This window comes from Halopseudomonas nanhaiensis, assembly GCF_020025155.1.
Taxonomy (GTDB): Bacteria; Pseudomonadota; Gammaproteobacteria; order Pseudomonadales; family Pseudomonadaceae; genus Halopseudomonas; species Halopseudomonas nanhaiensis.
The window spans coordinates 1,151,367-1,209,037 of the sequence record NZ_CP073751.1 but is presented as its reverse complement, the minus strand read 5'-3'; the positions used below and the strand labels follow the sequence as shown (position 1 = coordinate 1,209,037).

The 57,671-nt window shown below is 62.8% G+C and carries 52 protein-coding genes (2 of these 52 cut by a window edge); 19 read left to right on the top strand and 33 right to left on the bottom strand.

Features of this window, described 5'->3' with window-relative positions:
• The 9 genes from KEM63_RS05510 to alkB form a co-directional block, all read left to right on the top strand.
• A protein-coding gene (locus tag KEM63_RS05510; RefSeq protein WP_223655197.1) for a TIGR04282 family arsenosugar biosynthesis glycosyltransferase crosses the window boundary here: on the top strand, positions 1–439 show its 3' portion. Its footprint begins 179 nt before the window's first position; only the last 439 of its 618 coding nucleotides appear in the window; its start codon lies beyond the left edge, outside the window; the stop codon is at positions 437–439.
• 256 nt (positions 440–695) lie between these two features.
• Positions 696–1,892 (top strand): acyl-CoA dehydrogenase family protein, encoded by a 1,197-nt coding sequence (locus KEM63_RS05505; RefSeq protein ID WP_223655196.1) that lies wholly within the window; start codon positions 696–698, stop codon positions 1,890–1,892.
• 99 nt (positions 1,893–1,991) lie between these two features.
• Entirely contained in the window at positions 1,992–2,756 is a 765-nt protein-coding gene (locus KEM63_RS05500; RefSeq protein ID WP_223655195.1) for an SDR family NAD(P)-dependent oxidoreductase, read from the top strand.
• 100 nt (positions 2,757–2,856) lie between these two features.
• Positions 2,857–3,906, top strand: a complete 1,050-nt coding sequence (locus tag KEM63_RS05495) for a phosphotransferase (protein ID WP_223655194.1) — start codon at positions 2,857–2,859, stop codon at positions 3,904–3,906.
• 20 nt (positions 3,907–3,926) lie between these two features.
• The gene (gene surE / locus KEM63_RS05490) at positions 3,927–4,757 is read left to right on the top strand and encodes a 5'/3'-nucleotidase SurE (protein WP_223655193.1); all 831 of its coding nucleotides are present in this window, start codon (positions 3,927–3,929) and stop codon (positions 4,755–4,757) included.
• Positions 4,758–4,769: 12 nt separating this feature from the next.
• The gene (locus KEM63_RS05485; protein WP_223655192.1) at positions 4,770–5,558 is read left to right on the top strand and encodes an SDR family NAD(P)-dependent oxidoreductase; all 789 of its coding nucleotides are present in this window, start codon (positions 4,770–4,772) and stop codon (positions 5,556–5,558) included.
• 15 nt (positions 5,559–5,573) lie between these two features.
• On the top strand, positions 5,574–5,873 hold the full coding sequence (locus KEM63_RS05480) for a hypothetical protein (RefSeq protein ID WP_223655191.1): 300 nt from the start codon (positions 5,574–5,576) through the stop codon (positions 5,871–5,873).
• Between the two features lie 63 nt (positions 5,874–5,936).
• Positions 5,937–6,470 (top strand): methylated-DNA--[protein]-cysteine S-methyltransferase, encoded by a 534-nt coding sequence (locus KEM63_RS05475; protein WP_223655190.1) that lies wholly within the window; start codon positions 5,937–5,939, stop codon positions 6,468–6,470.
• A complete protein-coding gene (alkB, locus tag KEM63_RS05470; protein WP_223655189.1) occupies positions 6,467–7,120 on the top strand; it encodes a DNA oxidative demethylase AlkB in 654 nt (217 codons plus the stop codon). The genes KEM63_RS05475 and alkB overlap by 4 nt, the downstream gene beginning before the upstream one ends.
• A gap of 258 nt (positions 7,121–7,378) precedes the next feature.
• On the opposite strand, the gene KEM63_RS05465 is transcribed toward alkB, so the two are convergent.
• The 3 genes from KEM63_RS05465 to KEM63_RS05455 all read right to left on the bottom strand — a co-directional run bounded on the left by KEM63_RS05465 (position 7,379) and on the right by KEM63_RS05455 (position 11,888).
• A complete protein-coding gene (locus KEM63_RS05465; RefSeq protein WP_223655188.1) occupies positions 7,379–9,178 on the bottom strand; it encodes an acyl-CoA dehydrogenase in 1,800 nt (599 codons plus the stop codon).
• A 128-nt stretch (positions 9,179–9,306) separates the two neighbouring features.
• Positions 9,307–10,491: an acetyl-CoA C-acyltransferase gene (locus KEM63_RS05460; RefSeq protein ID WP_223655187.1), complete on the bottom strand. Its 1,185-nt coding sequence runs from the start codon at positions 10,489–10,491 to the stop codon at positions 9,307–9,309.
• 59 nt (positions 10,492–10,550) lie between these two features.
• Positions 10,551–11,888, bottom strand: a complete 1,338-nt coding sequence (locus tag KEM63_RS05455; RefSeq protein ID WP_223655186.1) for a spinster family MFS transporter — start codon at positions 11,886–11,888, stop codon at positions 10,551–10,553.
• Positions 11,889–12,022: 134 nt separating this feature from the next.
• On the opposite strand from KEM63_RS05455, the gene KEM63_RS05450 reads away from it, so the two are divergent.
• Complete coding sequence (locus KEM63_RS05450) at positions 12,023–13,102, top strand: FAD-dependent oxidoreductase (protein WP_223655185.1); 1,080 nt, start codon at positions 12,023–12,025, stop codon at positions 13,100–13,102.
• 79 nt (positions 13,103–13,181) lie between these two features.
• Positions 13,182–14,231, top strand: a complete 1,050-nt coding sequence (locus KEM63_RS05445) for a methyl-accepting chemotaxis protein (protein ID WP_223655184.1) — start codon at positions 13,182–13,184, stop codon at positions 14,229–14,231.
• 31 nt (positions 14,232–14,262) lie between these two features.
• Here the strand turns inward: KEM63_RS05445 and KEM63_RS05440 are convergent, their stop codons facing one another.
• The 5 genes from KEM63_RS05440 to smc form a co-directional block, all read right to left on the bottom strand.
• The gene (locus KEM63_RS05440) at positions 14,263–14,700 is read right to left on the bottom strand and encodes an REP-associated tyrosine transposase (RefSeq protein WP_223655183.1); all 438 of its coding nucleotides are present in this window, start codon (positions 14,698–14,700) and stop codon (positions 14,263–14,265) included.
• A gap of 270 nt (positions 14,701–14,970) precedes the next feature.
• Entirely contained in the window at positions 14,971–15,939 is a 969-nt protein-coding gene (locus tag KEM63_RS05435; RefSeq protein ID WP_223655182.1) for a tRNA dihydrouridine synthase, read from the bottom strand.
• Positions 15,936–18,308: an NAD-dependent DNA ligase LigA gene (gene ligA / locus KEM63_RS05430; protein WP_223655181.1), complete on the bottom strand. Its 2,373-nt coding sequence runs from the start codon at positions 18,306–18,308 to the stop codon at positions 15,936–15,938. The genes KEM63_RS05435 and ligA overlap by 4 nt, the downstream gene beginning before the upstream one ends.
• 162 nt (positions 18,309–18,470) lie before the next feature.
• Positions 18,471–19,346, bottom strand: a complete 876-nt coding sequence (zipA, locus tag KEM63_RS05425; protein WP_223655180.1) for a cell division protein ZipA — start codon at positions 19,344–19,346, stop codon at positions 18,471–18,473.
• 99 nt (positions 19,347–19,445) lie between these two features.
• Positions 19,446–22,949, bottom strand: a complete 3,504-nt coding sequence (gene smc, locus KEM63_RS05420; protein WP_223655179.1) for a chromosome segregation protein SMC — start codon at positions 22,947–22,949, stop codon at positions 19,446–19,448.
• Between the two features lie 208 nt (positions 22,950–23,157).
• Between smc and KEM63_RS05415 the strand changes: the two genes are divergently transcribed.
• Both KEM63_RS05415 and KEM63_RS05410 read left to right on the top strand, forming a co-directional pair.
• Entirely contained in the window at positions 23,158–24,474 is a 1,317-nt protein-coding gene (locus KEM63_RS05415) for an MFS transporter (protein ID WP_223655178.1), read from the top strand.
• 13 nt (positions 24,475–24,487) lie between these two features.
• Positions 24,488–25,942, top strand: a complete 1,455-nt coding sequence (locus KEM63_RS05410) for an SLC13 family permease (RefSeq protein WP_223655177.1) — start codon at positions 24,488–24,490, stop codon at positions 25,940–25,942.
• Positions 25,943–25,963: 21 nt separating this feature from the next.
• On the opposite strand, the gene KEM63_RS05405 is transcribed toward KEM63_RS05410, so the two are convergent.
• The 10 genes from KEM63_RS05405 to ccmA form a co-directional block, all read right to left on the bottom strand.
• Complete coding sequence (locus tag KEM63_RS05405) at positions 25,964–26,272, bottom strand: hypothetical protein (RefSeq protein ID WP_223655176.1); 309 nt, start codon at positions 26,270–26,272, stop codon at positions 25,964–25,966.
• A 178-nt stretch (positions 26,273–26,450) separates the two neighbouring features.
• On the bottom strand, positions 26,451–27,653 hold the full coding sequence (gene ccmI / locus KEM63_RS05400; protein WP_223655175.1) for a c-type cytochrome biogenesis protein CcmI: 1,203 nt from the start codon (positions 27,651–27,653) through the stop codon (positions 26,451–26,453).
• Positions 27,646–28,116 carry a cytochrome c-type biogenesis protein gene (locus KEM63_RS05395; RefSeq protein ID WP_223655823.1) on the bottom strand — a complete coding sequence of 157 codons (471 nt, stop codon included), beginning with the start codon at positions 28,114–28,116 and terminating at the stop codon, positions 27,646–27,648. The genes ccmI and KEM63_RS05395 overlap by 8 nt, the downstream gene beginning before the upstream one ends.
• A complete protein-coding gene (locus KEM63_RS05390) occupies positions 28,116–28,682 on the bottom strand; it encodes a DsbE family thiol:disulfide interchange protein (RefSeq protein ID WP_223655174.1) in 567 nt (188 codons plus the stop codon). Before KEM63_RS05390 ends, KEM63_RS05395 begins: the two co-directional genes overlap by 1 nt.
• Positions 28,682–30,652 carry a heme lyase CcmF/NrfE family subunit gene (locus KEM63_RS05385; protein WP_223655173.1) on the bottom strand — a complete coding sequence of 657 codons (1,971 nt, stop codon included), beginning with the start codon at positions 30,650–30,652 and terminating at the stop codon, positions 28,682–28,684. Before KEM63_RS05385 ends, KEM63_RS05390 begins: the two co-directional genes overlap by 1 nt.
• Positions 30,653–30,662: 10 nt before the next feature.
• Entirely contained in the window at positions 30,663–31,124 is a 462-nt protein-coding gene (gene ccmE, locus KEM63_RS05380) for a cytochrome c maturation protein CcmE (RefSeq protein ID WP_223655822.1), read from the bottom strand.
• Positions 31,124–31,291, bottom strand: a complete 168-nt coding sequence (gene ccmD / locus KEM63_RS05375) for a heme exporter protein CcmD (protein WP_223655172.1) — start codon at positions 31,289–31,291, stop codon at positions 31,124–31,126. Before ccmD ends, ccmE begins: the two co-directional genes overlap by 1 nt.
• Positions 31,288–32,031, bottom strand: a complete 744-nt coding sequence (locus KEM63_RS05370) for a heme ABC transporter permease (protein WP_223655171.1) — start codon at positions 32,029–32,031, stop codon at positions 31,288–31,290. Before KEM63_RS05370 ends, ccmD begins: the two co-directional genes overlap by 4 nt.
• Before the next feature lie 19 nt (positions 32,032–32,050).
• Entirely contained in the window at positions 32,051–32,722 is a 672-nt protein-coding gene (ccmB, locus tag KEM63_RS05365) for a heme exporter protein CcmB (RefSeq protein ID WP_223655170.1), read from the bottom strand.
• Positions 32,722–33,360 carry a cytochrome c biogenesis heme-transporting ATPase CcmA gene (gene ccmA / locus KEM63_RS05360; RefSeq protein WP_223655169.1) on the bottom strand — a complete coding sequence of 213 codons (639 nt, stop codon included), beginning with the start codon at positions 33,358–33,360 and terminating at the stop codon, positions 32,722–32,724. Before ccmA ends, ccmB begins: the two co-directional genes overlap by 1 nt.
• A 151-nt stretch (positions 33,361–33,511) precedes the next feature.
• On the opposite strand from ccmA, the gene fliK reads away from it, so the two are divergent.
• Both fliK and KEM63_RS05350 read left to right on the top strand, forming a co-directional pair.
• Positions 33,512–35,173 carry a flagellar hook-length control protein FliK gene (fliK, locus tag KEM63_RS05355; protein WP_223655168.1) on the top strand — a complete coding sequence of 554 codons (1,662 nt, stop codon included), beginning with the start codon at positions 33,512–33,514 and terminating at the stop codon, positions 35,171–35,173.
• Entirely contained in the window at positions 35,173–35,457 is a 285-nt protein-coding gene (locus KEM63_RS05350; protein WP_223655167.1) for an EscU/YscU/HrcU family type III secretion system export apparatus switch protein, read from the top strand. The genes fliK and KEM63_RS05350 overlap by 1 nt, the downstream gene beginning before the upstream one ends.
• Before the next feature lie 152 nt (positions 35,458–35,609).
• Here the strand turns inward: KEM63_RS05350 and KEM63_RS05345 are convergent, their stop codons facing one another.
• From KEM63_RS05345 to flhA, 14 genes are all read right to left on the bottom strand, one after another.
• Positions 35,610–36,011, bottom strand: a complete 402-nt coding sequence (locus KEM63_RS05345) for a DUF2802 domain-containing protein (protein WP_223655166.1) — start codon at positions 36,009–36,011, stop codon at positions 35,610–35,612.
• A 4-nt stretch (positions 36,012–36,015) separates the two neighbouring features.
• Positions 36,016–36,495, bottom strand: a complete 480-nt coding sequence (locus KEM63_RS05340; RefSeq protein WP_223655165.1) for a chemotaxis protein CheW — start codon at positions 36,493–36,495, stop codon at positions 36,016–36,018.
• A 66-nt stretch (positions 36,496–36,561) separates the two neighbouring features.
• Positions 36,562–37,359: a CheW domain-containing protein gene (locus KEM63_RS05335; protein WP_223655164.1), complete on the bottom strand. Its 798-nt coding sequence runs from the start codon at positions 37,357–37,359 to the stop codon at positions 36,562–36,564.
• Positions 37,360–37,441: 82 nt separating this feature from the next.
• The gene (locus KEM63_RS05330) at positions 37,442–38,236 is read right to left on the bottom strand and encodes a ParA family protein (RefSeq protein WP_223655163.1); all 795 of its coding nucleotides are present in this window, start codon (positions 38,234–38,236) and stop codon (positions 37,442–37,444) included.
• A gap of 158 nt (positions 38,237–38,394) precedes the next feature.
• The gene (motD, locus tag KEM63_RS05325) at positions 38,395–39,222 is read right to left on the bottom strand and encodes a flagellar motor protein MotD (RefSeq protein ID WP_223655162.1); all 828 of its coding nucleotides are present in this window, start codon (positions 39,220–39,222) and stop codon (positions 38,395–38,397) included.
• A gap of 44 nt (positions 39,223–39,266) precedes the next feature.
• Entirely contained in the window at positions 39,267–40,007 is a 741-nt protein-coding gene (locus KEM63_RS05320) for a flagellar motor protein (protein ID WP_223655161.1), read from the bottom strand.
• Positions 40,007–41,119 carry a protein-glutamate methylesterase/protein-glutamine glutaminase gene (locus tag KEM63_RS05315; protein ID WP_223655160.1) on the bottom strand — a complete coding sequence of 371 codons (1,113 nt, stop codon included), beginning with the start codon at positions 41,117–41,119 and terminating at the stop codon, positions 40,007–40,009. Before KEM63_RS05315 ends, KEM63_RS05320 begins: the two co-directional genes overlap by 1 nt.
• 30 nt (positions 41,120–41,149) lie before the next feature.
• Positions 41,150–43,402, bottom strand: a complete 2,253-nt coding sequence (locus tag KEM63_RS05310) for a chemotaxis protein CheA (RefSeq protein ID WP_223655159.1) — start codon at positions 43,400–43,402, stop codon at positions 41,150–41,152.
• A 12-nt stretch (positions 43,403–43,414) separates the two neighbouring features.
• Entirely contained in the window at positions 43,415–44,209 is a 795-nt protein-coding gene (locus tag KEM63_RS05305) for a protein phosphatase CheZ (protein WP_223655158.1), read from the bottom strand.
• Between the two features lie 15 nt (positions 44,210–44,224).
• Complete coding sequence (locus KEM63_RS05300) at positions 44,225–44,602, bottom strand: chemotaxis response regulator CheY (protein WP_172409633.1); 378 nt, start codon at positions 44,600–44,602, stop codon at positions 44,225–44,227.
• Between the two features lie 139 nt (positions 44,603–44,741).
• A complete protein-coding gene (locus KEM63_RS05295) occupies positions 44,742–45,479 on the bottom strand; it encodes an RNA polymerase sigma factor FliA (protein ID WP_223655157.1) in 738 nt (245 codons plus the stop codon).
• The gene (gene fleN / locus KEM63_RS05290; protein WP_223655156.1) at positions 45,476–46,303 is read right to left on the bottom strand and encodes a flagellar synthesis regulator FleN; all 828 of its coding nucleotides are present in this window, start codon (positions 46,301–46,303) and stop codon (positions 45,476–45,478) included. The genes KEM63_RS05295 and fleN overlap by 4 nt, the downstream gene beginning before the upstream one ends.
• A 29-nt stretch (positions 46,304–46,332) precedes the next feature.
• Positions 46,333–47,685, bottom strand: coding sequence for a flagellar biosynthesis GTPase FlhF (gene flhF / locus KEM63_RS05285; RefSeq protein WP_223655155.1), 1,353 nt, complete (start codon positions 47,683–47,685; stop codon positions 46,333–46,335).
• A 58-nt stretch (positions 47,686–47,743) separates the two neighbouring features.
• The gene (gene flhA, locus KEM63_RS05280; RefSeq protein ID WP_223655821.1) at positions 47,744–49,849 is read right to left on the bottom strand and encodes a flagellar biosynthesis protein FlhA; all 2,106 of its coding nucleotides are present in this window, start codon (positions 49,847–49,849) and stop codon (positions 47,744–47,746) included.
• A gap of 229 nt (positions 49,850–50,078) precedes the next feature.
• Between flhA and KEM63_RS05275 the strand changes: the two genes are divergently transcribed.
• The 4 genes from KEM63_RS05275 (at position 50,079) to KEM63_RS05260 (ending at position 57,603) form a co-directional block, all read left to right on the top strand.
• On the top strand, positions 50,079–51,422 hold the full coding sequence (locus KEM63_RS05275; RefSeq protein ID WP_223655154.1) for a tetratricopeptide repeat protein: 1,344 nt from the start codon (positions 50,079–50,081) through the stop codon (positions 51,420–51,422).
• A complete protein-coding gene (locus KEM63_RS05270; RefSeq protein ID WP_223655153.1) occupies positions 51,419–53,779 on the top strand; it encodes a bifunctional diguanylate cyclase/phosphodiesterase in 2,361 nt (786 codons plus the stop codon). Before KEM63_RS05275 ends, KEM63_RS05270 begins: the two co-directional genes overlap by 4 nt.
• Before the next feature lie 147 nt (positions 53,780–53,926).
• Positions 53,927–55,216 (top strand): tetratricopeptide repeat protein, encoded by a 1,290-nt coding sequence (locus KEM63_RS05265; protein ID WP_223655152.1) that lies wholly within the window; start codon positions 53,927–53,929, stop codon positions 55,214–55,216.
• Complete coding sequence (locus tag KEM63_RS05260) at positions 55,207–57,603, top strand: EAL domain-containing protein (protein ID WP_223655151.1); 2,397 nt, start codon at positions 55,207–55,209, stop codon at positions 57,601–57,603. The genes KEM63_RS05265 and KEM63_RS05260 overlap by 10 nt, the downstream gene beginning before the upstream one ends.
• Here KEM63_RS05260 and KEM63_RS05255 read toward each other — a convergent pair.
• Positions 57,594–57,671: the final stretch of a group I truncated hemoglobin gene (locus tag KEM63_RS05255; protein ID WP_223655150.1), read on the bottom strand. Its footprint extends 375 nt past the window's final position; only the last 78 of its 453 coding nucleotides appear in the window; its start codon lies beyond the right edge, outside the window — the gene reads right to left on this strand; the stop codon is at positions 57,594–57,596. The two genes, KEM63_RS05260 and KEM63_RS05255, sit on opposite strands and share 10 nt — an antisense overlap.

Sequence of the window (57,671 nt, the reverse complement as noted above, 5' to 3'; positions counted from 1 at the left end):
TGACGCGCCATTGTTTGCCGAGGCAGCGAGGCGCTACCCGCTTACGCTGCGCGTGCAGCGTGGAGCCGATCTGGGCGCGCGCATGCAGGCGGCTTTCGAAGAGCACCCCGCTGGCGCCTTGCTGATCGGCACCGACTGCCCGGAGCTACAGATACAACATCTGCAACAGGCCGAGCGGGCCCTGACCGATCATGACGTCGCGATACTGCCCAGTGAAGACGGCGGCTACGTACTGATCGGCCAGCGCCAGACCCATCCTGCACCGTTTCATGACATGACCTGGAGTCATGATCAGGTGCTGAACGATAGCCGGCAGCGGCTGGAAGAGGCCGGGTTGTCGCTATGGACAGGGCCCACGCTCTGGGATGTCGACGAGCCGATTGATCTGGCCCGATATCGTGCGGTGCGCGAGGCAGATGGCGCAGGGCCTACCGTCTGATTTGGCCGTTTCTGTCGGTGGAAAACGCTCGATCATGCCGAATCAACAACAGCTTCCTCGCCCTGGTCAATTGCGACTCCCGTCACGGCTCAAACAACCTGAACAATAGTAGCCCCCGCCTCTTATCAGACCTGCTTATGCATTCCCATTCCATCCGTGGGACATACTTCTCCTTGTGTCTCGGTGACTATATGGTCGAAAACAGTGCGCCAACCCCGGCGCGGAATGACATCGAAGCCTCATAGGAACTGCCCACATGTTCGAACTCAGCCCCCGTATCAAGGACCTCAAGCAGCAAGTCGAAGCCTTCATGGACGAGCACATCTATCCAAATGAAGGCACCTTCTACGAGCAGGTCAAGCAGAACAAGTGGGGCCACCCGCCGATCCTCGAAGAGCTGAAGAAAAAGGCAAAAAGCCAGGGCCTGTGGAACATGTTCCTGCCGCATTCCGAGCGCGGCGCCGGCCTGTCCAACGAGGAATACGCGCACATCTGCGAGATCCTCGGTCGCGTCTCCTTCGCCGGTGAAGTGTTCAACTGCAACGCGCCGGACACCGGCAATATGGAAACCATCGAACGCTATGGCAACGAAGAGCAGAAGGAGCAATGGCTCAAGCCGCTGCTGGCCGGCGAGATCCGTTCGTGCTTCTCGATGACCGAGCCTGACGTTGCCTCGTCCGACGCTACCAACATCGAGTGCGAGATTCGCCGTGAAGGCGACGAGTACGTGATCAACGGCACCAAGTGGTGGTCCTCGGGAGCCATGAACGAGCACTGCAAGATCGCCATCGTCATGGGCAAGACCGATCCGAATGCGCCCAAGCACCTGCAGCAGAGCATGATCCTGGTCCCGCTGGATGCGCCGGGTGTGACCATCGTGCGTGACCTGCATGTATTCGGTTACGACCATGCACCGCACGGCCACGCCGAGATTCGCTACGAGAACGTGCGCGTACCCGCCTCCAACATTCTGCTGGGTGAAGGCCGCGGCTTCGAGATCGCCCAGGGCCGCCTCGGGCCAGGCCGTATCCACCACTGCATGCGCGCCATCGGCCAGGCCGAACGCGCACTGGAAGCCATGTGCCGCCGCGCCGCCGAGCGTGTTGCCTTCGGCAAGCCGCTGTACCGTCTGGGTAGCGTGCCCGAAGCGATTGCCAAGTCGCGTTGCGAAATCGATCAGGCTCGCCTGCTGACCCTGCACGCGGCTCGCAGCATGGACCTGCATGGCAACAAGGTTGCACGCCAGCAGATCGCCATGATCAAGGCCGTCGCGCCGACCATGCTGTGCAACGTGATCGACCGCGCCATCCAGATCCACGGCGCCAAGGGTGTGTGCCAGGATACGTTCCTCGCCTCCGCCTACGCCAAGGCCCGCACCCTGCGCCTGGCTGACGGCCCGGACGAGGTTCACCTGAACACCATCGCCAAGCTGGAGATGGGTCGGTATTTGTAAAAACACAGCGACAAGTTAAGAGCGGCTAGCTGCAAGCGGATTTGCGCACAGCTTGCCGCTTGTGGCTTTCAGCTTGAAGCTCGAGCGAAGAGAGGATCTATGAGCAGTCTGTTTGATCTGACCGGCAAGGTCGCCGTCATCACCGGCTCTACCAAAGGTATTGGCAAGGCCATCGCTGAAGAATATGCCAAGGCCGGCGCCAAGGTGGTTATCTCCAGCCGCAAGGCCGATGCCTGCGAGCAGGTCGCCAACGAATTGAAAGAGCAGGGATTCGATGTTCTGCCCGTCTCCTGCCACGTGGGCGACAAGGCGCAATTGCAAAACCTGGTCGACAAGACTCTGGAGAGGTGGGGTCGCATCGATATTCTGGTCTGCAATGCGGCGACCAACCCGGTGTACGGTCCGACGCACGATGTCAGCGACGAAGCCTTCGACAAGATCATGGGTACCAACGTCAAGGGCACCTTCTGGCTGTGCAACATGACGATCCCGCACATGGTCAAACAGGGCGGTGGTTCCATCGTGCTGCTGTCGAGCATCGCCGGCATTCGTGCGAGCGCCAACATCGGTGTTTACGGGATGTCCAAGGCTGCCGAGGCAGGCCTGGCGCGCAACCTGTCGCTGGAGTGGGGGCCGCAGAACATCCGGGTCAACTCCATCGCACCGGGACTGATCCGCACCGACTTTGCCCAGGCACTGCTGGATGATCCGGATCGTCTCAAGCGGGTGGAAGAAAAGCTGCCGCTGCGCCGCGTTGGCGAGCCGGTGGATATTGCTGGTGTCGCGCTGTTCCTTGGTTCGGCTGCAGGTGCGTATGTGACGGGCCAGACCATCGTTGCCGATGGTGGCGATACCATCACCTGATGCCGACTGATTCATCCGCTTTCTATCACGCCAGGCTCAGACCTGGCGTGGTAGTTTGTGGGTCATATATTCATTCCAATAACGATGACAGGACCTTCAAATGAGCGAAGCCACCCTGATTGATGTGTTACCCGCGCACCGCTTTGACGAGGCGAAACTGACGGCGTACCTGAAAGGACGACTCCCGGGCGTCGAGCACGGCATGAAAGTGCAGCAGTTTCAGGGTGGGCAGTCCAACCCTACCTATCTGGTGGAGATTGGCGACAAGCGCTATGTCTTGCGCAAGAAGCCGCCGGGCAAGCTCCTGCCCTCGGCCCACATGGTCGAGCGCGAGTTTCAGGTGATCAACGCACTGGGCCAGACCGACGTCCCCGTCCCCACCGCGCGCCTGTTGTGCGAAGACCCTGAAGTGATCGGCACCGCGTTCTACATCATGGACCATGTCGAGGGTCGGGTGTATTCGCAGCCGCTGCTGCCGGATGTTGAGATCGAGCAGCGCATGCCGATCCACCGATCGATGATTCACACCATGGCCCAGCTGCATAACGTCGACTGGAAAGCTGTGGGCCTGGAAAGTTATGGCAAGGCCGAAGGCTACGTGCCACGGCAGATCAAGCGCTGGAGCGGGCAGTTCGAAGCCAGCCGCACCGGCGACATGCCGTCCATGGACGCGCTGATGGCCTGGCTGCCGGAAAACGCGCCCAAGGATGACCACACAACCATCGCCCACGGCGATTTCCGCATGGGCAACCTGATTCTTCATCCGGAACAGCCCAGCGTCGTGGCGATTCTCGACTGGGAACTGGCCACCCTCGGCCATCCCCTGTCCGATCTCGCCTACTGCTGTCTGCCCTATCACCAGCCGGCCAGTGCCGAGGGAATGCGCGGCATGCAGGGCCTGGATCTGAAGTCGCGCAATATTCCGGAAGAACAACAGGTGCTGGACTGGTACTGCGAATTCACCGGACGCAGCGAGGTGCCGGATTGGAACTTCTTCCTGGCCTTCTCGCTGTTTCGTCTGGCCGCCATTGTTCAGGGCGTTTACCACCGGGCGCTGCAGGGTAACGCGAGCAACGCCGATGCGCTGGAGGTGGGCAAGCGGGCTGGTCTGTTGGCTGACATCGGCTGGTCCATCGCCCAGCGCAAGTAACCCACCGAAGCGAGAACGGCATGACTAAACCAATCAAACGTGTCCTGCTGACGAACGACGACGGCTGGCGCGGGCCCGGCATGGCCATCATGGAAGAAATTGCCAATCAGATCGCCGAGGAGGTGTGGATCATCGCGCCGGATCTGGATCAGAGCGGCGTCTCCATGTCGATCACCCTGCACTCGCCACTGCGCGTGCACCACATGGGCGACAACCGGCTGAGCATCAGCGGCACCCCCAGCGACTGCGTGTTGCTGGCGGTTGGCGAGCTGATGCCCGAGCTGCCCGATCTGGTGCTGTCAGGCGTCAACGCTGGCGCCAACATCAGCGACTCGGTGGCCTATTCCGGCACCATCGGTGGCGCGCTGACCGCCACCCTGATGGGGATTCCTTCCATAGCGCTGTCGCAGGCCTACCACAAGGGCAACGACATCCCCTGGGATACGGCACGACGTTATGGGCCGGGGGTAATCCGAGCTCTGCTGGAAAAGGGCTGGCCGACCGACTGCGCGATGAACGTCAACTTCCCTGCCTTCGCGCCGGACCAGGTCACCGGCGTGGCCACCTGCCGCGCACGCGCCGGCAGCATCGGCGGCATCAATATCGAGTGCCGGCATGACACCCGCGATGTGCCCTACTTCTGGCTCGGCTTTCAGCGCCAGACCGAGCGCATAACCGGGCTGGATACCGACGTTGGCGCCCTGCGCGCCGGACGTATCAGCATTTCCCCACTACGCTTCGAACGCGACATCGCGAGCTGGCAGATAGACAACGACGCCGTGGCCAGAAGCCTTGGCATCGACGCACAGGCGGACCATGCCACGGGCGTGGACCCGAGTATCGATCACTGACAGGAGTGTTTTATGCAACGCTACAGCAACAAGATTGCCCTGATCACTGGCGCCGGTAGCGGCATCGGCCGAGCCACTGCCAAGCGTCTGGCCAGCGAAGGCGCCAGCCTGATGCTGGTCGATCGCAACGAAGATGGTCTGCAGCAGACCGCCAGCGAACTGCCGCAGGGCACCCAGGTCGTGACCCGCGCGATGGATGTGTCGGTCGAGTCGGAGGTCGAGCAGTGCGTAGCCGATACGCTGGCCAGGTACGGCCGCATCGACGTGCTGTGCAACAATGCAGGCATCGCCGGCGGAGATTACAGCACCGCGCCTGACCAGAGCCTTGAAACCTGGCAGAAGATCATCGCGGTGAACCTGTACGGCGTCATGCTGTTCACCAAATACGTAAGCCGCCAGATGCAGGAACAGAACGGCGGCGCCATCGTCAATACGGCGTCCGTGGCCGGTATCCGCTCAGGCGCGGGCGGCAACGCCTACAGCGCATCCAAGGCCGGTGTGATCAACTTCACGATGACCTCGGCGTGCGATCTCGGCCAGTGGAACATTCGGGTCAACGCCGTCTGTCCCGGTCTTATCGAAACCGGCATGACTGCACCGGTATTCGACTATGCACGCGCCAACAACAAGGAAGCCAAGCTCGGGGCGCGCTGCGAGTTGCGTCGTTATGGTCGCCCGGAAGAAATCGCGGCCGCCATTGCGTTTCTCGCCAGCGACGATGCCAGCTACGTGACCGGCCAGGCCCTTGCGGTGGACGGCGGCAATACCGCATCGCTGAACCTGCCGGGCATGAAAGTCTGACGGCGAGCGATCAACGTGACGGCCGGCGCTTCGTCCACCCAGGGCTGGCGTCGACTGGTACTGGGTGACCCCATGCTGGTCGATGCGCAGGTCGATGCGCTGGCCCGTGAGGCGATCATCCGGCTCGGCAGCGACGCCATGCTCGCCTTGCGTCACGAATCCACCGGTGACCTGCACTGCCAGGTCATCGCGTATTTTTCTCCCGGCGCCGATGACTGGGCGCGCTCGCTCGGCGGTCGTCTCTGTGCCGCTCCGATGCGCAGCGGGTTGAGCGTCCTGGCAGGCGATCACCGGCTGCTCGATACACTCGAATAGGGGGTTGTCTGCATTACCCGGCAGGCGCATGATTCTGGTCAACACTCCCCGCCGGAGACAGTCATGAACAGCGTACCCTACTCGCTCTACTACCGCTTCGGTCACTGCTCCATGGGCGGGCTGATGCTCGCCGAGGCCGACGGCCATCTGCATGCCATCCTGCTGGGCGACGACAAGGCGAGCCTGTTGGCAGATCTGCAACAACGCTTTCCCAACGCAACGCTCCACGAGGGCGACGAATCAATGGATCTGGCGCTGCAGACAGCGCTGGCGTATGTCGATCAGCCGCGTGGCGCCTTCCCTCTCAGCAAGCCACTCCGCCTGCGGGGCACTGCCCTGCAGTGCGAGGTCTGGCACGCGTTGAGCGAGGTTCCGGCGGGGTCCACCATCAGTTACGCCGAGCTGGCCAGGCGTATTGGCCGGCCGCGCGCCGTTCGCGCGGTAGCCGCCGCCTGCGCTGCCAACCCGCTGGCAATCGCCGTCCCCTGCCACCGTGTGCTGCGTAGCGATGGGGATATCTCCGGCTATCGCTGGGGCGTCGAGCGCAAGCGTCAACTGCTGGCCCGCGAGCAGGAGCTCGCCGCCGTTATCGCTTGAGTACGTTCGATCTGTTCGATGGCCTTGATGACCGCTCGCCCGAGCGCATAGCCGACGGCGCCTGGGTGTTGCCGGGCTTCGCCCTGCCCCGGGCCAGGGAGCTGCTTCGCGCCATAGAGCAGATTAGCCAGGCCGCGCCCTTCCGACACCAGACCACACCGGGGGGCTATCGCATGTCTGCGGCCATGACCAGCTGTGGCGGGCTTGGTTGGGTGACCGACCGTAGCGGGTATCGGTATTCGGAAACCGACCCTGTGACCGGATTGCACTGGCCGGCGCTGCCAGACGCGTTTCTACGCCTGGCAATCGAGGCTGCCGAGGCGGCAGGCTACCCGGCATTCGTACCCCAGGGATGCCTGATCAATCGCTACGAAACCGGTGCACGCATGTCGCTGCATCAGGACAAGGACGAAGAGCGTCTGGAGGCGCCAATCGTCTCCGTATCGCTGGGCGCGCCCATGACCTTCCTCTTCGGAGGACCCAACCGCACCGACCCTACCGCGCGCTATCGTTTGGAACATGGCGATGTGGTGGTGTGGGGCGGAGCGAGCCGACTGTTCTTCCACGGCGTAGCGCCGCTAGGCAAGCGGGCCGAGCATCCACTTACCGGTCCGGTTCGCTACAACCTCACGTTTCGGCGGGTGCGGTGATGTTCGATAGACCGTTCCGATTGAGGCGTTTTGCTCTGTAGGAGCGCATCTGGGCGCGAAGGGATTCGGTGCAGTCTGCTTCGCGGTCAGGTCCGCTCCTACGGAACCCCGTCGATCTCTCTTTGCAGGAGCGCAGCTGGGCGCGAAGGGGTTCGGTGCAGTCTGCTTCGCGGCCAGGTCCGCTCCTACAGAGATCCGGTCTCCTCCTGCAATAAAAAAGCCGGGACTAGCCCGGCTTTATTCGACGAGAACGCGTTGTCAGAAGCACTCGTCCGGCATGTCTAGCGTGGTGCGGTCGGCATCGCGCAACACATTGGCCAGGGCCAGCGGCTTGGGCAGCTCGTAACGGACGAAGTACTCGCACGCCTTGATCTTGCCCTGGTAGAACGCCTTGGGACGCTCGCCGGCGTTCTCCAGGCCGCGCAGCGCGGTCTGTGCCTGGCGCAGCCAGAGCCAGCCGACCACGACGTGACCGAAGCACTCCATGTACAGGTAGGCGTTGGCCAGCGCGCGGTCCGGGTTGTCCTTTTTGACCGCCTGCAGCGCCTCGGTGACGCCTTCCAGCGTCGCCAGTGCCTGCTCGAGCAGCTCGCTTGAGGCCCGCAGCTCACTCTTCGACCCGCATTCGGTCAGCGTCTGGCGGATCTGTTTGAGCAGTGACTGGTAGAACCGGCCGTTGCCCATGCTGACCTTGCGGCCGAGCAGATCCTGACCCTGGATACCGTGAGTGCCCTCGTGGATCGGATTGAGCCGGTTGTCGCGGTAGAACTGCTCCACCGGATACTCGCGCGTATAGCCATAACCGCCATGCACCTGGATCGCCAGGCTGTTGGCTTCCAGGCAGAACTGCGATGGCCAGGACTTGACGATCGGCGTCAGCAGATCGAGCAGCCCGGCCGCTTCTTCGCGGACCAGCGGATCGTCAGAGTGCTTCTTCTCGTCGATCAGTGTCGCGGCATACAGACACAGCGACAGCCCGCCTTCGACGAAGGCCTTCTGCGCCAGCAACATGCGACGCACGTCGGCATGTTCGACCAGCTGAATCATCGGCGTTTCCGGATTGCGCTCCTTGAGCGGACGACCTTGACGACGATCGCGCGCATAGTCCAGCGCATGCAGGTAGCCGGTGTAACCGAGCATGACCGAACCCAGGCCGACGCCGATGCGCGCCTCGTTCATCATATGGAACATCTGCGCCAGGCCCATGTTGGCCTCGCCGACCAGATAGCCCACGGCGCCATCCTTCTCGCCGAAGTTGAGCATGGTCGAGGTGGTGCCGCGATAGCCCATCTTGTGAATGAGGCCGGCCAGTGTCACGTCGTTGCGCTCGCCCAGGCTGCCGTCTTCGTTGACCAGGAACTTGGGCACAATGAACAGCGAAATGCCCTTCACGCCCGCCGGTGCGTCCGGCAGCTTGGCCAGCACCAGGTGCACGATATTCTCGCTGAGCTCGTGATCGCCTGCAGAGATGAAGATCTTGTTGCCGCTGATGCGGTAGGTGCCATCGTCCTGCGGGACGGCACGGGTCTTGATGTCACCCAGCGAGGAGCCGGCGTGCGGCTCGGTCAGGCACATTGTGCCGAAGAAGCGGCCGGCGGCCATGGGCTCGGCAAAGCGGCGCTTATACTCGTCGGTGCCATGGGCCATGATCAGGTTGCAGGCAGCGATGGTCAGACCGGCATACGCCTGGGTGCTGACGTTGGCGCCCTTGATCAGGCCGATACACGTCTGCGCCACGACCGACGGCAACTGCATGCCGCCGCGCTCATAGTCCTGCGAGGCAGCCATCAGCCCGGTGTCGCGCAGGATCGCCAGTGCTTCGCTGACTTCCTTGCGTATGACGACCTTGCCATTTTCGAAGCGTGGCTCGTCCGCGTCACAGATATGGTTGTGCGGGGCGAATGTCTCGGCGCCGACCTTCAGTGCCAGCTCGATGGCGGCGTCGAAGGTGTCACGGCTGTGGTCTTCATACCGGGGAAACTGGGTAAAGCGTTCGATATCGAGCATCTCGTACAACAGAAATGCCAGATCGTCGGTGTTTATGATTTTTTGGGACACAGGGAAATTCCTCCGGAATTTCAGCTTCAAGCTATAGGCGACCAGCTTCAAGCCAGCTGAAAAAGCGAAACCCGAGCATCTGCCCGGGTTTCGCTTGTAGCTAGAGGCTTAAAGCTCGCCGCTACTGTTTACAGAACTTCGAACAGACCAGCCGCGCCCTGACCACCACCGATACACATGGTGACGACCACGAACTTGGCACCGCGACGCTTGCCTTCGATCAGCGCATGGCCGGTCAGGCGAGCACCGGTTACCCCGTACGGGTGACCGATCGCGATCGAGCCGCCGTTGACGTTGAGCTTCTCCATCGGGATGCCCAGCTTGTCGCGGCAGTAGACGACTTGTGAAGCGAAGGCTTCGTTGAGTTCCCACAGATCGATGTCGTCCATGGTCAGGCCGTTGCGCTTGAGCAGCTGCGGAATGGCATAGACCGGGCCGATGCCCATTTCGTCAGGCTCGCAACCGGCGACGCTGAAGCCGCGGAAGATACCCATCGGCTCGATGTTCTGCTGCTCGGCGACAGTGCTGTTCATGACCATGCAGACCGAGGCGCCGTCGGACAGCTGCGATGCGTTGCCGGCAGTGACGAACTGGCCCGCGCCACGCACCGGCTCGAGTCCCTGCAGGCCTTCGATGGTGGTGTTCGGACGGTTGCACTCGTCGCGATCCAGCGTGACTTCCTTCTCGCTGACTTCGCCGGTTTCCTTGTCCTTGACCAGCATCTTGACGGTGTACGGCACGATCTCGTCGGCGAACTTGCCGCTTTCCTGACCGGCCGCAACGCGCTGCTGGCTGATCAGCGAATACTCGTCCTGCGACTCACGGCTGACGTTGTAGCGTGCAGCGACGATGTCGGCAGTCTCGATCATCGACATGTACAGAGCGGGCTTGTTTTCCTTGATCCACTCGTTGGTGCCCTTGTACATGTTGACCTTGTCGTTCTGGCACAGGCTGATCGACTCGACACCGCCGGCGACGATCGCAGGTACCTTCTCGGACACCACGCGCTGGGCGGCGATGGCGATCGACTGCAGACCCGAGCTGCAGAAACGGTTGATCGACAGACCGGCAGTGGTGACCGGCAGGCCGCCGCGGATGGCCGCCAGGCGCGCCATGTTCTTGCCCTGTGCGCCTTCATGGAATGTTGCACCGAGGATGCAGTCTTCCACCAGCGCCGGATCGATATTCGCCCGCTTGACCGCCTGCTCGATGACGAAACCGGCCATGTCGACACTGTGGGTGTTGTTCAGCGCGCCACGGTAGGACTTGCCGAGACCGGTGCGGGCTGTGGATACGATTACTGCGTCACTCATGGTTTGACTCCTGTATTAACCTGATGCGCCCTCCAAGGGGCGCGGTTCAAAGCTGCCGATCAGGCGGGTTGATTCTGCCGCTCGCCCCAGGCCTTCAGCGTTTCCCGCGCTTCCCGGTAAGGCTTCAAGCCCAACCACAACAGGATTGCGGATGCGAGGGTGGTGATACTCGCCACCCAGAAAATCGAATACCGGACGGCATTGTCGTCCTGGAAAATATAATCGGTGGTCATCGCCACGGCGGTTGGTCCGATGCCCAGGCCGATCAGCGTCACGACGAACAGATAGATAGCTGACGTCTGACCGCGCATCGCATTGGGCATGACCTCCTGGATCGCTGCCGGTGCCACGCCAAAGGGCATCGCGACGGTGAACACGTTGAAGAACATGATAATCCACAACAGCGTCATGTTATCGACAAGATAAACGACGTTGCAAAGGAGGGTCAGGATGGCAGCTGCCACACCAATGCGCATGTTCGAATCACTATACCCCTTGCGCGCCAACCAGTCCGCCATGCGGCCGCCGAATACGATACCGGTCGAGCCGGCGACCATTACCGTAGCGCCGTAGTAGAGGCCCACCTCACCCGGGGTAAGACCATGATTTCGGATGAAGAACGTCGGAATCCAGGCCGATGCGCCGTAGGAAGCAAACGACAGGCAGGCGAAACCGAAATTGTGGCATATCACTGCCTTGCGAATGCTCAGCAGGTACGCGCCCACATCTTTCAGCGGCACGGAGATGCCCGCGCCAACGCCCTTACGGCTAGGCTCCTTGATTGCGAATACCAGAAGACAGAAGGCAATGCCCGCTGCGCCAAGGACCAGAAAGATGAACTGCCACGGACGGATGACTCCAAAGAACGGCAGACTCATCTCACCTTGGGCCTGAGCCCAGGTCACTACGGCGCCGCCAAGCAGGAACGCCATGCCGGCGCCTAGGTAGATGCCCATGGAGTAAACGCTGATCGCCGTCGCCCGCTTCTCCGGCGGAAAACTGTCTGCCATCAACGAATACGCCGCCGGAGACAGTGCAGCTTCGCCAGCGCCTACGCCGATACGGAAAACGATGAAGTGCCAATATGTTCTGGCCAGGCCGCACGCAGCCGTCATCAAGCTCCAGAAAAATATACCGGCGGCGATCAGGCCGCGCCTGCTCTTGCTGTCTGCCACCCGGCCTAGCGGGATACCGGCAATGGTATAGAAAATCGCGAAGGACAAACCCATGAGCAGGCTCATCTGGGTATCGCTGATACCCAGGTCTGCCCGGATGGGGGCGACAAGGAGATTGAGAATCTGGCGGTCGACAAAGGAGATCACATAAGCAATTAGCAGAATGCCGACGGTCACCCAGGCTCTGAGCGGTGATGGGTAAGCGCTATTATTGTTGTTCACTGATGTCCTCCGGACCACATAAAAGCGTGCGATCAGGAGAGTAGCAGGTCCGCACAGCGAAAGTCGATTCCGAAAAACGAAGCATTAGCGACCACAATGCGCATCTATCAATCTCGACAATAGGGCTGTGAAGAATGAATGATGAACAACGTCCGCTGGTACTCCTGGGCGGCGGACATGCGCATGTCGTCGCGCTGCGAGAGTGGCTTGAACAGCGCCGCAAGCCGCCCGCAGGCAGCCTGCTCATCAGCCCGGACCGCTACGGCTGGTACTCGGGAATGATGCCCGGCCTGCTGGCTGGCCGCTATCGCCTGGAAGACTGCCGAATCGACCTGCGCACCCTGTGCAGGGCGTGCGGCGTCGAGCTATGGATCGACAGCGCCAGCGGACTGGACGCCGACCAAATGACGCTTCGTCTCGGTAGTGGCAACAAGCTTCAGGCTGAACTGCTGTCATTGAATATCGGGTCCGTTCCGCCTCTACCCGACATCAGCAACAGCGTGATCGAAGTGCTGCCAGCCAAGCCCTTTTCGATTCCAGTGGCGGCCTGGCAGCGCTGGCGTACGACGGGGGCACCCCGCAGCATGGCGGTGCTCGGTGGCGGCGCTGCTGCATTCGAACTGGCCATGGCGCTGAACAGCAGTTTGCCGGACTGCGAGGTGCAAATCATCAGTGGTTCCTCCTTGCTGGGCGGGCATCACCAGCGAGTTCACCACCGAGCACGCCAGTTGCTCGCCGGCTACGGCGTCTCCCTGACGGAGCATTGCCACGTAACGCGCGTGCACGGTGATGAATTGTTCGCCGACGACAGGTCGATCGGTCACGCTGATGCGGTCATCGTTGCCACTGGCGCAGGCGCGTTCGATTGGCCGAGACACTCGGGACTGGCTTGCCAGGACGGGTTCGTCCGCATCGATGCGACGCTGCGCAGCGTCAGTCATCGCACGGTCTTCGCCACCGGCGACTGCGCAGCGCTGCCGCGCACGCCCCACGCGGGGGTGTATGCCGTCCGACAGGGCAAGACGCTTGCAGCCAATCTGATGGCTGCCCTGCATGACCAGCCGATGGAGCGCTATCACCCGCAGCGACGGGCGCTCGCGTTACTGGCCACCGGGGACGGGCGGGCGCTGCTCAGTTATGGCGCGATGGCGGCACATAATCGCCTTCTGGGCCGATGGAAGGATCACCTGGATACCGCGTTCATCCGGGCCTGAGTATTGCCCAATTGCCCCGACGCCGCTTCGGTGGCTAAATGAGCAGGCGTTGGAAGTCTGTTCCCCCCTTGGAGACACCATGAATAGGGACGTTGTTACTCGGCTTGTACTGGTTGCCGTCCAGCTTGGCTGCCTGGTATGGCTGGCCAGTTCCTTTGGCGAATCGGTGATTTTTCCAGCCCTGCTCGCCTGCGCGCTGCCCTGGATGCTGCTGGCCCTGCCTCAGCGGCTGCCATGGATCGAGATCGAGCAGGCGCCACCCGAGCACACCCACGCGCTTCCCGACGAGCTTGCGGTGACAGTGGCTCAAGGCAGCACGCTTGCCGCGGCCATGGTTGCGGCCGCCACGCACGTCGCCGAGCGCGTCGCCTCGCAGTCACGCAGCATTGATAGCATCGCAGCGGCCGCCGCCCAGTGCAGCGAGGCAGCTCGAGAGCTGTCTGACTGTGCAGATCGCACCGTTCAAAGCGCACAGTCGTCTGGCACCAGCAACGAAGCCGCCAGGCAATCGCTGGAGAAGACCGCTGCCGTCATGCAGACGCTGGCCAGCCAGGCCCAGGAGAGCCTGGCATTGATCGATCAGCTCAATCTGAAAACCGCAAAGATTGCTCAGGTCAGTCAGTCCATCGAGGGCATCGCCTCTCAGACCAATCTGCTTGCGCTCAATGCTGCGATCGAAGCGGCGCGAGCCGGCGAGATGGGCCGTGGTTTTTCAGTCGTTGCCGAGGAGGTGCGGAACCTGGCGAAACGAACCGCCGGCTCCACCGCTGAAGTATCCGGCATCGTTCAGGAAATCAACGGCGAGACCCAACGCGTCACAGAAGGAATCGGCCGACTGGCCGTACAGGCCGATGCCGGGGCCGGCCTCGTGGAGGGGGCTCTGCAGACACTGCAGGACGCCGACCTGCAGAGTCTGCGGATGAACCAGGAATCATCCCGGGTCGCATCCATCTGTGCTGGCACCGTCGAACAGCTCGGCGCCCTGTCGAGCACCGTTGAGCAATTACGTATCGATGTTGGTCGTGCTGATGACCCTGCACACCGGCTTCAGGTTCTGGCTGGGGATCTGCAGGATATTGCCGAACGGGCCGAGACGGTACTGGCAAACCATCACCCGGCGTCGGTGTAAATCGGCCACATCGCTGAGCGAGCCATCGACGTCAGAGCCAGACGGCGTCCCAGTGAGCGTAGTTCCCAACGCTGTCCGCCAGCCCCGCACGCAGAGGGTTGGCCACGACATAACGCGCCAGTTTCTGACAATCTTCTTCGTCGCGCACCGCGCGGTCATGATACCCGGGCTGCCACGTTGAACGGCCGAGCGCCCTGGCTGACATCGACTTGAAGCGCCCCACCGTCACGTCGAGCGACTCATGACCCAGGGCGAATAGCCAATGCAGATGATCCGGCATCAGAACGAATGCCAGGGTGGACACCTTTCGTTGGTTTGCCAGGGTCCGGATCACCCTTCGTGCTGCGTGCAGATCGTTGAATACCGGCTTGCGGGACCGAGTGACTGTGGTGATCAGGTAGATCCGCCCTGGCTCCGACACCCTGCCCCGCCGCAAGCGATGGGAGGCCGGTCTTGATGGCGTGTGCATCTGTTTCTTCCCTGTCAGAATGAGACGATTCTTGCAGGGTGCCTTAAAGGAATGAAGTTAGGCCGCCAGGTATGCGAACTGGGTCACAGTCCGCTATCGCGCCGGGGACGGCGCTCCCACCTTACATGATGCGGGACCCGACCCGGGGGAGCGGCGTCCCCGCCGCGATGGGTGCAGCCAGCAAGTCCGCTATCGCGCCGAGGGCGGTGCCCCCGCCTTACAGGATGTGGGACCGACCCGTGGGAGCGGCGTCCCCGCCGCGATGAGCCGTCAGGCGACTTCGGAATAGGCTGGCTGGCCCAAGGCTGCTGCGACGGCGTCGGCATCGGTTTCCCGACGCAGCTGGTCGAACAGCTCTCGCGCCTCGGGATAGGCCTTGGCCAGTAGCGCCAGCCACTGTTTCATGCGCCCTGGGGCGTGCCGATCAACCACCCGCTCACGGGTCTGGCGGTAGAAATCCAGCAGCCATGGCTGCAGCTCGCTCCAGTCCAGTGGGCGGGACGACTGGCCTTGCAGATGCTGCTGAATCTGCAAGGCCAGATCGGGCCGCTCGATCAACCCGCGTCCGATCATCACATCGCTGCACCCGCTGACCTCGCGGATGCGCAGGTAATCCTCGACTGTCCACACCTCTCCATTGGCGATCACGGGCACGCTGACCGCGTCGCGAATTCGGGCCAGCCACTCCCAGTGAGCCGGAGGCTTGTAGCCGTCGACCTTGGTACGCGCATGCACGGCAATTTCCGCGGCGCCGGCATCGGCCAACGCCCGGGCGCACTCCAGCGTCTGGCTGGTATCGCTGTAGCCCAGGCGCATCTTGGCCGTGACCGGCACACTGGCAGGCGTCGCGGCGCGCACGGCGGCGACGATCGAATGCAGCAGGTCCGGTTCACGCAGCAGGCTGGCACCGCCGCGGTGGCGATTGACGGTTTTTGCGGGACAGCCGAAGTTCAGGTCGATGGCCGGAGCCCCCATTTCAGCCAGCAGCGCGGCATTGCGCCCCAGCCAGTAGGCATCGGACCCCAGCAGCTGTGGGCGCAGCGATACGCCCGCACGTGTCTTCCAGCCATGGCGACACTCCGGGACGATCCGCTCGATGGTCGCCAGGTTCAGCAAGCCTTCGGTCACGCGGATGAATTCGCTGACACACCAGTCCACGCCGCCAATGCGCGTGAGGATGTCGCGCATCGGCGCGTCGACCAATCCTTCCATTGGCGCCAGGACGATCCGTGGCGTCATACCTGAACCTCGTGCTCGCTCAGCAGCGCAAGCAGACCCGCTTCGTCCAGCACTTTCACGCCCAGCTGTTCGGCCTTGGCCAGCTTGCTTCCGGCACCCGGGCCGGCGACCACGCAATGCGTCTTGGCTGACACGCTGCCTGCCACCTTGGCCCCCAGCGCTTCCAGATGATCCTTGGCCACGTCCCGAGAGAAGGTTTCCAGCGTGCCGGTCAACACCCAGGTCTGACCGGCCAGCGGCAGGTCATCCACGCTCGCCCTGGGGCTATCCCAATGCATGCCGAAGTCACGCAACTGCTGTTCGACGCGCATCACGCGCTCACGTCTGTCCTGATCAGCGAAATAGTCGCGCAGGCTGACCTGCGCCTTTTCATTGAAGCGATCGACCTGCTTGAGCTCCAGCCACTCGGCATCGACGATTTTCTGCAGACTGCCGAAATGACTGGCCAGACGCTCCGAACCGGTACGCGCGACGTTGGGAATCTCCAGCCGAGCGATGAACTCGGCGAGGCTGACATAGGCGGCGAACTCGGGCGCTATGTCGCCCTGCCCCTGCGGCGCCACACCCCGGTCGAGCAGCTCGCCGATCACCTTGGTGTTGTGCTCGTCGGTGAAGAATGTGTGGATCTCATGGGCCACTTCCGCGCCGATGTCCGGCAGATAGACCAGCACCTCGGGCAATGCCTGCTGAATACGTTCGAGTGAACCGAGTGCGCGCGCGAGCAGCTTGGCGGTCTCCTCGCCCACGTCAGGTACGCCCAGCGCGTAGACGAAGCGTGCCAGACTCGGCTGACGGCTGTCATGGATGGCGCCGAGCAGATTCTTGGTGGAAATCTCGGCAAAGCCTTCCAGCCCGATAACCTGCTCGTAAGTGAGCCGATACAGGTCCGCCGGCGACTCGACATAGCCGATATCAACCAGCTGCTCGACGATACGCTCGCCCAGACCGTCTATATCCATCGCCCGGCGCGACACGAAATGAATGATCGCCTGCTTGAGCTGGGCCTGACAGGCGAGGCGGCCTATGCAGCGGTACACCGCTCCTTCGCTGAGCGTTTCGCGACCCCGGCTGCGCTTGACCAGCTGCGTGCGCTCGACGGCCGAGCCACACACCGGACAGGACTGCGGGACGTCCACCGGCCGGGCATCGGCTGGCCGACGCTCCTGCACCACCTGCATCACCTGCGGAATGACGTCGCCGGCGCGGCGGATGATCACGGTATCGCCGATCATCACCCCCAGTCGCGCGACCTCGTCCATGTTGTGCAACGTGGCGTTGGACACTGTAACGCCTGCCACCTGTACCGGACGCAGCCGCGCGACGGGCGTGATCGCCCCCGTACGGCCAACCTGAAACTCGACATCGAGCAGCTCGGTAAGCTCTTCGCTGGCCGGAAACTTGTGCGCGATGGCCCAGCGTGGCTCGCGGGAGCGGAAGCCGAGCTCGCGCTGATAGCCCAGGTCATTGACCTTGAACACCACGCCATCGATCTCGTAGGTCAGATTCGCTCGCCTCTCGCCCATGTCCCGGTAGTAATCCAGACAGCCCTGCACCCCGACGACCCGTTTCAGCTCGCGGCTGATCATCAGGCCCCATCCACGCAGGGCTTCCAGAATGCCCACCTGGGTGCGTGGCAATTCGCCCTCGAAGCGGCCGATACCGTAGCAGCAGAACTCCAGGGGGCGGCTGGCGGTGATGCCGGAGTCGAGCTGGCGCAGCGATCCGGCGGCGGCATTGCGCGGATTGGCAAAGGTCTTGCCACCACTTTCCCGCTGTCGTTCATTGAGCTGTTCGAACCCGGCCTTGGTCATGTAGACCTCGCCGCGCACTTCCAGCACCCGCGGCCAGCCGGCGCCACGCAGGCGCAACGGCACATTGCGAATGGTGCGCACGTTGGCGGTGATGTCTTCACCTGTGGTGCCATCGCCTCGTGTGGCGCCCCGCGTCAGCACGCCGTCCTCGTACAGCAGGCTCACTGCCAGCCCGTCCAGTTTGGGCTCGCAGCAGTACTCGATCGGCTGCGCCTCGCCCAGCAGATCGCCCTCTGGCAGGTCTAGCCCCTCGCGCACCCGACGGTCGAAATCGAGCATGTCCTGCTCTTCAAAGGCATTGCCCAGGCTCAGCATCGGAACGTCGTGGGCGACCGTGCCGAAAGCTGAGAGCGGCGCGCCGCCGACCCGTTGCGTAGGCGAGTCGGGAAGGATCAGATCCGGGTTGTCTGTCTCAAGCTGCTTGAGTTCGTTGAACAGGCGGTCGTATTCGGCGTCCGGAATGCTCGGCTCATCGAGAACGTAGTAGCGATGATTGTGCTCGTTGAGCTGGTCGCGCAACGCCTGCACGCGCTTGGCGGGGCTGGGGGTCAGGGTCATGGTGTATCAGTCAGCCGGGAACATGGGCAAAGTGTAACGCATCGATGGGGGGCTCAGCGGTGTCGTAGGGTGCGTCGATGCATCCGCGCTTATCGCGGCGGGGACGCCGCTCCCACGGGCTTGTGCGCCCGGGGAGCAGGCTGTCTGGAGCGAACCTGAAAATCAGCGGCGCAGCGCGTAATGCTTGCGTTCGTACTCGGCGATCCGCGCGCGATAGTGCTCGATGGTCTGGGCGGTCAGCACGCTGCGTTGTTCGTCCTTCAGATCCCCTCCCAGCTCGTGGGCCAGCTTGCGCGCTGCGGCGATCATCAAGTCCAGCGCCTGCTTCGGATGACGCGGCCCTGGCAGGCCCATGAAAAAACTCACGGCCCGGACGTAGCTGGAGTCCATTTCGTCGAGATCGAAGACGCCCGGCTTCAGCGCGTTGGCCATCGAAAACAGAATGTCGCCATTGCCGCTCATGCTTTCGTGACGATGGAAGATGTGCATCTCGCCGAAGCGCAGCCCGCTTTCCATGATGTTCTGCAGCAGCGCAGAGCCCTGGAAGCCGAGTTCGTCCCGGGCGATGACGTTGATGACGAACACTTCTTCGACCGGCGCAGTGTCACGCGGCAACGCAGGTTCTTCGTCAACGGATTCCATCGATTCGATGCGGGTAATACGATCGGTTTTACGCTTGCTTGCCGGTTTCTCCGGCTTGACCGGTTTGGCCGCTTTGGTTCTCATCGAGCTGCCGGCTGCGGGTTCTTCCAGATCAAGGCCGACCTGCTCGGGCTCGCGCCGCGTCGCCTCAAGCGTGGCTGTCGAATCGCCCAGGTCGTCGCCCAGCGAAGGCTCCGCGCGATCACTCCGGCCAACGACCCGCGGCGGACCGAGCAACTCGTCGCGGTTGTCGGGTTCGGGAAGGTCGCCCAGATTGCGCTCGAGTTTGAAACGGATCCGCGACCGGCCGCCCATGCGACGCCAGCCGTCGAACAGAATGCCGGCGATCACCAGAAGGCCGATGATGATTAGCCACTCACGCAAACCGAAATCCATGAATATGTTGTTCCTGATCAACTGTTTTATGTGTTGTCCCTGCGCAGCGCGCCGGGATCAGGGATTTATGCGTGGACACTAGCACGCTCTTGCAAAACTTTACACTGCCGCCAGGGCTGCGGCCTCCTCGACGTTGACTGTGACCAGGCGCGAGCAGCCGGGTTCATGCATGGTCACACCGAGCAATTGGTCGGCCATTTCCATGGCGATCTTGTTGTGGGTGATATAAATGAACTGCACCCGCGATGACATTTCCTTGACCATTCGGGCGTAGCGGCCGACGTTGGCGTCGTCGAGCGGCGCATCGACCTCGTCGAGCATGCAGAACGGCGCCGGATTGAGCTGGAATATGGAGAACACCAGTGCAATGGCGGTAAGCGCTTTCTCGCCGCCGGATAACAGGTGGATGGTGCTGTTCTTCTTCCCGGGCGGGCGCGCCATGATGGTCACGCCGGTATCGAGCAGGTCGTCGCCGGTCAGCTCCAGGTAGGCATGGCCACCGCCGAACACTTTTGGAAACAAAGACTGCAGCCCGTGGTTGACCTTGTCGAAGGTCTCCTTGAAGCGGCTGCGGGTTTCGCGGTCGATCTTGCGGATCACCTGTTCCAGTGTATTCAGTGCTTCTTCCAGATCGGCGTTCTGCGCGTCAAGGTAACGTTTACGCTCGGACTGCTGCTGATACTCCTCGATCGCCGCGAGGTTGATCGCGCCGAGTCGCTGAATACGCGCGTCAAGCTGGGCCAGCTGGCTGTCCCACTCCGATTCGGTAGCCCCCTCAGGCAGGGTGTCGATCACCGCAATCAGGTCATACCCGGCCTCGAGCAACTGCTCCTGCAATCCCTGGCGCCGCGTCTGCAGATCGCGCGCGACCAGGCGTTGCTCATCGAGCTGTGCGCGCAATAGGTGGGACTGCTGTTCGGCCTGACTGCGACGGCGATCCTGCTCGCGCATCTGCTGGTCCACGCCCTCCAGCGCCTGCCGCGCCGCAGACAGTTCCTGTTCGATGTCGATTCGCTGTTCGAGGAGGCTTTCCAGCTCGATACGCTGATCGTCCTCAGGCGCCTGGCTTTCATCGAGCGTCATGCGCAACTGCTCGCGGCGCTCGCCCAGCCGTTCGACCTGTTGCAGCAGTCGCTCGAGTCCCTGCGCGGTGGAGTCCTGCTGCGCGCGCAGTGACTGCACACGCAGCGCCAGCTGATGGGCCCGGTCCTTGTGCTGCCGGGCTTGCTGGCGAGCCTGATCGACCGTTTCGCGAACCTCCTCGCGTTGATGCAACAGCGCCTCGCGCTGGCCGGCATCATCGGCCATGCGATCAAGCGCCTCCTGCAGCGTAAGCCGCGCTTCGCCTATCTGTTCCAGCTCATCAGCGCGCTGCGCCCGGATGTCCTCGAGATCCTCGGTAATGCGCTGCCGTCGCGCATTGACCTGCTCCAGGCGCACCTGCCTGGCCGATACCTGGGCCTTGAGATCACCCTGCTCGCGACCGAGGCGCGCGATGGTCTGCTGCAATGCGTCGCGCTGCTGCTCCTGATCACGGGTCGACTCTCGCAGCTCGGCGATGCGCGCCTGCGCCTCATCGAGCAACAGCTCCTGCTCCTGAAGCGTCGCCTGCAGCGTCTCGATTTCCTGTTGGCGTGCAAGCACGCCGGATTCGCTGGCTTCTCCGCGCCTGAATCGCAACCAGTTGCGGCCGAGCCAATGGCCGTCGCGTGTGATCAGCGACTCGTGAGCGGCCAGGCTGGCACGTCGCTGCATGGCCTGTCCCAGGTCGTCAGCAGTGCGTACCGAACCCAGCCAGGGTGTCAGGTCGGCCGGGCAACGAACCATGGCCAGCAGCGAGTCGCCATTCGGCGCGTCTGTACCAGCCGTTTCCGCGACCTCGACTGCACGCAGGCTGCCCTGACTGAAGCTGCCGAGCGTCTCGGTCAGGCGGTCCAGCCGATCCAGACTGACGGCCTGCAGATCGGCAGCCAGTACGGTTTCCACCGCGAGTTCCCAGCCGGGCTCGACCGTGAGCTGTTCGGCCAATGGCGGCAATGCATCGAGGCCCTGCTCACGCAGCCAGTCGCTGACCTCCGCGCCCCGATCCAGTGCCGCCTGCTGCAGTGCTTCAAGCGAGGCAAGGCGGCCGCTCTGCCGCTGAATCTCGCCGCGGCGACTGTCCTGCTCCTGAGTAAGCACCGTCAGCGTTTCGCGCTGCAACTGCAGTGACTCGGTCACATCAGCCAACTGATGCTGTTCGCTTTCCGATCGCAGATCGAGCTCGGCCAGCTGTTCTCCGAGCTCGGCGAGCTCGTCATCCAGCGGGCCGGCGCTAAGCGTTGCGCGCTCATCCTCAAGCCGCTGAATGCGTTCACCAAATCGCTCGACAGCCTGTTCCAGGTGCCGGATACGCGACTGCTCGACCTCGGCCTGCTGCCGCGGCGCCGAAGCCTGCTGGTTGAACTGGTCCCACGCCGCCTGCCAGGCCTGCATCGCCTCTTCGGCAGTCTGCAGCTGGGCGGCGGTATCCTCGTCCGCTGCACCGGCCATGTCCATCTCCGGCTCGAGCGCAGCCAGTTCGGCCTGCAGATCCGCAAGCAGCGCCTGGTCCTGGGTCAAATGGCTCTGGGCTTCCTGCCAGGCCTGCTCTGTCTGCTCGATGTCTTCATGCAACTGGCGCTGACGGTCTCGACTGAACTGCAGCGCCTGCTCGATGCGACTGATGTCGGCACCCACACTGTAGAAACGGGCCTGCACGCGACTGAAGGTTTCGGTCAGGTCGGCATGCTGATCGCGCTGCTTTTCGATCTCGCTGTCGGCGTTGCGCTGTTCGGCTATCAGCGCCTCCAGCGCGATCTCCAGGTCACGGACGCGATGCTCGCGTTCGCCAACCTGGCCGTCCAGCGTCTGCCAGCGCAGCGCCTGCAACTGCGCCTTGAGCTGACGCTCCTCGGCCTTGTACTCCTTGTACTTCTCGGCCGCCTGGGCCTGCCGATGCAGATGAGACAACTGCCGCTCGAGCTCCTCGCGCAGATCGATCAGACGCGCGAGGTTGTCATGGGTGCGTCGAATGCGATTCTCGGTTTCGCGGCGGCGCTCCTTGTACTTGGAGATCCCTGCCGCTTCCTCGATGAACAGACGCAGCTCGTCTGGCTTGGCCTCGATCAGCTTGGAAATCATGCCTTGTTCGATGATCGAGTAGCTGCGCGGCCCCAGGCCGGTGCCAAGAAAGATGTCGGTGATATCGCGGCGGCGGCACTTGGTGCCGTTGAGGTAATACTGATTCTGCGCTTCGCGGGTGACCTTGCGGCGGATGGAAATCTCGTTGTAACCGGCGTACTCACCCTTGAGCTTGCCTTCACTGTTGTCGAACACCAGCTCGATCGACGCCTGCCCGACCGGCTTGCGGCTGTTGGAGCCGTTGAAGATGACATCGGTCATCGACTCGCCACGCAGGTTTTTCGCCGAGCTTTCGCCCATGACCCAGCGCACCGCATCAATGATGTTCGACTTGCCACAGCCATTGGGCCCGACCACTGCGCCCATGTTGGTGGGAAAGTAGACGGTAGTCGGATCCACGAAGGATTTGAAACCCGCCAGCTTGATGCACTTGAGTCGCATTGAAGAGCCTGTCCCTGCGCACGAATGACGAACCACGCCTGAATACGTCTTCGTCGAAACGTGCATTTTTACTCGCTATGCCGCTCGATTAGAAGCCCCCGCGGGGCGGCCTGCCGTATTGGCCGCAATAAAAATGCATGACCCTGGTCCAGACGGTGCGGCACAATTGTCGCCTGGCTCCACCCGGATGATGACAGCGACCCCTGACATGGCCACCCGCCCCGACCTGGATACTCTTTACAACGCGCTGATGGACGAGGAAGACGCGCGCTCCTGCGCGGACATCCCGGGCTCGGCCTGCACCAATGTCCCCACCAACTTTTTCCGCCAGGTCACGGCGACTGCGCTGACCGGCCTTGGCGACGCGCTGACCAATCCGAAGACGACGCTTGCCTGGCTGATGGGCATGGTCGGCGCACCGGTTGCGCTGATCGCCTGGCTGGTGCCCATTCGCGAATCGGGCTCGATGCTGCCGCAGCTGTTTATCGCCGCGCAGATCCGGCATCTGCCCCTACGCAAGGGCGTATGGATTCTCGGCAGTCTGGCTCAGGCCCTGGCTCTGGTAGCGATGGGCGCAGTCGCCTGGCTGACCGAGGGTACACTTGCCGGGGCGCTGATCATCGCCTGCCTGATTGCCTTCAGCCTGGCGCGCGGGCTGTGCTCGGTCGCCGGGAAGGATGTAATTGGCAAGACGGTACCCAAGCGTCGCCGTGGGCGGCTCAACGGCCTGGCCGGCAGTATCGCGGGCTGGCTGACCCTGGCGTTCGGCGCCGCCTGCATGATCTGGCCGCCGGGCGACGAGGACACCCTGTTCTATTCGGCTCTGCTGCTCGGCGGCGCTGCTCTGTGGCTTGCCGCCGCCTGGGTCTTTCGCGGCATCGAGGAAGAGCCGGGCGCGACCGAAGGGGGCCGCAACGGCATCGCCGCCGCCTTCGAGCGCCTGCAACTGCTGCGCAGTGACGCGCCGTTTCGGCGCTTCGTCATCGCCCGCGCGCTGCTGCTGTGCACAGCGCTGTCTGCGCCATTTTATGTATTGATGGCCCAGGAGCTGCACAGCGGGGTAGGCATGCTCGGTGCCTTCCTCATCGCCAATGGTCTGGCTGGCAGCCTCAGCTCCATGGTCTGGGGGCGCCTGGCGGATCAATCCAGCCGGCAGGTGATGATCAGCGCAGCCTTGCTGGGCAGCCTGATGGGGCCGGTTGTGGTGCTTATCGATTATCTCGGGGTATTGCCCGAGGCACTCCATGCCTGGCTGTTTCCAGTCGCGTTTTTCGTGCTTGGCGTCGCGCACAGCGGCGTTCGCATCGGCCGCAAGACCTATGTGCTCGATCTGGCTGGCGGCACCCGTCGCAGCGACTACGTTGCGGTCAGCAATAGCGTGATAGGCCTGGTGCTGCTGAGCACCGGACTCTTCGGTCTGCTCGGCACACTGATTGGCGCAGGCGGCATGGTTCTGCTGTTATCACTCATAGGGCTGGCGGGCGCGATTCTCGCCCTGCGCCTGCCGGAACTGTCGATGTACTGATAAAGGGTTTCTCATGAGTCAACCGACGCACGCCGAAGAAAGCGGCCTTCCTGCCAGTCGCCTGATAGGGCTGTTTCTCGGGCCGCTGTTTCTGCTGGCGACGCTGATCCTGCCCGCTCCGACCGGGATGGCCGAGCCTGCCTGGCTGGCGCTGGGGCTGATGCTGCTGATGGCAACCTGGTGGTCGACCGAGGCCATCCCGATCCCGGCCACTGCGCTTTTGCCGATCGTGCTGATTCCGGCTCTGGGACTGGGCACTATCAGCGCTGCAACCACGCCCTATGCCAACCCGATCATTTTCCTGTTCATGGGCGGATTCGTACTGGGCCTGGCAATGCAGCGCTGGAACTTGCACCGGCGGATTGCATTGATGACCCTGCTGGCGGTCGGTAGCCAGCCGAAACGCCAGATCGGTGGCTTCATGATCGCGACGGCATTTCTGAGCATGTGGGTAAGCAACACGGCGACGACCATCATGATGATGCCCATCGGCCTGTCTGTGGTCGCCATGCTCGACCAGAACAACCCGGAGGCGGTCCGCCGCTTTGCCACATCGCTGTTGCTGGCCATAGCCTATGCCGCAAGCATCGGCGGGATCGCGACGCTGATCGGCACGCCGCCCAACGCGCTGCTGGCTGCCTACCTGGCGGAGAATCAGGACATCCAGCTTGGCTTTGCGCAGTGGATGCTGCTGGGTGTGCCGGTATCGCTGCTGATGCTTGCCCTGACCTGGTGGTGGCTGACGCGGGGCGATCTGGACCTCGGTGAAACCGACAGCGGTGCACTGCTTCGCCAGCAGCTGCAGGCGCTCGGTCCGATGGGGCGTGGCGAAAAACTGGTCGCTGTGGTGTTCGTGATGACAGCCGCCGCCTGGATGTTCCAGCCGCTGCTCTCGGCCGACCTGCTGCCCTGGCTCAACGACACGGTCATCGCCATCGCTGCGGCCATCATCATGTTTCTGATCCCCGTGAGCCTGCGTCAGCGCGAGTTCATCATGGACTGGGATACCGCTCGATCCATGCCCTGGGGCGTACTGTTGCTGTTTGGCGGCGGGCTGGCGCTGGCCGGCATCATCAGCAGTTCGGGGCTGGCCGAGTGGATCGCCGAAAGTCTGTCGGTCATGAGCATGCTGCCGGCCTTGCTGATGGTCGGCCTGGTGGTCACCGTCATCATCTTTCTGACGGAGGTCACCAGCAATACGGCTACGGCCGCCGCGTTCCTGCCGCTGCTCGGCGCTCTGGCGGTGAGTCAGGAGGTATCGCCCATCCTGTTTACCGTGCCAGCGGCCATCGCTGCCAGCTGCGCATTCATGATGCCCGTCGCCACGCCACCGAATGCCATCGTATTTGGCAGTGGACACTTGCACATCGGCGACATGATACGGGCGGGGTTCGCTCTGAACTTAGGCGGCATCATCGTGGTGACGCTGGTCGGCTATGCCCTGATGGGCTGGGTATTCTCGATCTGAGGGAAGTAAACGCTGAAGGGGTCAGGGGCGGTTGGTGGAGTCGGTGATGGTTTCGCTGACCGCCGCCGGGTCCGGGCTCGTCATTGCCGGTTTGCGTACCAGCGACAGAACGTGCATCGAGGCACGCATCAGCATGTAACAGGAACCCACGGCGAACAGCGCTGCGACGGCAGCGAGTGCAATCGCCATGTACAGATCCTCTGCACGAAAAAAGGCGGCGGCCCAGCCGTAGAGGCCTGCCTGCAATCCCAGAAGTACGCAAAACACCAGACGGTTGCGTAGTCCCGACTCGCCATCTCCGGCGCCGGGCGGTGTTTGCGCATCAGTCATGTAAAGCTCCTGCAGCGTCAGCAGATGGCACGGCTCACTTCAGCGAGCATGTTTATACATGTAGGCGGCGTTTTCAATTGCGTCCAGCCGAACGCCGACAGCCGGCTGGCGCCGTCAGGGAACCCTGAAGCGTGAAAACACTCGGCAATCCGCGTCGCAGAGCGCAACCGACCGCTGGTCAGCGAACCGGCTGGTCGATCACCACGGTGACGCGTTCGCTGGCGCCTACCTCGGCATTCATCTGACCCTGATGACTCCCCTGCATCGGATCACCGTTGGGCGAGACCCGTGCAATGAGCTGAACCTGTTGCCCTGCGCTGAGCTCGACGTCCGGCAGCATGGCATCTCGCGCCGTCAACGTCACCTCTGCCGGGAGCTGGTCGAGGGTGAAGCGGCGAGCCACCAGAGGCATAGGCGGACCCTCTGGATCGCGTGCAAAGACGAATACCACGGCCTGTTCATTCAGTGTTTCAGCGATCTGCGCACTGAGTTCGACGCGTACGGCGATGCCCGGCTGCGCCACTGCGGCCTGCCCCGCCTCGCCATCGCCAGCGCCCATGCGTTCACGGGCTCGCGCAATGCCGCCCTCGATCGCCGCGGCTCCCGGGCTGCCCGGCTGCATTCCGGACAGCAGCTTCTGCCAGTAGCCGATCGCACCAGAGTAGTCGCCCGCTTCGAACGCTGCGATACCCAACAGACCCAGCGCCGTGGGCTCGCCCGGATCAAGCTCCAGCGCCTTGTCGAGCGCGGCGACAGCCTCGCTGTCGAGTCGATTGCCGGCGGCAAAGAAGCGCGCCTGCGCCAGCTGCGCCAGGACCTCCGGACGCTCGCCGAGCCGCTCCAGGCTGTTACCGAAAGCACGCGCTGCGGCGGCGGGCTCCTGGGCCGCCATGTAGGCGCGGCCGAGCATGAACCAGGCCTCGCCGCTTTCGGGCTGCACGCTGGTGACACGCTTCATGCGATCGATCAGCGCCTCGACGCTTTCCGGTGCCGGGCTGTCCTTCAGTTCGCGATGCAACGTCATGCCGGCGAAGTTGCCCCAGGCTAGGTAAAGCCCCAGGACCACTACCGGAAGCAAGCCGGCCGAAACGATCAACCAGATAGGATTACCCCGGCGAACCACCTGCTGCCTGCTGTCGGCGCGTGCGGTATCTTCCAGCAGCAGACGGCTGGCTTCCTCCCGCGCCAGCTCGTGCTGCTGAGCGGTAAGTACTCCGGCTTCGCGCTGCGCATCCAGCTCTGCCAGACGCTCTTCGTACAGGGCTACGTTCAGAGCCGTGCGATCAACCCGCTCACCACGACGATGACGCCACACCGGCCAGAGGACCGCGACGACACCAAGGACTATCAGTACTGCAGCAGACACCCAGAAATCAGTCATTCGAACCCTTCTTCTCCAGCAAGTCGCGTAGCCGCTGCTGCTCTGCCTCGCTCAGGTGCTGGTGTTGATTGACGCTCACCGCGCGGCGGCGACGCACGAGCACCAGGAGGATCCCGATGCCGATTACGAGAAACAGCAAAGGCGCGAACCAGAGCACCATGGTCTGGCTGGTAAGGCCCGGTCGATAGCGTACGAAATCGCCGTACCGTGAGACCATGAACTGCACGATGGTCTCGTCGCTCTCGCCTTCCTGCAGCAGCCGGTGCACCTCGCGACGCATGTCGGTGGCAATGGGGGCGTTGGAATCGGCAATGTTCTGGTTCTGGCATTTGGGGCAGCGCAGCTCGTTGCTCAGCTCGTAGAAGCGCTCGCGCTGGGCTTCGGATTCGAACTCATAGGTGTCGATCGCGGCGTAGGCCAGCGATGATACGACCAGCAGGGCGACGCCCAGCAACTGCCGGATCATGGCTGTTCACCGTCGACCAGCGCCTGATAGCGCGGACCCAGGCGGGTTTCCCAGACGCGCTCGTCAATCACGCCGATGAACTTGTAGCGGATGATGCCCTCGGCATCGATCAGGTAGGTCTCCGGGGCCCCATAGACGCCCAGATCGATGCCCAACCGGCCGTCGACGTCTGCCACGTCGTGCTGGTACGGATCATGAAAATCCCTCAACCAGTTGCGCGCCGCTTCGGTATCGTCCTTGTAGTTGACGCCATGGATGACCACGCCCTGCTCGGCGAGCCGGTTCAGCACCGGATGCTCGACCCGGCAGGCGACGCACCAGGTCGCCCAGACGTTGACCAGCGCCGGCTTGCCCTTGAAGTCAGCCTCGGTGATCGCCGGCTCGCCCTCTTCCACCGCAGGCAGATTGAACGCCGGAAACGGCTTGCCGATCAGCGGCGAGGGGATCTCGATCGAAGCACTCGCGCCGCCCTCCTGCTGACTCTTGTTCCATAACGTGTTCAGGAAGAAACCGGCGAGCACCAGGAAGATGCCCAGCGGTACCAGCAACAGAAGCTTGCGCATCAGACGCCCTCCCCGGCTACCGCAGCCGCCGCACTGTTGCGCTGGCGCACGCCCAGCCGGTAGCGCTTGTCACTGGCACTGAGCAGACCGCCGAACATCATCAGCAGTCCCCCACCCCAGACCCAGCGCACAAACGGCTTGATGTGCACGCGCATGGCCCAGGCGTCACCATCGAGGCGCTCGCCCAGCGCGACGAACAGATCCCGCGTGAATCCCGGGTGGATCGCCGCCTCGGTCATCAGCTGATTCTGCACGGTGTAAAGACGCTTCTCCGGCGCAAGGACCGTGACCAGACGCTCGCCGCGATACACGCTGACAATGGCCTTGTCGGACACCCAGTTCGACCCTTCGCGGTGCGAAGGCCGATCATAAACGAAGCGGTAGCCGCCCAGCTCCAGCGCCTGACCGGGCTCCATGCGCAGATCCCGCTGACTGTCGAACAGGCTGGCACCGACGATGCCGACCGCGCAGACGGCCAGGCCGAGGTGCGCCAGGGTCATGCCCCAGTAGCTGCGCGGCAGCGCCCGGAGGCCACGCACGAGCCCCTTGTTGCGCGTCTTGTCGAGGATGTCACGGATGCTCATGCCGACCACCCAGAACACCAGCAACAGCATGCTGAACACGGAAAGATGGTGGTCACCGATCCAGACCGCGATGCCGATCGCTCCGACCAGCGCGAAGATCGCCACCCATTTCACCTGGTTGATCAGCCACTTGACCGGCGTATCCTTCCAGCGACTGACGATGCCCACCCCCAGCGCGGCCATGAGCACCGACATAAGCGGCAGGAACAATGAGTTGAAGTACGGCGGGCCTACCGAGACCAGCACGTCGAACGACGACATGATCAGCGGATACAGCGTGCCCAGCAGCACCATCAGCGCAGCGATGATCAGGATGATGTTGTTGATCAGCAGCAGCGTTTCGCGCGAATACAGCGCGAAGCCGATCTGGCTCTTCACCACCGGTGCACGCAGGGCATACAGCAGTAGCGAGCCGCCGACCACCAGCAGCAGGAAGCCGAGGATGAACACCCCGCGCTCCGGATCGCTGGCGAACGCATGCACCGAGGTAAGCACGCCGGAGCGCACCAGAAAGGTACCCAGCAGGCTCAGCGAAAACGCAGCAATCGCCAGCAGCACGGTCCAGCTCTTGAACACGCCGCGTTTTTCGGTCACCGCCAGCGAGTGAATCAGCGCGGTGCCCACCAGCCATGGCATGAAGGAGGCATTTTCTACCGGATCCCAGAACCACCAGCCGCCCCAACCGAGTTCGTAATAGGCCCACCAGGAGCCGAGCACGATGCCGATGGTGAGAAAGGCCCAGGCGATGATGGTCCATGGACGGGACCAGCGAGCCCAGGCAGCGTCGAGGCGCCCCCCCAGCAGTGCGGCAATGGCAAAGGCAAAGGCTACCGAAAAGCCGACATAGCCCATGTAGAGCATCGGCGGATGAACGATGAGACCGAAATCCTGCAGCAACGGGTTGAGGTCATTACCGTCTGCCGGGTAGTACGGCAGCTGCCGGTCGAACGGGTTGGAGGTCATTAGCATGAACAGCAGGAAACCGACGCTGATCATGCCCATGACCGCCAGCACGCGGCTGAGCATCTCTTCAGGCAGATCGCGCGAGAACACCGCTACGGCGAACGTCCAGGCCGCGAGAATCAGGCCCCACAACAGCAGCGAGCCCTCGTGCCCGCCCCAGACCGCACTGATGCGGTAATACCAGGGCAGCGCGGAGTTGGAGTTCAGCGCAACATAGGTGACGCTGAAATCGTTGACCAGAAAAGCGTGCATCAGACACAGGAAGGCAAACAGGACGAACAGGCACTGCGCATAGGCGGCTGGCTGGGCAAAGCTCATCGCCAGTGTGTCGCCGCGCCAGGCGCCGTACAGCGGCACGGTCGCCTGCAACAACGCCAGTACCAGCGCGATGATCAGGGCAATCTGTCCAAGCTCGGGGATCATGCGGTCTCCCTCAGTTCGTTGCCGCGGGGGCGGTGTCGACTTTCATCTGCTTGACCTTTTCCATGGCCTGCGCCACTTCTGGCGGCATGTACTCTTCATCGTGCTTGGCCAGCACCTCGTCAGCCACCAGCACGCGGTCTTCATTCAGACGGCCCAGGGCGACGATGCCCTGCCCTTCACGAAACAGATCAGGGAGGATGCCGCTGTAGGCGATCACCACCTGCTCGCTGCCATCGGTCACGGCGAAACGGACGTCGAGATTTTCCTTCGAGCGTTCCACGCTGCCGGCCACGACCATGCCGCCCGCGCGAATTCTCGCCTGTTCGGGCGCGTGGCCCGTGGCGATCTCGGTCGGCGTATAGAACAGATTGATGTTCTGCTGCAGTGCGCTCAAGGCAAGCGCCACTGCGACGCCAACGCCTGCCAGCAACAGCAGGATCAGCGCCAGACGTTTCTTGCGTTGCGGATGCATCACGGACTCTCCCGGCGCCGACGGCGCGCCTCTTCATTGATCAGGCGCCGACGTGCCAGCCAGGGCTGGGCGACATTCAGCGCAAGTACTACCGCAGTGATTGCATAGGCCGACCAGACATACGGACCGTGGTTGCCCATGGCGAACAGCTCAGCCAGATCATTCATGCCAGCTTCTCCAGTGCTTCACGTGCCCAGCGGGTCTTGCCTTCCCGACGCAGGGTTTCGTTGCGCATGCGCATCAGCAGGCTGACGGTGAACAGCGCGTAGAAGCCAAGCACCATCAACAGCAGCGGAAACCACATCTCGATCGGCATTGCCGGCTTTTCGGTGATCTTGAACGTCGCCGGCTGATGCAGCGTGTTCCACCATTCCACGGAGTATTTGATGATCGGGATATTCACCACCCCGACAATGGCCAGTACCGCAGTGGCCTTGGCCGACGTCTCACGATTGCTGATCGCCTGACCCAGCGCAATGATGCCGAAATACAGAAACAGCAGAATCAGCATGGACGTCAGACGGGCGTCCCACTCCCAGTAGGTACCCCAGGTCGGCTTGCCCCAGATGGAACCGGTGATCAGCGCGATGAAGGTCATCCAGGCGCCAATCGGCGCTGCGCACTGAAGCGCCACGTCAGCAAGCTTCATGCGCCAGACCAGCCCGACGATGCCGGCGACCGCCAGCATCACGTAGCAGGACTGGGCGACGAACGCGGCCGGCACATGAATGTAGATGATGCGAAAGCTGTTGCCCTGCTGGTAATCCATCGGCGCGAAGAACAGACCCCAGATGGCGCCCACACCCAGCAGCACTGCGCTGGCAATCGCAAACCAAGGCAGCCAGCGTCCGCTGATGTCGTAGAACCACTTGGGTGATCCCAGCTTGTGGAAGAAGCTCCAGTTCATTGCTCACTCGCTCCCGCGTTCATTCACTCACCCCGATGCGCAGGCCCGCAGCAATCGCCAGCGGCGCCAGGCTCAACGACAGTACCGCAAGACATCCCAGCCACAGGGCGTAACCGGTGACCGGCATCCCCTGCAATGCGGCCTCGATGGCCCCGGTTCCGAGAATCAGCACCGGAATGTACAGGGGCAGGATCAGCAGTGCCAGCAACAATCCCCCGCCCTTCAAACCGACGGTGAGCGCGGCGCCGACCGCACCGAGCAGGCTGAGTACCGGTGTGCCCAGCAGCAGGGTCAGACACAGCACCGGCAGGATCGACACCGGCAAGGCCAGCATCAGGCCCAGCAGCGGCGCCAGGATCACCATCGCCACACCGGAAACCAGCCAGTGATGGAGCACCTTGACCAGCACCATCAGGGTCAGCGGGTGCTCGGACAGCACCCATTGCTCCAGCGAACCGTCTTCGTAATCGCTGCGAAACAGACCGTCCAGCGACAGCAGTGTCGCCAGCAGCGCAGCGACCCAGATCACGCCCGGTGCCATGCTGCGCAGCATCGCCGGCTCCGGGCCGACCGCCAGCGGAAACAGGCTGATAACGATGGCAAAAAACACCAGCGGATTCAGCAGCTCGCCTGGTCGGCGCCAGGCCAGACGCCATTCGCGGCAGAACAGCAACCACACGATTCGTTGCATCAGGCAGCGCGCTCCAGGTCCAGGCGGCGCACACCGGGCAGATGGTCGAGGCTGTGATGGGTCGTCAGGACCACGATCCCGCCACGCTCGGCGTGGCCCAGCACATGCGCCTCGAGTTCGGCGACACCGGAGCGGTCGATCGCAGTGAAGGGCTCATCGAGGATCCATACCGGGTGCGCCTGCAGGTACAGCCTCGCCAATGCAACGCGCCGATGCTGGCCGGCCGAGAGGTTGTGACAGGGCACGTCCTCGAATCCACGCAGACCCACCCGACCCAATGCCTCCCAGATCGCTGCCTGGGGACGAGGCTCGCTCAGGGCGCACAGCCAGGCGAGGTTTTCCTCGGCGGTCAGATTGGCCTTCACCGCCGGCGCATGACCGATGAACAGCCGGTCACGCCGCCAGTTGTCTCGCCCTTCGCCAGCGCTGACCGACTGGCCACCATAACGCAGCTGACCCGACACAGGCGCCAGCAGCCCGGCAAGGATGCGCAACAGACTGGTTTTGCCCGATCCATTGGGACCGGCCACCTGCAGGACCTCGCCGCCAACAAGCCCGAAGGAGATGTCGGCGAACAGCTCACGCTGGTCGCGCTCGCAGGCCAGTTTCTCGACTTCGATCGGCAGTGCTTTCACCATTGCTCCACATGCGGCAGACAGGCCTGACAGGACGCGCTGGACGACTCGCCATGGCGAGCCGCTATACTCACAGGGTCCGGCTTTCGACGGGATGCCATTATACATACGGGCCCTCTGGCGAGGCTGCTGATTTATATCAACATGTGGCGATATGACTTCCGACTTCCGGCTACCTCCAACCGCCAGCACGCCTGGCCCCGCGCCCTCCGCCCGCCCGGCGGATGCGGCGGCGATTGCTCTGCAGTTACTGCGTCCGATTGACGCAGCGGTATTGCCGCCAGGCCAGTCGGCCCCGGCCGAAGTCGTCCGATCCACCGCCCAGGCAGGCCAGTTCGAGATCCTACTGCGGATTGCGCGGGGTGACGGTACGCCGCCGGCGGACGTCACGGTGACCAGTCGCCAGCCGATTGCCGACGGCACGCAACTGGTCGTTCAGGCGGTGAATCAGACCCGGCTGCTGGCCGTCCTCGCCGCCGCCGTGAGTGTTGCCGCGGCGGACACCGCCGTCCTGACCCGGCTCGACGCCTCCCGTTTCCCGCCGGACACGCAGATACAAGCCCGGGTGGTGTCACAGCAGCCGGTCCTGCAACAGGGCGTCACGCAGTACGCGGTCGTTGCGCGAATCGTTGAAGGCCCGGCGGTCGGTGCGTTGCTCAACCTGCAGAGTGCGCGGCCGGTCGAAGCCGGAAGCGTTCTGACTGCCCAGGTAACCGAGCGCGGCGAATTGCGCGTGGTGGCCGTGGCCGAACAGCAGCGGCAGCTGTCCGTGACGCTGGGGTTGCGCGACAGCTTTCAGCGTCAGGCATCGCCCGAGCCGCTGATGTCACTGCTCGACCGTCTCGTCACGCCGGGGCCGACGCAGGCGCCGCCGTCCTTGCAGCCGATTCTCCGGCAGGTTCTCATGCATGCTGCCAGTGTCGCCCAACTGAGCAGCGAGGCCGGCGTGCAGCAGGCGGTCAAGCAAAGCGGGCTGTTCCTGGAAAACAATCTGGCGATGCTGGCCGATGCGCTCAGGGCGCGCCCGGCCGGCGCGACGCCGACGGCAGCCAGCGAGGCCGGGCCACCAGCGTCCACAGCCACGCCGCCGCTGAGCAAGATCCTGCCGCTACTGGCGACCCTGGCGACGCCTCCTGGGGTGGAGCCTCTGCCCGGCGCCGACATGAAAGCCACACTGATGACGTTGCTTATCGTGCTCCAGCAGCAACTGCCACCGGAGAGCCTGAAGGCGCTTGGCCTGCCGCCGGGGCCCTGGCAGCAACAACAGGCGACGGCCAAGCCCGGTCTGTTTCCACTGCCCAGCCGCGCATTGCAGGCGCTGGGCGAAACGAACGATCTGGGCAGTCTGCTGCGCCTGACTGCCGCGCTGCTCTCGCGCATTCAGCACCATCAGTTTCAGAGCTTGGGTCAGACTCAGGCCTTTGCCGACGGGAGCAGCCAGACCGTCTGGCAGATGGACCTGCCGCTGCGCGACGGCCAGCAGTTCTCCCACGTCCAGGCGCGCATTCAGCGCGACGACCCCGCGCCGTCGCGCAAGAATCCCGAACCGACACCAAAATGGGAAGTCCGCCTGGCCTTCAACCTGGGACATCTGGGAGCCATGCAGAGCATCGCGCGGCTATACAAGGGGCGGGTCAGCAGCGAATTCTGGACCGACCGCCCCGAGACGCTGACGCTACTGGATCGTGAGATCGGTGAGCTTCGTGACCGGCTGCTGGCCAAGGGGCTGGACGTAGGGGAACTGAGCTGCCACAAGGGCTCACCCCCCGAGCCCCGGCAGGCCGTGCAGCAGCGCTGGGTGGATGAGGTAACCTGATGAGCGACACACGCGAAGCCATTGCGCTGCTGTATGACGGCGACCAGGCACCTACCCTCACGGCCAAGGGCGAAGGCGAGCTGGCCGAACAGATCATCCAGCTGGCGATGGAGTACGAGGTCCCGATCTATCAGAACGCCGATCTGGCAAAGATGCTGGCGCGGATGGAGCTGGGGGATCAGATTCCTGAGGAACTCTACCGAACCATCGCCGAGATCATCGCCTTTGCATGGTATCTCAAGGGCAAGGCGCCGGCGGGGTTTGTGCCGCCCGAAGCGGACTAGCGGCAAGCGGCAAGCGGCAAGCGGCAAGCAGATTCTTGCAGCTTCTAGCTTCTAGCTTCTAGCTTCTAGCTTGTAGCTTGTAGCTTGTAGCTTGTAGCTTGTAGCTTGTAGCTTTTAGCTGAGCGCTTGCAGCTGGCCGCGCGCCGCGCGGCTCAAGGCTTGCGCGCGGCGTACATCTTCATCACCAGCTCGGCTTCAGCCTTGGACAGGCCGCAGGACTGGGTGAGATCTTCGACACTGGCGCCCATACCGACCAGGCGTGCGGCCTGGTTGTAGGGCATCGACTGAGGATCGTGTTGTTCAATGCGCTGCTGCTTGTCTTCCAGACGCCGACACTGCTCGCGCAGCGCGACCAGCTCTTCACCCATGCGAATGGTGCCCTGCTGGTAGCCGGCGATGTCCCGCGTCAGCTCGTCGACACGATGCCGCTGCGCGGCGTCCAGCTCGACCAGGCGCGCGGATAGGCGTCGGCAGGCCAACGCCAACGCGACCAGGCCTGCGATCAGCAAGCCCAGCCCCAGGCCCAGCACGAGAATCAGCCATGGCTGATCCATTCGATCAGAAGCCCTGCAATTCCGCCCACTCGTCCTCGTTCATCATCTTCTCGAGATCGACGAGGATGAGCAGCTCGTTGTTCTTGTTGCACACGCCCTGAATGAACTTGGCCGATTCATCGGTGCCGACGTTCGGGGCGGTTTCGATTTCCGACTGGCGCAGATAAACCACTTCGGCGACGCTGTCGACGAGGATGCCGAGCACCTGCTTGTCAGCTTCGATGATCACGATCCGGGTATTGTCGGTGATCGGTGCGGGACTCAGGCCGAAACGCTGGCGGGTGTCGATGACCGTCACCACGTTGCCCCGCAGATTGATGATGCCGAGCACATAGGCCGGAGCGCCCGGAACCGGAGCGATGTCGGTATGCCGGAGCACTTCCTGCACCTGCATCACGTTGATCCCGTAGGTCTCGTTATCCAGGCGGAAGGTCACCCATTGCAGGATCGGATCTTCAGCGCTTTGTGCGGTATTGTCTTTCATACTCGTGTATCCCGATCTTAGTTAAGCGACCCGGCCGCCTGTAGCACCGGGTTCAGTTGGTTCATCCTAATGCCGGCGCGGGGCCTTTGCCACCGGTTTGCTGCCGGCAGGTCCTGTCCGCATCTCGTTGGCCGCTCCGGTGACGATCAGCGTGGCGAGCGCGGAGACGTCGAGCAGCGCACACATATGTTCGATAACCGTACCGGCGAGCCAGGGTCGCTTGCCCTGCTGTGACCGCCACTTGATCTGGTCCGGCGTCAACCGGATCGACTTGCTCACACCGTGTACTGCCATGCCCCAGTCGCAGCCTTCCACCGAAATGACGAACTTCAGTCCGTCCTTCAGCTCGGCCTGATAGCGCTCCGGCATGACCCAGCGAGCGGTATCCAGCACCTTGAGGTTGCCGGTCTGCGTCGGCAGGATGCCGAGAAACCAGTCCGGCTGACCGAACAGCGGTGTGATCTCTGTTTCCAGCGTATGGATGGTACCGAGGCATACCAGCGGTACCGCGAGCGTCAATCCGCCGACGTCGAACAGCAGCGCTTCGAATGGTTGATCGCGCCATACCGGCGAGTCCACCGCTGCCGGTGGCGGCGTCTCGACGACCTCGACCGGTACCGTCGGCACCTCAACCGGCTCGGCCACTCTGGCCGCAGCCGGAGTACCCGCGACCGGCTTGACCGTTGCTGGCGTCGGCACCTGCACTGGCTCGGCGGCTACCCGAACGGGCGGCTTGGGCGGCGCTTCGACAACGTCCGGCACAGCCATCGCCAGCTCGACGGCGGCGTCCTGCAACAGTGCATCCAGATACGACTGGATCGTCTGTTCGGGAAAGTACTGCTGCAGTGATACCGGCTTGTTCATCGAGTGATGCCACGTCTTGAATGAGGGTGTGCGGCGCTGCCGCAACGATCTAACAGGGTTATCGGCTGCCACTGCAGAAGCATTAGGCTACCTGCTCCTTGCTCGGCAGCGATTGTGCCAGCAGGTATCGCAACAAGGCACGATAGGCCAGCACCCCGCGGGCCGTGGCCTCCAGCCGCGACGGCACCACCCCGGCGAGACTCGCATCGCGCAGCTTGGTGTCGATCGGGATGAACGCCTGCCACAGATGATCGGCGTAATCACGACGCAGGAACCGCAGCGTGCTCAGCGAGGCCTGGGTACGTCGGTCGAACAGCGTCGGCACGATGGTATAGGGCAGCGCCTGCTTGCGGGAACGGTTCACCATGTCCAGCGTGTGAACCATGCGCTCCAGGCCCTTGAGGGCGAGAAATTCGGTCTGCACCGGGATAATCAGCTGCTCGCAGGCCGCGAGCGCATTGATCATGGAGACGCCCAGCAGCGGCGGGCTGTCGATGATCACGAACTGATAGTCCTCCCACAGCTGCGCCAGGGCGCGTGAGATCACCAGACCGAACCCGCCCTGTGCTGCGGACTGCCGCTCGAGCGTGGCCAGCGATGTACTGGAAGGCATGAGCCGGATGTTCTCGTGCGAGGTGTCGAGCAGCAGCGCCTCGGCGAGCCCCTCTGGTACCTGTCCCTGATGCTGGAACAGATTGAACACGCTCTTGGTGAGAGTATCCGGATCATGACCGAAGTAGCTGGTCATCGACCCATGCGGGTCGAGATCGACCACCAGCACGCGCTGACCCTGGTCCGCCAACAGGCCAGCCAGCGCCACCGCGCTCGTGGTCTTACCCACGCCACCTTTCTGATTGGCTACGGCCCAGACTCTCATCCTATCCTCCAGAGACTCGCTTCGGACGAGCCCCAACTACGACGACTTGTTGACACCCGACCTGCAGGCATCACGAAAAAACTGGCATTTCAGGCCTCTCATGGCCGGCCGCGCGTCAACTTGACGGAAAGCGACCGTACATTGGCCCGACAGTCGGATCACTCTGCAGGACCCGTGCCAGCCTGGTTCCTTGCGCGACGCATGTCATCGACATTCTGATCGCCACCAGTGAATGCCTGGTGACGGTTGTCGAGGAAGCGCGAAACCAGCAGCACCACACGACGGTTGGCCCGGCGACCGGCCACAGTGGTGTTATCGGCTACCGGACGAAATTCTCCATAGCCTACCGCCGCCAGTCGACCCGGATCGACGCCGCCATTGGCGAGCATCCGGACCACCGTAGCCGCGCGCGCAGCAGATAGCTCCCAGTTGGTAGGGTAGGCACGCGACCTGATCGGTATGTTGTCGGTGAAGCCTTCGACGTGAACAGGGTTCTGATAGGGCGCGAGAATCCCGGCAATACGATCGAGCAGACCAAAGGCGGCATCACTCGGCAGAGCATCGCCGCTGGGAAACAGCAACCCGGAGTTGAGCTCTATCTCGATCCACAGCTCGTTGCCGCGCAGTTCCAGATCGCCGGCTTCTATCAGGTCGCCAAAGGCGGCCTGCATGGCAGCAGTGATGTCCTGCAGCGGATCGCTCGACGAGCCGGCGGCTGAACCGTCCGCGCTTTCGGCCGCTCCCGCTCCGTCCAGCTGACTGACGTTGCGCGGCAGATTCTCGCCAATCGGGATCGGATCGATGGCCCTCTGCGGCTGGTTGAACACGCCCACCAGCGTATCGGACAGCACCTTGTACTTGCCCTCGTTCACAGACGAGATCGAGTACATCACCACAAAGAAGGCAAACAGCAGCGTAATGAAGTCGGCATAGGACACCAGCCAACGCTCGTGATTTTCATGTTCCTGATGCTGGCGACGGCGCATGAGCGCTCTCCCGGCTGGTAGGTGCAGTGAACATCGGGACCGGCCTAGTCCAGAAAGCCTTCCAGCTTCATTTCAATGGAGCGTGGATTCTCGCCTTCGGCGATGGACATCAACCCTTCGAGCAGCATCTCGCGGTAGCAGGACTGCTGCATCACCACCGATTTGAGCTTGTTGGCCACCGGCAGCAGGAGCAGGTTGGCCAGTGCGACACCATAGATGGTCGCCACGAACGCCACGGCGATGCCGCGTCCGAGCATGGACGGATCAGCCAGGTTGCCCATCACATGGATCAGCCCCATGACTGCGCCGATGATGCCGATGGTCGGCGAGTAGCCGCCCATGCTCTCGAACACCTTGGCAGCGGACAGATCGTGGTTCTCCCGCGTGACCATGTCGACTTCGAGGATGCTGCGCAGGGCTTCGGGCTCGCTGCCGTCCACCAGCAGTTGCAGCCCTTTGCGCGCGAAGGGATCAGGCTCGGTGTCGGCGATGCTTTCCAGGCCCAGCAAGCCTTCCTTGCGTGCCACCGTGCTCCAGTTGATCACCTGTGCGATGCCCTGTTGCAGGCGGTTTGGCGGAGGCAGGATGATCCAGCGCAAGATCACCATCGAGCGCTTGAACACCGGCAACGGCGTCTGAATGAAGGCAGCCCCCAGTGTGCCGCCGAGCACGATCAGCGCCGCCGGTCCGTTGAGCAGCGCTGCCGCGTGGCCGCCTTCCAAGTAGTTGCCACCCAGGATCGCAACAAAGGCGAGGATAACGCCAATGATGCTGAGAATGTCCATCAGCTGAGCTCTGACAGGTAGCGGCCGATCTCATCCAGGCTGTAGATGCCGTCGGCAAGATTGGCCTTGGCCACCGCCATCGGCATGCCATAGATCACGCAGCTGTCTTCATCCTGGGCCCATACCGAGCTACCGGCCTGCTTGAGCATCCGGGCGCCCTCGCGACCATCGGCACCCATCCCGGTCAACACCACGGCGAGCACCTTGTCCTGAAACGTCTTGGCAGCCGAGCCGAATGTCACGTCCACACACGGCTTGTAATTGAGCCGCTCATCGCCCGGCAGAATACGCACCACGCCGCGACCGTCGATCATCATCTGTTTGCCGCCGGGCGCCAGCAGCGCGACGCCGGGACGCAGCGTATCGCCATCCTCGGCTTCCTTGACCGAAATGCGGCAGAGCTTGTCCAGCCTTTCGGCAAAGGCCTTGGTGAAGGCGGCAGGCATGTGCTGCACCAGCAGCAGTGGCGCGGGGAAGTTGGCTGGCAGCTGGGTAAGCACCTTCTGCAGCGCGACAGGACCTCCGGTGGAAGTACCGATGGCCACCAGCCTGTATTGGCGCTTGCGCGGAGCCGGACTGCTGCCTGCCTTCGGCGCAGCCGCTGCCGGCGCAGGCTGTCGATCGAACAAGCTGGTCACCCCGCCCACCCGGCTGTTGAGCGCAGGGGGCGGTGGCGCGGCATGGCTCGGCGCACTCAGACCCAGGGAAGTGCGATTGGTGCGCGCAAGCGTATGCACCCGCTCACAGAGCAACTGGCGGACCTTGTCAGGGTTGCGTGAGATGTCTTCGAAGTTCTTTGGCAGGTAGTCGGCGGCACCCGCGTCCAGCGCATCGAGACTGACTCGGGCGCCTTCATAGGTAAGAGATGAAAACATCAGCACCGGCGTCGGGCAGCGCTGCATGATCTGGCGAACAGCCGTGATGCCGTCCATCACCGGCATCTCATAGTCCATGGTGACGACATCGGGTCGCAGCGCCAGAGTCTGATCGACTGCTTCCTGTCCGTTGGACGCGGTGCCGACGACCTGGATCTGCTTGTCCCCGCCAAGGATTTCCGCGACTCGGCGGCGAAAGAAGCCCGAGTCGTCCACCACCAGAACCTTGACCGCCATCACTATCTCCTGAAAGCCTTCCGGCTGGCGTCAACCGCGACGCGCGTAGCGCTTGAGCAGGCTGGGTATATCGAGGATGAGCGCAATGCGACCATCTCCGGTAATCGTGGCACCCGACATCCCTGCGGTGCCCTGTAGCATACGACCCAGCGGCTTGATCACCACCTCTTCCTGTCCAACCAGCTGATCGACAACAAAGCCCACCCGCTGAGTACCCACCGACACGATCACCACACTGGCTGCGGAGCGATCGGTGGTGTCTTCGGCACCGGCCATCAGCCAGCGCTTGAGGTAGAACAGCGGCAACGCCTTGTCGCGGACGATGATCACTTCCTGGCCGTCGACCACGTTAGTGCGCGAGAGGTCGAGACTGTAAATCTCGTTGACGCTGACCAGTGGCAGGGCAAACGCCTGATTGGCGAGCATCACCATCAACGTCGGCATGATGGCGAGGGTCAGCGGGACCTTGATCGCAATGCGCGACCCCTGCCCCTTGGTCGATTCGATGTTGATGGTACCGTTGAGCTGGGAAATCTTTGTCTTGACCACGTCCATCCCGACGCCGCGCCCGGACACATCGGAAATCTCGGTCTTGGTCGAGAAGCCCGGCGCCAGGATCAGGTTGAAGCATTCCGAATCGCTAAGCCGCTCCGCCGCTTCACGCTCCATCATGCCCTTTTCAACCGCCTTGGCGCGCAGGACCTCAGGGTCCATGCCGCGACCATCGTCGGTGATGGTCAGCAGGATGTGGTCGCCTTCCTGCTCGGCCGCCAGCACCACCTTGCCAGTGCGTGGTTTGCCGGCTGATTCGCGCTCGTCCGGCGGCTCGATGCCGTGATCGACCGAATTGCGCACCAGGTGCACAAGCGGATCGGCCAGCGCCTCGACAAGGTTCTTGTCCAGATCGGTTTCTTCACCAATCAGTTCAAGATTGATCTCTTTCTTCAGGCTGCGTGCCAGGTCGCGGACAACACGCGGGAAGCGGCCGAAGACTTTCTTGATCGGCTGCATGCGGGTCTTCATGACCGATGTCTGCAGATCGGCGGTGACCACGTCCAGGTTGCTCACCGCCTTGTTCAGTTCTTCATCACCGCTGGCTACGCCGAGACGCACCAGGCGGTTACGGACCAGCACCAGCTCGCCGACCATGTTCATGATCTCGTCGAGCCGGGCGGTATCTACCCGAACGGTGGTTTCGGCAGCATTGGCGTCGGCAGCCGGCGCGGGCGCAGCAGCCTTCGCCGGTGCGGCCTGAGTCTCGGTTTTCAGGGCCTCGGGCCTGGATACGGCCTTGGGCGCTGGCTTCGGTGCGGCCTTGGCCGGCGCCACACTTGCTTTCGGCTCGGCAGCATCTGATTTACCTGGTGCAGCGCCAGCGCCGTGCAGCTGATCGAGCAGTGCTTCGAACTCGTCATCGCTAATGTGATCGTCGACGCCGCTTCGCTCCACCGCCGGCTCGGCACCGGAGGCTGCAGAGGCCGCGGGCGCAACGCCGGGCGCCAGACCATTGCCATGCAACTGGTCAAGCAGCGCTTCGAATTCGTCGTCGGTGATGTTTTCGTCCGAGCCGGCTGCCACCGGAGCGGCTGGTTGGGATGGCTTGGGCGCTTCAGCTACGACAGGGGGCTTGCCGGCACCGTGGAGCTGATCCAGCAGTGCTTCGAATTCTTCATCGGTGATCTCGTCGCCGGCACCGGCTGCAGCAGCTGGCGGCTCTGCCGTCGCTGCGGGAGCTGGCGCGTCGCCGCCGTGCAAGGCATCAAGCAGCTGCTCGAACTCGTCATCGGTTATATCGCCGTCTGCGTCGTCCGCAGTGGCACCGGCCATCTCGAGTTCCGGCGCGGGGGTGGTGACGGCAGCGACCGCAGGTTGGACCGCAGCCACTTCTTCACCAGCGGGGTGAGCCAGCACGGCAAGCGCCGCGAGCAGTTGCGGATCGGCCGGCGTAGGGTCTTCGCCCTCACGGACCTGGGCAAACATGCCATTGACTGCATCGAGGGCCTGCAGCACCACATCCATCAGCTCGGAGGTGACCTTCCGCTCACCCTTGCGCAGGATGTCGAAGACGTTCTCGGCGATATGGCAGCAGCCGACCAGAGCATCGAGCTGAAGAAACCCTGCACCGCCCTTGACGGTATGGAAGCCGCGGAAGATGGCGTTGAGCAGATCCATGTCCTCGGGACGGTTCTCCAGCTCCACCAACTGCTCGGACAATAATTCGAGGATCTCTCCGGCTTCCACCAGGAAGTCCTGGAGGATCTCTTCATCCGCGTCGAAACTCATGCACCCACTCCCCTAGAAGCCAAGGCTGGACAGAAGATCATCAACTTCGTCTTGTCCAGAAACCACGTCTTCTCTTTTATCGGCATGAATCTGCGGACCTTCACCCCTGTCCGAGGTTTTTTTCTCTTCGCGTCGTGAATCGTTGTGATCGATCCCCGCCAGGCGATCGACCTGACCGGCCATGCGCACCAGATTGACCAGGCTTTCCTCGACATCATGAACCAGCGCGGTTACACGCTTGATCACCTGACCGGTAAGATCCTGATAATCCTGGGCGATGAGGATGTCATTCAGATGCCCGGAGACCTGGGCGCTGGATCTCTCGGTCTTCTCGAGGAAGTCGCCCATGCGCTTGTACAGGTCGCGAAACTCGGTAGCGGCCATTTCCCGTCGCTGCAGACGCTCCCAGTCTGCCCTGAGCGCCGAGGCTTCCTGGCCCATGTCGGAAACGATGGGCGCGCTGCTCTCGACCAGATCCATGGTCCGGTTGGCGGCCTTGTCGGTCAGCTTGACTACGTAATCGAGACGGTCGGAGGCGTCGGAAATCTTCGATACCTCGTTGCTGTCGCCGAGTGCGTGCGACGTGTCGATCTGGAAGTTGACGATGGCGTTGTGCAGCGCGCGGGTCAGCTGCCCGACCTCGTGATACAGGCCGCGGTCGCGCGCCTGATTGATCGCGTGAATGACGAGAACCGCTTCGCCGAACTGGCCCTTCTCGAGGTACTCGACCAGTTGCCGTGCGTTGTCCTTGAGGGAGTGTTCGAATTCCTGAGCAGTCGCCTGGCCGGGATCCTTGCTTAAAGCCATAACCTGTACCCCGGATTACTTAGCCTGGACGCGCTCGAAAATCTTCTCGATCTTTTCTTTCAGCGCCTGCGCGGTGAACGGCTTGACCACATAGCCATTGACCCCGGCCTGAGCGGCCTCGATGATCTGATCGCGCTTGGCTTCAGCGGTGACCATCAGCACCGGCAGGTGCTTGAGACGCTCATCGGCGCGCACGGCGCGCAGCAGGTCGATCCCGCTCATGCCAGGCATGTTCCAGTCTGTAACGAGAAAATCGAAGCTGCCGCTCTGCAGCATCGGCAACGCCGTATTGCCATCATCGGCTTCCGCCGTGTTGGTGAACCCCAGGTCGCGCAGCAGATTCTTGATAATACGTCTCATCGTCGAAAAATCATCAACGATGAGAATCTTCATGTTCTTGTCCAAGTCGACCTCCGTACAAACCAGGGAAAGTGCAGGTTCGCACTCGCTAATCAGATGCTAATGGCCTTGCCAGCCTTGTCGTTGTTGCGGTGCTGGCTACCCGGGCATTGTCCGGATGCTGGCGATAAAATCAATCGTTGCGCCAATCGGCCAGGCGCGCCCGCAAACGCGCCGCACACTGACTGTGCAACTGGCTTACACGGGACTCACTGACGCCGAGGACGGCGCCAATTTCCTTGAGATTCAGTTCTTCGTCGTAATACAGCGACAGCAGCAGCTTCTCACGCTCCGGCAGGCCGTCGATCGCGTCGACCAGCGCCGAGCGAAACCGCTCGTCCTGCAAGCCGCCGTAGGGTTCATGATCACCGTGCGCGTCGGCATCGCCACCGGACTCGAGCAGATCCTCGAAGCTGAACAGTTTGCTGCCGGCCGTGTCGTTGAGAATCGAGTAGTAATCCTCGAGGCTCATATTGAGTTCGGCAGCGATCTCGTGATCTTTAGCGTCGCGGCCCAAACGGCCTTCGACATTACGCATCGCCTCACTGACCATGCGCGTATTGCGGTGGACCGAACGCGGGGCCCAATCGCCCTTGCGCACCTCATCGAGCATGGCACCACGGATGCGGATACCGGCGTAGGTTTCGAAACTGGCGCCCTTGCCGTGATCGAACTTGCGGGAGGCTTCCAGTAGGCCGATCATGCCGGCCTGCATCAGGTCCTCGACCTGAACGCTGGACGGCAGCCGGCCCAGCAGATGATAGGCAATGCGCTTGACCAGTGGCGCGAATTGCTCAACGAGGCGGTCCTGTGATTCGGCAGAACTTTGGGCGCGGGTATACATGCGTACTCCACTGGCCGATGCGTTCATAGCCCCGACCCTGTCTGCTGCACCAGACGTTCGACGAAAAACTCGAGGTGCCCGCGTGGGTTGGCAGGCAGGGGCCAGGAATCCACTTTCTGCGCAATGCCACGAATGGCAATGGAAGCCTTGCTGCGCGGGAAGGCGTCATACACTGCCCGCTGCTTCTGTACTGCCTTGCGCACCGCTTCATCGAAAGGCACTGCACCGACATATTGCAGTGCAACGTCAAGGAAACGGTCTGTCACCTTGGTGAGTTTAGCAAACACCGTGCGACCTTCCTGCGGCGTGCTCACCATATTTGCGAGCACGCGGAAACGGGTCATGCCGTGATCCCGATTCAGCAGCTTGATCAGTGCGTAGGCGTCGGTGATCGACGTGGGCTCATCACATACCACGACCAGCACTTCCTGCGCCGCACGTACGAAGCTGACCACCGAATCGCCGATTCCTGCAGCGGTGTCGACAATCAGCACATCAAGGTTGTCGCCGATGTCGCTGAACGCCTGAATCAGGCCGGCGTGCTGCTGCGGATTGAGATTGACCATCTTCGCCGCACCGGAGGCTGCCGGCACGATGCGGATGCCACCCGGACCGGCGATCAGTACATCTCGCAGATCACAGGTGCCTTCCAGCACGTCGGCAAGCGTCGCCTTGGGCTTGATACCGAGCAGCACGTCGACGTTGGCCAGGCCAAGGTCGGCGTCAAGCAGCACCACGCGCCGCCCAAGCTCAGCCAGAGCGAGGCTGAGATTGACCGAAACGTTGGTTTTGCCGATCCCGCCCTTGCCGCCGGTGACCGCGATAACCTGAACCGGATGTTTGCTGGCCATCTATGTCGATTACCTTGTCTTAGAATTCGTTAGCTTGCCCGCTGGGTATGCAATATACCCGCAAACACGTCGGCCATGGCCTGATCTGCCGGGGCTTCGTTGCCTGCCAGACTGACCGCCCGGCTGACCAGCTGATGACCCACAGCCTTGTTTATATCGTCCGGAATGCGCTGGCCATCTGCCAGATAGGCTACCGGCAAACCCTGCTCCATAGCCAGCCCCAGAGACTCGCCAAGGGTAGCCGCTTCGTCGACCTTGGTCAGGATGCAGCCGGACAGACCGCAAGCACGGTAGTTGTGAAACGCTGCCTTCAACACCCGATACTGGCTGGTCGCCGCGAGCACCAGCATGGTCCGCACCCGCGCGCCCTGCGCGGCAATCTCGGCCAGCTGGCCGCGCAACTGCGGATCCTGCGCCTGCAGCCCGGCAGTATCGACCAGTACCAGGCGCTTGCCGGAGAACTCGTCGAGCACGTCGCTCAGACTGTTCTGTTCATCGACCACCCGCACCGGCACGTTGAGAATACGACCGAGGGTACGCAACTGCTCATGCGCGCCGATACGGTAGGTGTCCATGGTGACCAGCGCCACATGCTGGCTGCCGTGCTTGAGCACGTAACGCGCCGCCAGCTTGCCCAGGGTCGTGGTCTTGCCTGCGCCCGTAGGACCGACCAGAGCTATGACACCGCCCTGCTCGATCAGCTCCTCACGCAGCGTAGGAATACTGTGCGCCAGATGCGCCAGCAACAGGCGCCAGGCCTGGCGCACGTCGGTGACGTCGGCGACCTTGCCCAGCAGTTCCTTGCACAGTTCAGCTGGCAGGCCCAGCTGGGTCAGGCGACGCCACAGGCTGGCCTGCCGCGGCTGATGCTGGTTCACCTGCCCCCAGGCGAGGCTGCCCAGCTGAGTCTCGAGCATCTCCCGCAGGCCGGCGAGTTCGGCGCGCATCGCGCTGAGACCGGCGCCCTCTTCCGCCACCGGCGTGGCAGCCGACGGTGCAACAGTTGCAGCTGCCGGCTGGCTGGCCTGCTCGTTCTGCATGCGCGCCAGAAGCGCCTGAGCAACCGGCGATCCACTCTCGACGGCCTGACGCATCGTCTCGCCAAACAGTTGACGGTTGACCTGAGGACCACCGGAGGCGCGCTCACCGGATTCCAGCTCGGCCCGGGCGCTGAGAATCTTCTCCTGGGTCTTTTTCAGTTCCTGGCTCAGGCCCGGTGTCGGCGGGGTCAGACGCGGCGCTTCGTAATCCAGCGCGGCGGTTAGCTCGACGCCACCCACTACCCGGCGATTGGCAATGATCGAGGCATCCGGACCGAGTTCGTCCCGGACCAGCTTCATCGCCTGACGCATATCGGCGGCAAAGAAACGTTTTACTTTCATGGCTGACCTCGATTGTCCTGTTGCCTGGCGGGTTGCGCCGAGCAGTCATTGCTGAGCTTTATTGCTGGCCGACCGTCGCAACGATGGTGACCTGCTTGCTGTCCGGTATTTCCTGGTAGGACAGTACGTGGGCTCCGGGTGTGGCATACCGCACAAACTTTGCCATCATCCCGCGGATCGGTCCGGCTACCAGCAAAATTGCCGGCTTGCCCTGGACTTCCTGCCGCTGTACCGCATCGGCCAGGGAGCGCTGCAGCTTCTCAGCCATCCCCGGCTCGAGCATGATGCCTTCATCAGCACCCTGTCCGGCCTTCTGAATGGTCTGTAGCAATATCTGTTCCAACCTTGGTTCGAGGGTGATCACGGGAAGCTCGGAGTCAAGCCCGACAATGCTTTGCACGATCGAGCGCGACAGCTGGACCCGGACCGCCCCAATCAAGGCGCCAGGATCTTGACTCTTGCCAGCGTTGTTGGCGATGGCCTCCGCGATGGTCCGTATGTCGCGCACCGGCACCTGTTCCTGCAGCAGACCCTGCAGCACCTTCAGCAGACCGGACAGCGAGATCATCCCGGGAACCAGCTCTTCGGCGAGCTTGGGCGACGCCTTGGCCAGCACCTGCATCAGCTGCTGCACTTCCTCATGACCGATCAGTTCGTGGGCGTGCTTGTTGAGGATCTGGTTCAGGTGCGTGGCAACCACAGTGCTGGCGTCAACGACGGTGTAGCCGAGTGACTGGGCCTGATCCTTCTGCATCGGCTCGATCCACACTGCGTCCAGACCAAATGCCGGATCCTTGCCGGCGAGCCCCTTGATCTCGCCAAAAACCTGACCCGGGTTGATCGCCAGTTCGCGATCCGGATACACCTCCGCCTCGGCTACCCCGACACCCATCAGCGTGACGCGATACACGTTGGGCGCCAGATCCAGATTGTCGCGGATATGTACCGAAGGCATGAGAAAGCCCATGTCCTGTGACAGCTTCTTGCGCACGCCCTTGATGCGCGCCAGCAGCTGACCACCCTGGTTGCGGTCGACCAGCGGAATCAGGCGGTAACCGACTTCCAGTCCGACCATGTCGACCGGAGTGACGTCGTCCCAACCCAACTCACGGGTCTCCGGCCGCTGTACGGCGGGCACCTGCGCTTCCTGCCGCTCGACCTCGGCCGCTGCCTCGGCCTTGGCCTTCTGCTTGACCGAAATGTAGTACGCACCGGCTGCGGCCAGGGCGCCCAGGCTGAGGAAGGAAAAGTGCGGCATGCCGGGAATCAGACCCATGATGACCATGATCGCTGCTGCAAGGGCCAGTGCCTTGGGCGTGGCGAACATCTGGCGCTGAACCTGTGCGCCCATGTCTTCGGACGTCGAGACCCGGGTAACCATGATCGCCGCTGCGGTAGACAGCAGCAGCGAAGGAATCTGCGCCACCAGGCCGTCACCGATGGTCAGCAATACATAGATGCGACCGGCATCGGTGAAGCTCAGCCCGTGCTGCGCCATACCGATGGCCAGGCCGCCGATGACGTTGATGAAGAGAATCATCAGACCGGCGACCGCGTCACCGCGGACGAACTTGCTGGCACCGTCCATGGAGCCATAGAAGTCGGCTTCCTGGGCAACTTCCATGCGGCGCAGCTTGGCCTGCTCCTGGTTGATGACGCCCGCGTTGAGGTCCGCGTCGATCGCCATCTGCTTGCCAGGCATGGCATCGAGGGTGAAACGCGCGCTGACCTCGGAGATACGCCCGGCGCCCTTGGTCACGACCACGAAGTTGATGATCATGAGGATGGCGAACACCACCAGACCGACGACGTAATTGCCGCCGATGACGACCTCGCCGAAGGCCTGGATCACCTTGCCGGCCGCATCGCCGCCTTCATGGCCGTATAGCAGCACGACGCGTGTCGAGGCGACGTTGAGCGCCAGACGCAGCAGCGTCGACACCAGCAGGATGGTCGGGAATACGGCAAAATCCAGCGGTCGCAAGGCGTAGGCACAGACCAGCAGGACCACCAGCGACAGCGCGATGTTGAACGTAAAGAACACATCGAGCAGAAATGGCGGCACCGGCAACATCATCATTGCCAGCATGACCAGCAGCAGGATCGGCACGCCGAGGCTGCCGTTACGCAATCCGGCGATGTTGCTGCGCATGTTGCGCATCATGTCCGTTTGTTGAGCTGCCATGCGGTGGGAGGCCCCATCAAAAAATTGACTGGAAATACGTAGTTATCAGCGCTTACGCAAGAAGCGTTCCAGCTTTCCGCAACAGGATTGGAAAGGCACCAAAACGCCTTTGCGATGTCACATGGATGCTACTTTCGTGGGGGGCCCGGCCGACACGGCAACAGTGAGACCGAGCCACCACGGGTCAAGGTTCACACAGGGATTCTGGATGCGCGTAACCGTTTACTTGCTGGCACTAGGGATGATGATGGGGTTGGGCGGCTGTACCACGCTGCCTGACAGGCAGACCGTCGCCAAAAATTCTGCAGAATTCGTCAACCGGGCCGAAGCCGCTCTGGCTAAAAAGCGTGAGCAGCTCGCCGAGCTGGCCAATGACCTCAAATCCGACTCGCCCACCGCCCGGCGCAATGAAGTCAACAGCCTGATGAGTCAGCCGCGCATCGACCCCTTGACTGCTTACTTGCGCAACTATGCCAACGACCCGCGCTATTCGCGCGAACGTGCGCTGATTCGCGCCGAGCGCGACAAGCGCTGCGACGCCGTAGGCGATCGCTACTCCGAGCGCGCGCCGACACAGGCCAATCTGGAACGCTTCCGACGAGGTTACCGGTTGTCCTGTCCGACGCAGATCGCCGCTTTCGCCCGCCGCGTCAACCCGCCGCAAACCGTTGCCGAAACGGCACCCAGGGACAAGACCAAACGCAAGGCTCCCGCTGCAGTGGCCGCGACACCCGCGGCGACCCCCTCCACGTCCGCAACAGAAGCCCGTCAACCGGAGAAGGACCCGGCCCCCGCCCGTGCGCAATCCACCCAGCGGCGGGCGGCATCGTCAGACGTGGCGTCCGCGTCAGCAAGCAATTGCTACTTGCTGTATGCCATCAAGAACTTTCAGGAAGCGCAGGGAGACTGCCTGCAGGCCGCTCGTGACGGAGACGCCAAATCGCAGCATCACCTGGCCGACATTGCCGTGACCAGCAACGAATCCGACGCCGCACGCCATTGGGCAGAGGCCTCGGCGAACCAGGGCTATCCAGCCGGCCAGATGCTGTTCGCGCAACTCCTGCAGCAGGACGGTGATGAAACCCGGGCACTGCAGCTGCTCAAGCAAGCTGCCGATGACGGACTGACCGACGCCAGCTACGAGGTCGGTCAGGCTTACCTCAATGGCGAAGGGACTCAGGCCAGCACGGCCGAAGCGATGCGCTATTTCAAGGTGGCAGCAGAACGCGATCATGTGCCCTCGCAGCTGCAGCTTTCGCGGCTGTACGCTTCATCGGATTACCCGGATGCGGCTGAGTCCCGGCGCTGGCTGACCCGAGCCGCCGAACAGGAGTCCGCCGAAGCGCAGTACGCGCTCGGCATGAGCTATTCCGAAGGCGACAGCGGACAGCTCGACTATCGCCAGGCCTACGTCTGGTTGAGCCGCGCGATGCTCAACGGGGACAGGCGAGCCCGCGCCGAGCTCGAGCGCATTGCGCCGGAGCTTACAGCCGAGCAGCTCGGTGAAGCGCAGGCACAGGTACAGTCCGGACGCGCGGGCCGGCGACCATGACTTTCCCCTGGCAGCACAGGTGGCTTGGCGCGAGCCCGATCAAACGCTCGATCATGCTGGTGCTCGGCCTGCTGGTGGCGTTGTTCGTGCTCGGCATGTGGCTGATGGCCTCGCTCAATCAGGACTTTGCCGAAGACACCATTTCCGACCTCCGCCAGCGGCAGATCGCCGACAGCTTCTACGGCAACATCGACCGGATCGACGCGCACCATCATCTGATGGAGCAGAATACCAACGACCTCGCCCGTCTGGCGCAGCTGTTCCATTGGCAATCGCGTCAATCGGGCCGCAACAATACTGCTGAACTGGAATCCTCACTCACCGAAACACTGACGGAATTTCCCGATACGTTCGGCGGCGGGCTGTGGTTCGAGCCCGATACACTGATCGGCGGCCCGTATGCGGTGTATGCCTATCGCACAGGGCAGGACATTGTTTCCGAACGCGACATGGCCGGCTCCTACCTCAACCGCGACGATTATCTGCGGCTGCTGCCCGCGCAGGACGCCGATCAGCCGGAACGGCTGTATCACTGGACTTCCGCTTACTACAAGGCCGGGATCGACACGGTAGTGGTCAGCCTCAGCACGCCGATCCGCAACCGCGACGGCGAGACCATCGGCATCGCCTCGACCGACTGGCGCGCCGAAGACATCATCCGGCTGGTCAGCCGGGTCGATGTCACGCCCGGCAGCTTCTCGTTCCTGCTGGACAAGGAAAACCGCAACCTGTCGAGCCTCGCTCAGGCCGACGACATGCAACACGCGCAGCGGCTGATGCAGGCGATTTCTGGCAGCGCACTCGATCAACTTGCCGAGCCCCAGGCACCGAACGAGATCATGAGCAGTCGCCAACTGGCCTCGCCGATGCAGACCATGAATCTGACGGTCGACGGCTCCAGCTACCAGCTGTTCTTCGCCCGTACCGTGGCGGACATGGTGTTCGGCATTGGCGTCCCCCAGGCCGAGATCGATGCGGTGCTGACGCCGATGCGCGAAAGCAACCTGCGGGTCGCACTGATCATCGGGGCGATATTCGTGGTGCTGGCTGCGCTGATCATGCTCATCGTCGCCAGCACCCTGCGCCAGCTGAGCACGCTGTACACCGACTCGCTGACCGGCCTGCCCAATCGCGAGAAGCTGCTGGTCGAGCTGCGCAAGACCGACTCGGCCGCGCTGCTGCTGCTCAATATCGATGCTTTCAAGCAGATCAATGATTTCTACGGACACGAATGTGGCGACCATGTCATCCGGCAATTGGCCGAACACATGCAGCGCTTCATGCGCACCCGCGCCGCCTGGCGCAACTGCGAGCTGTACAGCATGCCAGCGGACGAAATGGCCATCGTCATGCCCGGCCACCACACCCCCGCCTCGCTGCCCGTGCGGCTCGACGAGCTGATGAACTTCATCACCCTGATGCGTATCACCTGGCAGGATCACGAGATCCCCGTCCACGCCAGCATCGGCGCGGCGAGCACCGTGCAGCCGGACAACACCCGGCTCAACGGCGAGGAGCTTCTGCCATCGGCGAGCATCGCATTGAAACTGGCCCGGCTGAATCAGAGCAATTACTTCGTCTACGATCCGGCCAATCGGGTCCGGGAGGCATACGAGCAGAACCTCATCTGGGCCAACGCGCTGAAGACGGCGCTGGACGAGGGCCGTATCGTGCCGTTTTTCCAGCCGATCATGGATGTACGCACCGGCCGGATCAGCAAGTTCGAGTGTCTGGCGCGGATGCTCGACCGCAAGGGCCAGCCAGTCAGCCCTGAGCAGTTTCTGTCGATTGCCAAGAAGATCCGCCTGTACCGCTACATCACGCGGACGATGGTCGATCAGTGCTTCCGGCGCTTCGCCAACAGCCGTTACCAGTTCTCGCTGAACCTGTCCTGCGAAGACCTGCTCGATGCCGACCTGACTGAATTCATCTTCGATCACCTGCAGAACGCGGAACTGGCGCAGCGCGTCATCTTCGAGATCCTCGAGTCCGAAGGCATCGAAAACTACGAGGCGGTGCGCGAGTTCATCGATCGCGCCAAGGCGCTAGGCTGTCGCATCGCGATCGACGACTTCGGCACCGGCTATTCCAACTTCGAGCACCTTCTGCGCCTGAACGTGGACATCATCAAGATCGACGGCAGTCTCATTCGCCACCTGGACGCAAACGACGACGCCATGACGCTGACTCGGGGCATCGTTCGCTTCGCCAGCGAACTGGGCATCGACACGGTCGCCGAATTCGTGCACAGCCCAGAGGTGCTCGAACAGGTACGCGAACTGGGCATCGATTTCGCCCAGGGCGCCTATGTCGGCATGCCGGCTGGCGCGCTGATCACGGAGGTCGAACTCGTCTGACCAGTCGTCGATGATGGCAGTTTGAGATTTGATTCTTGTATCTCTCCTGCCTATGCTCTGTCTGGTCATGCACCGCTTCGCTGGTTGCTCCACGCAATCCACCTAGTGCACGGACAAGCCCCTCGGGTGACTGGATCAGGAGAGTCCATGCGTGTAGTACCCGTGTTTTTCATCCTTGCTGCCGTCCTCGGCACGACCGGCTGTGCCGGTTCCATGGAACGCTCCGGCGATTTCCTGTCCCGCTCCGGAGCGATGCTGGCCAATCAGGGCAAGCGTCTGGCGGAATTCGCCGGCGGCCTGGTCAACAGCCAGGACGACAAGCGCTATCAGCAGGAAATCGACACCCTCTTTGCCCAGTCGATGATCGATCCGCTGACGCGCTACCTCGAGACCCACTCGGCTGACAGCAACCGCGCCCGACAGCTGCAACAGGTGGTCGCCGAACGTGACCGGCGCTGCAGCGAGATCGGTCGGACCTACGCCGGGCGCGATGCCACGCCGGCCAACCTGCAGCGCATGCGGGGCGGTTACCTGTATTCCTGCCCGGACGAAGTCCAGACGTTCGCGTTGCGGGTGGAGCAGCAGCAACGCAGCGCCCCCGTGGTCAGGCAAGCGGTCGAACCCAGGCCATCTGCCGAGCCACAACCCGCCTCCCAGGTAAGCGCCGAGCCGCCACCAAGCCTGGAACTGGCCAGCGCCGATTTTGCCGATGCGCTCAATCGCAAACGCAACAGCAATTGCTATCTGCTCTTCACCATCAAGAACTACACCCAGGCGCTTGAAGCCTGCCGCCAGCCGGCTGAGCGTGGCGACGCGAAAGCCCAGCATCATATGGGTAGCGTGTCGCTGGCCCGACGCGACTACCGGTCAGCCGTGGCCTGGGCGGAACGCTCCGCAGCGCAGCAACATGCGCCGGGATTGCTGCTGCTGGGGCGGTTGTATCAGGACGGCCAGGGCGTCGGACAGGATCAGTCGCGCGGACTGGCGCTGATCCAGCAGGCCGCCGACAAGGGGCTGGCCGAAGCACGTTTCAACGCTGGCCTGGCCTACCTCAACGGCATCGGAACAGCATCCGACGCGACGCGGGCCGAACGCTATCTCAAACTGGCAGCCATTGACGGGCACATGGCTTCTCACCTGTCGCTGGCGGCCCTGCACGAATCCCGGGGCGAACCGCAGCAGGCCCGCTACTGGTTGCGCCAGGCCGCCCGCAAGGGGTCGGCTGAAGCCCAGTTCCTGCTGGGTCAGAGTTACGCCCACGGGAAAGGTGGCGTGGTCGACAACCAGGAAGCCTACGTCTGGTACAGCCTTGCCCTGCTCAACGGCAACACCCAGGCAAAGAGCGAAATAGACCGGCAGCAGGCGCTGCTCTCGAAGGACCAGTTGAGCGCCGCCAAGACGCGCATCCAGGATGGAATAAACGGCAAATGGCAGTGATGACGCTGGGCAACTTTCGCATCAAGCGCTCGATCATGCTGGTACTGACGCTGCTGGTAGCGGTGTTCGTACTCGGCATGATCCTCATGTCCACGCTGAATCTGGATTTTGCCCAGCGAGCCATGGCCGAACTGCGCCAGCGGCAGATTACCGATACCTTCTACGCCAACCTGAACCGCATCAACGCCCATCATCAGTTGATGGAGCAGAACACTACCAACCTGGCACGAACTGGCGAGCTGCTCGATCGCATGAAGCGCGCTCGCGATCTGGACAACGCCGGCGAGCTGGAAACGGCCATGCAGGCTGCACTGGCACGCATGCCCGACGCCTACGCCGGCGGCCTGTGGTACCAGCCAGACCGTTACGTGCGCGGCAACCTGTCGGTGTACGCCTATCGCAGCGGCGACGCGTTACGGGTGCAGCGCGACAACAGCGACTACCACACGCGCGAGTGGTACAGCCGGGTAGTCGGCGAACACAGTGGTTTTGCCCCCGGTAACCCGCTTCCGGAATTCTTCTGGACACCGGCGTACTACAAGGAGCTGATCGACAACGTGGTCATCAGCCTCACCACGCCGATGCGCGATGAAAGCGGCCAGGTCATCGGCGTCGCCTCGACGGACTGGCGTGCCGACGAAATCATCGGGCTGGTCAGCCGGGTCAGGGTGACGCCCGGCGCGTTCGCCTTTCTCATCGATAGTGAAAATCGCAACCTGTCCAGCCTCGCCAACGCGGGCGGGGCGCTTGGCGCACAGGAAAAGATGGATGCGGTGATAGAAAGCCGGTTGCACAGCCGCATTACAGCACCTGATCCGTTATCGGCCATTGTCTCCGGACGTCTGCTGGTCGCACCCATGCAGACCATGGACCTGCGGGTCAACGAAGAAGACCACGCCCTGTTCTTCAGTCGCACCCAGGCCGGCATGATCTTCGGGGTGGGTGTGCCGCAGGCCGAAATCGATGCGGTGCTGCTGCCGATGCGCGAGAGCAACTGGCGCATCATGTTGCTGATCGGTGGCGTGGTACTGGTGTTATCGGCGTTGATCCTCACCAGCGTCGGGCGCATCCTCAAGCGCATGCACACGCTGTATACCGACAGCCTGACGCAGCTGCCCAATCGCGAAAAGCTGCTGGTCGATCTGAAGGCCTGCCCGCCCGGCGCGCTGATCCTGGTGAACATCGACGCGTTCAAGGAGATCAACGACTTCTATGGGCACCTGTGCGGCGACCATGTCATCGGTCAGTTGTCACTCGCCCTGCAGCAGTTCATGGGCCAGTCTCCCGACTGGAAAGGCAGCCGGCTGTACCGCATGCCCGGGGATGAGATGGCCATCTGGCTGCCTGGCGAGGAGACCGCCCGGACCATCGTCATGCGTACCGAAGAACTGCTCGACTTCGTCACCGAACGGCGCATCAGCTGGCAGGGCCAGACCATTCCGCTGCATGTCACCCTGGGTGTGGCCACCACCGAGCAGGCCGATGGTAGCGAGCTGAGCGACGAGCAGCTGCTGACCTGCGCGAGTATCGCCCTGAAGCTGGCGCGCCAGCACAAGTCCAGCTGCCTGGTCTACGATCACCGCCCGGCGAAGAAGATTCGCGAGACCTACGAGCATAATCTCATCTGGGCCAACCGTCTCAAGCGCGCGCTGGACGAGGGCCGCATCGTCCCGCATTTCCAGCCGATCATGGACACGCGCAGCGGCAAGATCGAGAAGTTCGAATGCCTGGCACGAATGATCGACGAGAACGGCGAGCCGGTCAGTCCGTCGGAGTTTCTCGACGTGGCGAAAAAGATCCGCCTGTATCGCTACATCACACGCGCCATGATCCAGCAGTGCTTCAGCCGTTTCGCCGACAATGACTACGAATTCTCGCTAAACCTCTCCTGCGAGGATCTGCTCGATCCTGAGCTCAGCCGGTTCATCGTCAACAGCCTGGGCAGCCGGTCGCTGGCACGGCGGGCGATCTTCGAAATCCTCGAATCCGAGGGCATCGAAAACTACGCCGCCGTGCGGCACTTCATCGATACCGTCAAGGCGCTCGGCTGCCGGATCGCCATCGACGACTTCGGCACCGGCTACTCGAACTTCGAACACCTGCTGCGCCTCGGCGCGGATATCATCAAGATCGATGGCAGCCTGATCAAGCATCTGGACACCGATCCGAACGCCCTGACCGTCACCCGGGGCATTGTCCAGTTCGCCCGTGATCTGGGCATGCAGACGGTGGCCGAGTTCGTACACAGCGCAGCGGTTCTGGATAAGGTGCAGGCTCTGGGTATCGACCACGCGCAGGGCTTTCACATCGGTCGTCCGGCTGCCTCGCTGGTAACCGACATGGCCGTGGAACGGCCCGTGGCCGCCGTGGTATCGCTTCAGCGGTAGATGATGTCACCGCGCATCGGAGCGAGTCTCGCCAGCAAGCGGTTCTGAGCGGGCACCGGTATGGCCTC

Excerpts from the sequence above, each read along its gene's own strand:
- ccmE (WP_223655822.1), bottom strand. The coding sequence starts at position 31,124 with ATGCATCCGCAACGCAAGAAACGTCTGGCGCTGATCCTGCTGTTGCTG.
- KEM63_RS05315 (WP_223655160.1), bottom strand. The coding sequence starts at position 41,119 with ATGGCGGTCAAGGTTCTGGTGGTGGACGACTCGGGCTTCTTTCGCCGC.
- zipA (WP_223655180.1), bottom strand. The coding sequence starts at position 19,346 with ATGGATTTCGGTTTGCGTGAGTGGCTAATCATCATCGGCCTTCTGGTG.
- KEM63_RS05440 (WP_223655183.1), bottom strand. The coding sequence starts at position 14,700 with ATGCACACGCCATCAAGACCGGCCTCCCATCGCTTGCGGCGGGGCAGG.
- KEM63_RS05350 (WP_223655167.1), top strand. The coding sequence starts at position 35,173 with ATGAGCGACACACGCGAAGCCATTGCGCTGCTGTATGACGGCGACCAG.
- KEM63_RS05415 (WP_223655178.1), top strand. The coding sequence starts at position 23,158 with ATGGCCACCCGCCCCGACCTGGATACTCTTTACAACGCGCTGATGGAC.
- KEM63_RS05310 (WP_223655159.1), bottom strand. The coding sequence starts at position 43,402 with ATGAGTTTCGACGCGGATGAAGAGATCCTCCAGGACTTCCTGGTGGAA.
- ccmB (WP_223655170.1), bottom strand. The coding sequence starts at position 32,722 with ATGCAACGAATCGTGTGGTTGCTGTTCTGCCGCGAATGGCGTCTGGCC.
- KEM63_RS05300 (WP_172409633.1), bottom strand. The coding sequence starts at position 44,602 with ATGAAGATTCTCATCGTTGATGATTTTTCGACGATGAGACGTATTATC.
- KEM63_RS05495 (WP_223655194.1), top strand. The coding sequence starts at position 2,857 with ATGAGCGAAGCCACCCTGATTGATGTGTTACCCGCGCACCGCTTTGAC.
- KEM63_RS05335 (WP_223655164.1), bottom strand. The coding sequence starts at position 37,359 with ATGAACAAGCCGGTATCACTGCAGCAGTACTTTCCCGAACAGACGATC.
- KEM63_RS05295 (WP_223655157.1), bottom strand. The coding sequence starts at position 45,479 with ATGAACGCATCGGCCAGTGGAGTACGCATGTATACCCGCGCCCAAAGT.
- ccmA (WP_223655169.1), bottom strand. The coding sequence starts at position 33,360 with ATGGTGAAAGCACTGCCGATCGAAGTCGAGAAACTGGCCTGCGAGCGC.
- KEM63_RS05435 (WP_223655182.1), bottom strand. The coding sequence starts at position 15,939 with ATGACGCCACGGATCGTCCTGGCGCCAATGGAAGGATTGGTCGACGCG.
- KEM63_RS05260 (WP_223655151.1), top strand. The coding sequence starts at position 55,207 with ATGGCAGTGATGACGCTGGGCAACTTTCGCATCAAGCGCTCGATCATG.
- ccmI (WP_223655175.1), bottom strand. The coding sequence starts at position 27,653 with ATGACTGATTTCTGGGTGTCTGCTGCAGTACTGATAGTCCTTGGTGTC.
- flhF (WP_223655155.1), bottom strand. The coding sequence starts at position 47,685 with ATGAAAGTAAAACGTTTCTTTGCCGCCGATATGCGTCAGGCGATGAAG.
- KEM63_RS05265 (WP_223655152.1), top strand. The coding sequence starts at position 53,927 with ATGCGTGTAGTACCCGTGTTTTTCATCCTTGCTGCCGTCCTCGGCACG.
- KEM63_RS05270 (WP_223655153.1), top strand. The coding sequence starts at position 51,419 with ATGACTTTCCCCTGGCAGCACAGGTGGCTTGGCGCGAGCCCGATCAAA.
- flhA (WP_223655821.1), bottom strand. The coding sequence starts at position 49,849 with ATGATGCGCAACATGCGCAGCAACATCGCCGGATTGCGTAACGGCAGC.
- KEM63_RS05385 (WP_223655173.1), bottom strand. The coding sequence starts at position 30,652 with ATGATCCCCGAGCTTGGACAGATTGCCCTGATCATCGCGCTGGTACTG.
- KEM63_RS05320 (WP_223655161.1), bottom strand. The coding sequence starts at position 40,007 with ATGGACATTCTCAGCATCATTGGCGTTATCCTCGCCTTTGTTGCGATC.
- fleN (WP_223655156.1), bottom strand. The coding sequence starts at position 46,303 with ATGGCCAGCAAACATCCGGTTCAGGTTATCGCGGTCACCGGCGGCAAG.
- KEM63_RS05445 (WP_223655184.1), top strand. The coding sequence starts at position 13,182 with ATGAATAGGGACGTTGTTACTCGGCTTGTACTGGTTGCCGTCCAGCTT.
- motD (WP_223655162.1), bottom strand. The coding sequence starts at position 39,222 with ATGCGCCGTCGCCAGCATCAGGAACATGAAAATCACGAGCGTTGGCTG.
- KEM63_RS05370 (WP_223655171.1), bottom strand. The coding sequence starts at position 32,031 with ATGAACTGGAGCTTCTTCCACAAGCTGGGATCACCCAAGTGGTTCTAC.
- surE (WP_223655193.1), top strand. The coding sequence starts at position 3,927 with ATGACTAAACCAATCAAACGTGTCCTGCTGACGAACGACGACGGCTGG.
- ligA (WP_223655181.1), bottom strand. The coding sequence starts at position 18,308 with ATGACCCTGACCCCCAGCCCCGCCAAGCGCGTGCAGGCGTTGCGCGAC.
- smc (WP_223655179.1), bottom strand. The coding sequence starts at position 22,949 with ATGCGACTCAAGTGCATCAAGCTGGCGGGTTTCAAATCCTTCGTGGAT.
- KEM63_RS05475 (WP_223655190.1), top strand. The coding sequence starts at position 5,937 with ATGAACAGCGTACCCTACTCGCTCTACTACCGCTTCGGTCACTGCTCC.
- KEM63_RS05500 (WP_223655195.1), top strand. The coding sequence starts at position 1,992 with ATGAGCAGTCTGTTTGATCTGACCGGCAAGGTCGCCGTCATCACCGGC.
- KEM63_RS05505 (WP_223655196.1), top strand. The coding sequence starts at position 696 with ATGTTCGAACTCAGCCCCCGTATCAAGGACCTCAAGCAGCAAGTCGAA.
- KEM63_RS05340 (WP_223655165.1), bottom strand. The coding sequence starts at position 36,495 with ATGAAAGACAATACCGCACAAAGCGCTGAAGATCCGATCCTGCAATGG.
- fliK (WP_223655168.1), top strand. The coding sequence starts at position 33,512 with ATGACTTCCGACTTCCGGCTACCTCCAACCGCCAGCACGCCTGGCCCC.
- KEM63_RS05460 (WP_223655187.1), bottom strand. The coding sequence starts at position 10,491 with ATGAGTGACGCAGTAATCGTATCCACAGCCCGCACCGGTCTCGGCAAG.
- ccmD (WP_223655172.1), bottom strand. The coding sequence starts at position 31,291 with ATGAATGATCTGGCTGAGCTGTTCGCCATGGGCAACCACGGTCCGTAT.
- KEM63_RS05275 (WP_223655154.1), top strand. The coding sequence starts at position 50,079 with ATGCGCGTAACCGTTTACTTGCTGGCACTAGGGATGATGATGGGGTTG.
- KEM63_RS05485 (WP_223655192.1), top strand. The coding sequence starts at position 4,770 with ATGCAACGCTACAGCAACAAGATTGCCCTGATCACTGGCGCCGGTAGC.
- KEM63_RS05330 (WP_223655163.1), bottom strand. The coding sequence starts at position 38,236 with ATGAGAGTCTGGGCCGTAGCCAATCAGAAAGGTGGCGTGGGTAAGACC.
- KEM63_RS05405 (WP_223655176.1), bottom strand. The coding sequence starts at position 26,272 with ATGACTGATGCGCAAACACCGCCCGGCGCCGGAGATGGCGAGTCGGGA.
- KEM63_RS05410 (WP_223655177.1), top strand. The coding sequence starts at position 24,488 with ATGAGTCAACCGACGCACGCCGAAGAAAGCGGCCTTCCTGCCAGTCGC.
- KEM63_RS05450 (WP_223655185.1), top strand. The coding sequence starts at position 12,023 with ATGAATGATGAACAACGTCCGCTGGTACTCCTGGGCGGCGGACATGCG.
- KEM63_RS05390 (WP_223655174.1), bottom strand. The coding sequence starts at position 28,682 with ATGCGCAAGCTTCTGTTGCTGGTACCGCTGGGCATCTTCCTGGTGCTC.
- KEM63_RS05305 (WP_223655158.1), bottom strand. The coding sequence starts at position 44,209 with ATGGCTTTAAGCAAGGATCCCGGCCAGGCGACTGCTCAGGAATTCGAA.
- KEM63_RS05345 (WP_223655166.1), bottom strand. The coding sequence starts at position 36,011 with ATGGATCAGCCATGGCTGATTCTCGTGCTGGGCCTGGGGCTGGGCTTG.